General features: G+C 30.2%; 52 protein-coding genes (1 of these 52 only partly in view). 32 read left to right on the top strand and 20 right to left on the bottom strand.

Annotated features, from left to right (window positions below; all coding sequences use genetic code 11):
* Positions 1-87, top strand: an 87-nt coding sequence (locus J2Z76_RS13635; protein WP_209512629.1) for an IS3 family transposase, incomplete at its 5' end; no start/stop codon positions are given.
* 63 nt (positions 88-150) lie between these two features.
* On the opposite strand, the gene J2Z76_RS13630 is transcribed toward J2Z76_RS13635, so the two are convergent.
* Entirely contained in the window at positions 151-1,392 is a 1,242-nt protein-coding gene (locus tag J2Z76_RS13630) for an MFS transporter (protein ID WP_245210459.1), read from the bottom strand.
* Positions 1,393-1,628: 236 nt separating this feature from the next.
* Between J2Z76_RS13630 and J2Z76_RS13625 the strand changes: the two genes are divergently transcribed.
* A complete protein-coding gene (locus J2Z76_RS13625) occupies positions 1,629-2,870 on the top strand; it encodes a cation:proton antiporter (RefSeq protein ID WP_209512621.1) in 1,242 nt (413 codons plus the stop codon).
* 115 nt (positions 2,871-2,985) lie between these two features.
* Here the strand turns inward: J2Z76_RS13625 and J2Z76_RS13620 are convergent, their stop codons facing one another.
* From J2Z76_RS13620 to alr, 7 genes are all read right to left on the bottom strand, one after another.
* Complete coding sequence (locus J2Z76_RS13620; protein ID WP_209512620.1) at positions 2,986-3,693, bottom strand: ABC transporter ATP-binding protein; 708 nt, start codon at positions 3,691-3,693, stop codon at positions 2,986-2,988.
* Positions 3,686-4,456, bottom strand: a complete 771-nt coding sequence (locus tag J2Z76_RS13615; protein WP_209512619.1) for an ABC transporter ATP-binding protein — start codon at positions 4,454-4,456, stop codon at positions 3,686-3,688. The genes J2Z76_RS13620 and J2Z76_RS13615 overlap by 8 nt, the downstream gene beginning before the upstream one ends.
* Positions 4,456-5,550 (bottom strand): branched-chain amino acid ABC transporter permease, encoded by a 1,095-nt coding sequence (locus J2Z76_RS13610; protein WP_425347568.1) that lies wholly within the window; start codon positions 5,548-5,550, stop codon positions 4,456-4,458. Before J2Z76_RS13610 ends, J2Z76_RS13615 begins: the two co-directional genes overlap by 1 nt.
* Before the next feature lie 2 nt (positions 5,551-5,552).
* A complete protein-coding gene (locus J2Z76_RS13605) occupies positions 5,553-6,446 on the bottom strand; it encodes a branched-chain amino acid ABC transporter permease (protein WP_209512618.1) in 894 nt (297 codons plus the stop codon).
* A gap of 103 nt (positions 6,447-6,549) precedes the next feature.
* Positions 6,550-7,734: an ABC transporter substrate-binding protein gene (locus J2Z76_RS13600; protein ID WP_209512617.1), complete on the bottom strand. Its 1,185-nt coding sequence runs from the start codon at positions 7,732-7,734 to the stop codon at positions 6,550-6,552.
* A 232-nt stretch (positions 7,735-7,966) separates the two neighbouring features.
* On the bottom strand, positions 7,967-9,190 hold the full coding sequence (locus J2Z76_RS13595; protein ID WP_209512616.1) for a serine hydroxymethyltransferase: 1,224 nt from the start codon (positions 9,188-9,190) through the stop codon (positions 7,967-7,969).
* 107 nt (positions 9,191-9,297) lie between these two features.
* Positions 9,298-10,425, bottom strand: a complete 1,128-nt coding sequence (gene alr / locus J2Z76_RS13590; RefSeq protein ID WP_209512615.1) for an alanine racemase — start codon at positions 10,423-10,425, stop codon at positions 9,298-9,300.
* Between the two features lie 188 nt (positions 10,426-10,613).
* Here alr and J2Z76_RS13585 point away from each other — a divergent pair, with 188 nt between their 5' ends.
* Positions 10,614-12,170: an ABC-F family ATP-binding cassette domain-containing protein gene (locus J2Z76_RS13585; protein WP_209512614.1), complete on the top strand. Its 1,557-nt coding sequence runs from the start codon at positions 10,614-10,616 to the stop codon at positions 12,168-12,170.
* 58 nt (positions 12,171-12,228) lie between these two features.
* Here the strand turns inward: J2Z76_RS13585 and J2Z76_RS13580 are convergent, their stop codons facing one another.
* The 3 genes from J2Z76_RS13580 to J2Z76_RS13570 all read right to left on the bottom strand — a co-directional run bounded on the left by J2Z76_RS13580 (position 12,229) and on the right by J2Z76_RS13570 (position 16,907).
* Positions 12,229-14,565 carry an S-layer homology domain-containing protein gene (locus tag J2Z76_RS13580; protein WP_209512613.1) on the bottom strand — a complete coding sequence of 779 codons (2,337 nt, stop codon included), beginning with the start codon at positions 14,563-14,565 and terminating at the stop codon, positions 12,229-12,231.
* A gap of 173 nt (positions 14,566-14,738) precedes the next feature.
* Complete coding sequence (gene mnmL, locus J2Z76_RS13575) at positions 14,739-15,659, bottom strand: tRNA modification radical SAM protein MnmL/YtqA (RefSeq protein WP_209512612.1); 921 nt, start codon at positions 15,657-15,659, stop codon at positions 14,739-14,741.
* Between the two features lie 138 nt (positions 15,660-15,797).
* Complete coding sequence (locus J2Z76_RS13570; RefSeq protein WP_209512611.1) at positions 15,798-16,907, bottom strand: AI-2E family transporter; 1,110 nt, start codon at positions 16,905-16,907, stop codon at positions 15,798-15,800.
* Between the two features lie 307 nt (positions 16,908-17,214).
* On the opposite strand from J2Z76_RS13570, the gene J2Z76_RS13565 reads away from it, so the two are divergent.
* Genes J2Z76_RS13565 through sdaAA form a run of 3 tightly spaced genes read left to right on the top strand, consistent with a single transcriptional unit; the run spans position 17,215 to position 19,831 of the window.
* On the top strand, positions 17,215-18,225 hold the full coding sequence (locus tag J2Z76_RS13565; RefSeq protein ID WP_209512610.1) for an aldo/keto reductase: 1,011 nt from the start codon (positions 17,215-17,217) through the stop codon (positions 18,223-18,225).
* A gap of 48 nt (positions 18,226-18,273) precedes the next feature.
* Positions 18,274-18,957, top strand: a complete 684-nt coding sequence (gene sdaAB, locus J2Z76_RS13560; protein ID WP_209512609.1) for an L-serine ammonia-lyase, iron-sulfur-dependent subunit beta — start codon at positions 18,274-18,276, stop codon at positions 18,955-18,957.
* 1 nt (position 18,958) lies between these two features.
* Positions 18,959-19,831, top strand: a complete 873-nt coding sequence (sdaAA, locus tag J2Z76_RS13555) for an L-serine ammonia-lyase, iron-sulfur-dependent, subunit alpha (protein WP_209512608.1) — start codon at positions 18,959-18,961, stop codon at positions 19,829-19,831.
* Positions 19,832-19,929: 98 nt separating this feature from the next.
* On the opposite strand, the gene J2Z76_RS13550 is transcribed toward sdaAA, so the two are convergent.
* The 4 genes from J2Z76_RS13550 to J2Z76_RS13535 form a co-directional block, all read right to left on the bottom strand.
* Entirely contained in the window at positions 19,930-21,627 is a 1,698-nt protein-coding gene (locus tag J2Z76_RS13550) for a M3 family oligoendopeptidase (RefSeq protein ID WP_209512607.1), read from the bottom strand.
* Between the two features lie 158 nt (positions 21,628-21,785).
* Positions 21,786-22,154: a manganese catalase family protein gene (locus tag J2Z76_RS13545; RefSeq protein WP_209512606.1), complete on the bottom strand. Its 369-nt coding sequence runs from the start codon at positions 22,152-22,154 to the stop codon at positions 21,786-21,788.
* A 49-nt stretch (positions 22,155-22,203) separates the two neighbouring features.
* Entirely contained in the window at positions 22,204-23,790 is a 1,587-nt protein-coding gene (locus J2Z76_RS13540) for a recombinase family protein (RefSeq protein WP_209512605.1), read from the bottom strand.
* A gap of 55 nt (positions 23,791-23,845) precedes the next feature.
* Complete coding sequence (locus J2Z76_RS13535) at positions 23,846-24,331, bottom strand: ImmA/IrrE family metallo-endopeptidase (protein ID WP_209512604.1); 486 nt, start codon at positions 24,329-24,331, stop codon at positions 23,846-23,848.
* Positions 24,332-24,489: 158 nt separating this feature from the next.
* Between J2Z76_RS13535 and J2Z76_RS13530 the strand changes: the two genes are divergently transcribed.
* Both J2Z76_RS13530 and J2Z76_RS17010 read left to right on the top strand, forming a co-directional pair.
* The gene (locus J2Z76_RS13530; RefSeq protein ID WP_209512603.1) at positions 24,490-24,750 is read left to right on the top strand and encodes an ABC-three component system middle component 6; all 261 of its coding nucleotides are present in this window, start codon (positions 24,490-24,492) and stop codon (positions 24,748-24,750) included.
* Complete coding sequence (locus tag J2Z76_RS17010; protein ID WP_209512602.1) at positions 24,737-26,479, top strand: DUF2326 domain-containing protein; 1,743 nt, start codon at positions 24,737-24,739, stop codon at positions 26,477-26,479. The genes J2Z76_RS13530 and J2Z76_RS17010 overlap by 14 nt, the downstream gene beginning before the upstream one ends.
* Before the next feature lie 6 nt (positions 26,480-26,485).
* Here J2Z76_RS17010 and J2Z76_RS13520 read toward each other — a convergent pair whose 3' ends face one another.
* From J2Z76_RS13520 to J2Z76_RS13500, 5 genes are all read right to left on the bottom strand, one after another.
* A complete protein-coding gene (locus tag J2Z76_RS13520; protein WP_209512601.1) occupies positions 26,486-27,472 on the bottom strand; it encodes an ABC-three component system protein in 987 nt (328 codons plus the stop codon).
* 45 nt (positions 27,473-27,517) lie between these two features.
* Positions 27,518-27,961, bottom strand: a complete 444-nt coding sequence (locus tag J2Z76_RS13515; protein ID WP_209512600.1) for a hypothetical protein — start codon at positions 27,959-27,961, stop codon at positions 27,518-27,520.
* A gap of 40 nt (positions 27,962-28,001) precedes the next feature.
* Positions 28,002-29,000: an exonuclease domain-containing protein gene (locus J2Z76_RS13510; protein ID WP_209512599.1), complete on the bottom strand. Its 999-nt coding sequence runs from the start codon at positions 28,998-29,000 to the stop codon at positions 28,002-28,004.
* A gap of 215 nt (positions 29,001-29,215) precedes the next feature.
* The gene (locus J2Z76_RS13505) at positions 29,216-29,602 is read right to left on the bottom strand and encodes a PH domain-containing protein (protein ID WP_209512598.1); all 387 of its coding nucleotides are present in this window, start codon (positions 29,600-29,602) and stop codon (positions 29,216-29,218) included.
* A 12-nt stretch (positions 29,603-29,614) separates the two neighbouring features.
* Positions 29,615-29,965, bottom strand: coding sequence for a helix-turn-helix domain-containing protein (locus J2Z76_RS13500; protein ID WP_209512597.1), 351 nt, complete (start codon positions 29,963-29,965; stop codon positions 29,615-29,617).
* A gap of 171 nt (positions 29,966-30,136) precedes the next feature.
* Here J2Z76_RS13500 and J2Z76_RS13495 point away from each other — a divergent pair, with 171 nt between their 5' ends.
* The 24 genes from J2Z76_RS13495 to J2Z76_RS13385 all read left to right on the top strand — a co-directional run.
* Positions 30,137-30,364: a helix-turn-helix transcriptional regulator gene (locus tag J2Z76_RS13495; protein WP_209512596.1), complete on the top strand. Its 228-nt coding sequence runs from the start codon at positions 30,137-30,139 to the stop codon at positions 30,362-30,364.
* A gap of 51 nt (positions 30,365-30,415) precedes the next feature.
* Positions 30,416-30,664, top strand: coding sequence for a hypothetical protein (locus J2Z76_RS13490; protein WP_209512595.1), 249 nt, complete (start codon positions 30,416-30,418; stop codon positions 30,662-30,664).
* A 123-nt stretch (positions 30,665-30,787) separates the two neighbouring features.
* The gene (locus tag J2Z76_RS13485) at positions 30,788-31,000 is read left to right on the top strand and encodes a hypothetical protein (RefSeq protein WP_209512594.1); all 213 of its coding nucleotides are present in this window, start codon (positions 30,788-30,790) and stop codon (positions 30,998-31,000) included.
* Positions 30,997-31,176, top strand: a complete 180-nt coding sequence (locus J2Z76_RS13480; protein ID WP_209512593.1) for a hypothetical protein — start codon at positions 30,997-30,999, stop codon at positions 31,174-31,176. The genes J2Z76_RS13485 and J2Z76_RS13480 overlap by 4 nt, the downstream gene beginning before the upstream one ends.
* Before the next feature lie 90 nt (positions 31,177-31,266).
* Positions 31,267-31,599, top strand: a complete 333-nt coding sequence (locus tag J2Z76_RS13475; RefSeq protein ID WP_209512592.1) for a hypothetical protein — start codon at positions 31,267-31,269, stop codon at positions 31,597-31,599.
* 41 nt (positions 31,600-31,640) lie between these two features.
* Positions 31,641-32,123 carry a helix-turn-helix domain-containing protein gene (locus J2Z76_RS13470; protein ID WP_209512591.1) on the top strand — a complete coding sequence of 161 codons (483 nt, stop codon included), beginning with the start codon at positions 31,641-31,643 and terminating at the stop codon, positions 32,121-32,123.
* Between the two features lie 99 nt (positions 32,124-32,222).
* A complete protein-coding gene (locus tag J2Z76_RS13465) occupies positions 32,223-32,549 on the top strand; it encodes a hypothetical protein (protein WP_209512590.1) in 327 nt (108 codons plus the stop codon).
* Between the two features lie 30 nt (positions 32,550-32,579).
* On the top strand, positions 32,580-33,287 hold the full coding sequence (locus tag J2Z76_RS13460) for a hypothetical protein (RefSeq protein WP_209512589.1): 708 nt from the start codon (positions 32,580-32,582) through the stop codon (positions 33,285-33,287).
* Between the two features lie 143 nt (positions 33,288-33,430).
* Positions 33,431-34,165: a helix-turn-helix domain-containing protein gene (locus J2Z76_RS13455; protein ID WP_209512588.1), complete on the top strand. Its 735-nt coding sequence runs from the start codon at positions 33,431-33,433 to the stop codon at positions 34,163-34,165.
* Positions 34,162-35,472, top strand: a complete 1,311-nt coding sequence (locus J2Z76_RS13450; RefSeq protein WP_209512587.1) for a replicative DNA helicase — start codon at positions 34,162-34,164, stop codon at positions 35,470-35,472. The genes J2Z76_RS13455 and J2Z76_RS13450 overlap by 4 nt, the downstream gene beginning before the upstream one ends.
* 17 nt (positions 35,473-35,489) lie before the next feature.
* Positions 35,490-35,663, top strand: coding sequence for a hypothetical protein (locus tag J2Z76_RS13445; RefSeq protein ID WP_209512586.1), 174 nt, complete (start codon positions 35,490-35,492; stop codon positions 35,661-35,663).
* Positions 35,664-35,669: 6 nt separating this feature from the next.
* Positions 35,670-36,146: an SAM-dependent methyltransferase gene (locus J2Z76_RS13440; RefSeq protein ID WP_209512585.1), complete on the top strand. Its 477-nt coding sequence runs from the start codon at positions 35,670-35,672 to the stop codon at positions 36,144-36,146.
* 51 nt (positions 36,147-36,197) lie between these two features.
* The gene (locus tag J2Z76_RS13435; protein ID WP_209512584.1) at positions 36,198-36,656 is read left to right on the top strand and encodes a YopX family protein; all 459 of its coding nucleotides are present in this window, start codon (positions 36,198-36,200) and stop codon (positions 36,654-36,656) included.
* Positions 36,657-36,659: 3 nt separating this feature from the next.
* Entirely contained in the window at positions 36,660-36,983 is a 324-nt protein-coding gene (locus J2Z76_RS13430; RefSeq protein ID WP_209512583.1) for a hypothetical protein, read from the top strand.
* A complete protein-coding gene (locus J2Z76_RS13425; protein ID WP_209512582.1) occupies positions 36,958-37,362 on the top strand; it encodes a single-stranded DNA-binding protein in 405 nt (134 codons plus the stop codon). The genes J2Z76_RS13430 and J2Z76_RS13425 overlap by 26 nt, the downstream gene beginning before the upstream one ends.
* Before the next feature lie 12 nt (positions 37,363-37,374).
* Positions 37,375-37,506 carry a hypothetical protein gene (locus J2Z76_RS16900; protein ID WP_280922410.1) on the top strand — a complete coding sequence of 44 codons (132 nt, stop codon included), beginning with the start codon at positions 37,375-37,377 and terminating at the stop codon, positions 37,504-37,506.
* Between the two features lie 16 nt (positions 37,507-37,522).
* Positions 37,523-37,978, top strand: a complete 456-nt coding sequence (locus J2Z76_RS13420) for a hypothetical protein (protein ID WP_209512581.1) — start codon at positions 37,523-37,525, stop codon at positions 37,976-37,978.
* A 132-nt stretch (positions 37,979-38,110) separates the two neighbouring features.
* Positions 38,111-38,518: a PBECR3 domain-containing polyvalent protein gene (locus J2Z76_RS13415; protein ID WP_209512580.1), complete on the top strand. Its 408-nt coding sequence runs from the start codon at positions 38,111-38,113 to the stop codon at positions 38,516-38,518.
* Between the two features lie 505 nt (positions 38,519-39,023).
* On the top strand, positions 39,024-39,212 hold the full coding sequence (locus tag J2Z76_RS13410; RefSeq protein WP_209512579.1) for a hypothetical protein: 189 nt from the start codon (positions 39,024-39,026) through the stop codon (positions 39,210-39,212).
* Positions 39,213-39,788, top strand: a complete 576-nt coding sequence (locus J2Z76_RS13405; protein ID WP_209512578.1) for a tyrosine-type recombinase/integrase — start codon at positions 39,213-39,215, stop codon at positions 39,786-39,788.
* A 365-nt stretch (positions 39,789-40,153) separates the two neighbouring features.
* Entirely contained in the window at positions 40,154-40,738 is a 585-nt protein-coding gene (locus tag J2Z76_RS13400; protein WP_209512577.1) for a hypothetical protein, read from the top strand.
* The gene (locus tag J2Z76_RS13395; protein ID WP_209512576.1) at positions 40,716-42,554 is read left to right on the top strand and encodes a phage terminase large subunit family protein; all 1,839 of its coding nucleotides are present in this window, start codon (positions 40,716-40,718) and stop codon (positions 42,552-42,554) included. The genes J2Z76_RS13400 and J2Z76_RS13395 overlap by 23 nt, the downstream gene beginning before the upstream one ends.
* Positions 42,555-42,556: 2 nt before the next feature.
* Positions 42,557-42,823, top strand: coding sequence for a DUF6148 family protein (locus tag J2Z76_RS13390; RefSeq protein ID WP_209512575.1), 267 nt, complete (start codon positions 42,557-42,559; stop codon positions 42,821-42,823).
* 3 nt (positions 42,824-42,826) lie between these two features.
* Positions 42,827-43,604: the 5' end (the start) of a phage portal protein gene (locus J2Z76_RS13385; protein ID WP_342455052.1), read on the top strand. 809 nt of this gene lie beyond the right edge of the window; the window shows 778 of its 1,587 coding nt (coding positions 1-778); it begins with the start codon at positions 42,827-42,829; the stop codon falls past the right edge of the window.

Raw genomic sequence — 43,604 nt, 5'->3', positions numbered from 1 at the left:
ATTTATTACAATAACTTTAGATATCAATGGGGACTAAAAAAGATGACTCCTGTTCAATACAGAAATCATCTTCTTGATGTTGCATAGTCTTTTTTTAATTGTCCTTGACAAAGGGTACATTTTAATATAAAATGGATCCTTGCAGTTTTTTTATAATTTTTTAAATATCATCAATAATGTTACTAATATAAAAGAAGCAGCAATAATCCAAAGTGTTGGTATTGAAATATATTTTATTATGATACTGTTTATTAAGGATCCAGATAAAGCTCCAAACTGAAATATTAATGACCTAGTAGATAGCACAGATGCTCTTATTTCATTTGGTATTTCTCCATTTATAATAACACTTTCAGGTATATTAGCCATTCCAAAAAACAAATATGTTATGGTATAAAGTGCAATAAAAGAAGGTATTCTAGTTTGAATAGCCATTAATATAATTGAGACTGCTAAAGCAAAACGTAGAAGCAGGTACATTTTTTTGTTATCGAACTTCAATTTGTCTATAATTTTTTCGGATAATATACCACCAAACATACCTGCACCTAAATATAGGAACGCTAATATTCCAAGTAGCCAAATCATACTATCGTCTATGAGTAGAAATTTAAAATGAGGTTGCCAATATGTTTCAAGGGCGGATAAAAAAAATCCTGTTGACAAAGTTGATATGAAAATTAGCAGCAATGTTTTATTTTTAATAATTAATGATGAACTATTACGAATATGTTTGGAAATGGGAATGCGCTCATATTTTTTCGTTGTTTGTGTTTCTTTTATAAAAATAAAAGAAATTATTACCGTAACTAAAGTTAGCAATATTCTAGCAATTAGATTTATATTATATCCACTAGTTTCATAAAGAAAATTCCTTGAGATAATGGGTAATAATCCACCAGTTATTGATCCTAAAGATAATCCTAGAGCATCTAACACTTCAAGTCTTGTTGTTATTTTGTGTAATTTGGCTTTTCCATAAACGCCAATGTACCAATCTATAAAAAGAGCATCAAATGAGCCTGAGGATAGGGCTCTGCTTAATCCATATAAAATCATTCCTATACATATTAATAATAAACCATGTCCAAATAAAATAGTGCTAAAACTTGCTATAGATACTAATAATGATAAACAAAAAACATTTTTCCTTCCTAAAATATCTGCTGCTATACCTGTGGGGAGTTCCAAAATAACTACCGTTAATGCGTATAATCCTAAAACTAAAGACAATTTACTAAGAGATAATCCTTTGCTTAGTAAAGTTAAACTTAGAACGGGTATTATAATTCCATGTGAGTATGAGTTAAGCAGTGTTATTAATGAGTAAAGTTTAAGTTTTGTAGGTCTTGAATCATCATATTCCATTGTACTTATTTTATTTTCCGACATTTAAAGCCTCCTGAAATAACGTTATCAATATTCTAACACACCAATTTGCTTAATGCAATTATATTAGTTTCTAAAACAACTAATATAATTTTAAATAATATAAATAAGCATACATTTTTAAAAGAAAAAAACACTTAAAGTTAAGTTTAGTAATACTTTTAAAAAATGCTTGCTATAGTAAAATATTAGGAGTAGTATATTAAAGTTAATATATTTTAGAAAAAGGGTGATAAAAAATGGAGAATGGATCAAAATTTATATTAGACTTAATTCTAATATTAGGAGTTACAAACATAGGTGGTCTATTGTCTGCTAAGTTAAAGCAACCTTCTGTACTTGGGCAAATTCTAGCAGGTTTAATTATCGGACCTGCATTATTAAACCTTGTTGAGCCAAGTAATTTTATTTCAAATTTTGCCGAAATAGGTGTCATACTTTTGATGTTTATGGCTGGCATGGAAACAAATATTATGGAAATGAAGAAATCAGCAGGAAGCTCTACTGTTATAGCTTTAGCTGGAATGATAGTACCATTTGCATTGGGATTTTTAACAATAAAATTAGTTTTTAAAAATGAAGGGATGTATCAAGCTGTATACTCTGGCGTAATCCTTACAGCAACAAGTATTAGTATTACTGTTCAAACATTAAGAGAATTAGGGAAACTAAAAGATAGAACTGGAGTAAACATTATGGGTGCTGCAATTGCAGATGACATAGGTGGTATAATTCTTTTAACCTTAGTTGTTGGAATGTCGGATCCAGTTAATGGATCAAGTCCACTTATGGTAATATTGAAAGTTATAGTATTCTTTGTAATTATACTATTATCTGCTAAAGTGATTAAGCAATTTATGTCGAAATATTCAAGTAAGTTGGCATATTATATAACTCCTTCTAGTATTGCTTTAATAAGTTGTCTTATATTTGCGTATCTAGCAGAAATGTTTGATATGGCAGCAATTATCGGTGCATATTCTGCTGGTTTAATATTTTCTATAATTCCTAATAGCAGAAAAATTGAGCTAGAATTAAATACTATTTGTTATGTAGTTTTTACACCAGTGTTTTTTGCAAACATTGGACTTGGAGTTAGTTTTGAAAATATTAGTTCTGTAATATTTCCAACGATAGTAATTACCATTGTTGCAATAATTAGCAAAGTGTTAGGAGCAGGACTTGGTGCAAAACTAGCCAAATTTACAACAAGAGAGTCACTTCAAATTGGAATAGGTATGATTCCAAGGGGTGAAGTTGCAATAATTACTGCAAATTTAGGCAGAAATGCAGGTATGATAAATGATAGAATTTTTACAGCGATTGTAATAATGTCTATAGTAACGTCGGTTGTCACACCGATACTGTTAAAGAAAAGTTATGGAGTAAAAGTAAATACAAGTAAAAGTGAAAATATAAATCAAAAAGCAAAAACAAACGTAAATGTTAACAAAAATGCAAATGTTAATGCAAACATGTAGGAATATAAAAAAAGAGGTATTTTGACTAATTACATTTATAAAAGTATTCATTTAGTAAAATAAATATAACAAATTAAAAAACCGAGAATTTATCTCGATTTTTAATTTGTTATATTTATTTTTTTGAAGTTCCAAGATATGCATCTTTTATGCGTTGATCCATTAAAAGTTCTTTTCCTGGTCCTTCAATAGTGATAGTACCTGTTTCAAGAACATATCCCATATCAGCAATTTTTAGCGCTTTATTAGCATTTTGTTCTATTAACAGTATTGTAGTACCTTGCTTATTTATTTCTTTAATTATATCGAATATTCCGTTGACTATAAGCGGTGCAAGTCCAAGGGATGGTTCATCCATCATTATTAGTTTTGGTTTAGACATCAGTGCTCTTCCAACAGCTAACATTTGTTGTTCTCCTCCTGAAAGAGTTCCTGCAAACTGCCACGATCGTTCACGTAATCTCGGGAATAAGTCATATACCATTTTAATATTTTCATCTATTCCTTCTTTTTGTAAATATGCACCAATTTTCAAGTTTTCTAATACTGAAAGATTATCAAAAACTCTTCTTCCCTCTGGAACAAGTGTAATCCCTTTAGTAACTATTTCGGTTGTTTCCATATCAGTAATATTTTCGCCTAGGAAGTTTATTTCTCCTTCACTTGCCTTTACTAAACCAACTATGCTTCTTAGAGTTGTACTTTTTCCTGCGCCATTTGCACCTATGAGAGTAACTATTGACTTTTCTGGAACATCTAGGCTTATACCTTTGACAGCAGATATTCCTCCATAATGAACATTTAAATTTCTTATTTTAAGCATCTTCTTCCACCCCCAAATAAGCTTCAATTACCCTTGGGTTGTTTTTAATATCATCTGCAGTTCCTTCTGCTATTAACTGGCCAAAGTCTAAAACATATATTTTATCTGAAATCTCCATTACTAAATTCATATGATGTTCTATCATAAATACTGTTAAATCGAATTCATCTCGAATGTTTCTAATAAATTCTGTTAGTTCCATAGTTTCATGAGGATTCATACCCGCTGCTGGCTCATCTAGTAAAAGTAATTTTGCATCAGTAGCTAGAGCTCTAGCAATTTCTAGTTTTCTTTGTTCTCCATAAGGTAATGAACTTGCAATTTCATCTTTAATACCCAATAATCCAAGTTTATCAAGGAGCATCTCTGATTTTTTACGCATATGATTTTCTTCTTTTATATACCATGGCATGCGCAGTGCACTTGATAAAAAATTGCTTTTTACATTTAAATGATTTGCTATAAGAATATTATCCATAACGGTTAAATTTTTAAATAATCTAATATTTTGAAACGTTCTAGCTATTCCTAACTTTGTTATTTTATCTGGACTTAAGCTAGTAATTTTTTTATCGTTTAAAAATACACTCCCGCTAGTAGGGTTATAAACACCAGTTATTACGTTGAAAGCTGTTGTTTTACCAGCACCATTTGGTCCAATAAGAGCAACAATTTTGCCTTTTTCAACATCAATATTTAAGTTGTTAACTGCTATAACTCCACCAAACTGCATCTTAACATTATCAATTTTTAAAACGCTCATTAGATAGTACCTCCTTTATCAACTTTTCCTTTTTTTGGGAGGCCTTTGCGTCGTTTAAACCAACCTTCAATCATATCCCAAGATAATTCTTTTTGCCCCATAATACCTTGTCTAAAGAAAAGTACTAAAATCATTAGCAAGAAAGAAAATATAACCATTCTAAAGCCTGCTCTAAATATTGGGATATTTACACCTAAAACTGTTAATGGTTCATCAAAAATTCTTAAATATTCAAGTCCAGCTGTAACAACAAATGATCCTATAATAGTACCAGAAACACTTCCCATGCCACCAAGAACTATTATCAATAAGAAGTTGTATGTCATAGTAAAATAAAACTGTTTCGGGTCTACTGTTCCAAGAAGTGATGCAAGTAACCCTCCGCCTATACCAGCAAAAAAGGCTCCAATTGCAAATGATATTACTTTATGCTTAAATAAATTAATCCCCATAGCTTCAGCAGCGATATCATCTTCCCTTATTGCTTTAAATGCCCTTCCATAACTAGAGTTTATTAGCAGAACTATAAATATAATTGATACTATAGCTACACCAAATGTAATCCACATAGTTGGTATACCTGGTATTCGATTTATACCTAAAGCTCCGTTAGTAATAGTTTTCATATTCGTAAAAATTATACGAATAATTTCTGAAAATCCTAGGGTTGCAATTGCTAAATAATCACTTTTCAAGCGAAGTACAGGCATACCGATTAAAATTGAAACTAGTGCAGCTAATAACCCACCGAGAATTAACGCTACGAAAAAAGGCAGTTCAATATTTGCAACTAAAGGATTTTGTGGAACAATATAAAATATTGCTTCACGTAGTTCCACAGGAACCGTGAATACTGCAACAGTAAATGCTCCTATTGCCATAAACCCAGCCTGCCCAAGTGAAAATAAACCGGTAAAACCATTAACTAAATTCATTGATACACTTACAATAGCATAAATTGCTCCTAGGTTTAATATACGTCTTACGTAATTGTCACCTATTGTTTTAGTATCTAAAAGAATTATTATAGAAGCAAAAGCTATTATTATCAGTACAGTTAGACTTCTTCTCATTAATTTTCTATTATTATTTATCATCATACTTTATCCGTCACCTTCTCACCTAATAATCCAGTTGGCTTAACAATTAACACAATAATTAATACAATGAATGCAAAAGCATCTCGATATCCTGTTAATAAAGGTAAAAATGCAACTATCATCATCTCACCCATGCCTAAAATAAATCCACCTATTACTGCTCCAGTAGTGTTTCCTATTCCACCAAGAACGGCTGCAACAAAACACTTTAATCCTGGCATAACGCCCATTAGTGGCATTACAGAAGGATATTTAGCACCCCATAGAACAGCTCCTACAGCGGCAAGTGCAGAACCAATAACAAATGTGGTTGAGATAACCCTATTTATTTTAATACCCATTAATCGAGCTGTTTCATAATCTTTAGAAACTGCTCTCATAGCCATACCTATTTTTGTTTTGTTAGTAATAAATAATACACAAAGTAGCAATATAATTGTAATTATAGGTGTTACTATTGTTGCTACTGATAAAGAAATTCCACCTATGTTTGCAGCTTGAGTTAAGAACGGAATATCCGGAAATCCTTTTGGAACTCCAGTAAATAAATATGTTGCTAAATTTTCAAGAAAGAATGATACACCAATAGCTGATATCATAATTGACATACGTGGTGCATCTCTAAGTGGTTTGTATGCTATCCTTTCTATAACAACCCCTAATATAACGGTGGATATAATGACTAAAACTATTGCAATATACCATGGTAAACTAAAATTAATCATGCTAAACACCATAAAATATGCTGCCATCATAAAAATATCACCATGTGCAAAATTAATTAATCGTAAAATTCCATAAACCATGGTATAACCTATTGCAATAAGTGCATAAAGACTTCCAATAGATATCCCATTTGCTAATTGTTGCATAAATGTTTCAAAAGACATAATTTTTTCCTCCATTAAGGATTACTAAACTGTAAAGATACTTAAATCAATTGAGAGAAAAAAGGGCGAACGACTGTTCGCCCTAATACTTTAAGTTTAGCTTTTATTGTTTTACTTCAACTGTATCTATATAAACAAATTGACCATCTTTAACTGTTTTAATTACAGCTATATTTTTATCAGCATCACCTTCATCAGTGAAGTTAATAACACCTGTTACACCTTCAAAATCTTTAGTAGCAGCTATTGCGTCACGAATTGCAGTACCATCAGTTGAACCTGCACGTTCTATTGCATCTAATACTAGTAGATAAGCATCATAACCTAATGCTGCAACGGCTGGTATTATCGGTTCTGAATCACCAAGTTCTTTTTTATAGCCTTCTACGAAGCTTTTAGCTTCTTCTGTAGCAGGGTCGTTTTCATCAAAAAATGTTGATAAAACAATTCCCTCTGCATCTTTACCTGCAACATCAATTACTGCAGGATTTTCCCATGTATCTCCACCCATTATTGGGCAAGTGATTCCAAGAGCTCTTGCTTGTTTAATTATTAATGGAGCTGTTGTAGCCGAACTTGGTGCAAAGATAACATCAGGATTTTTTGATTTAATATTTGTTAATATAGCGTTAAAATCTGTATCATTAACTTGGAATTCAGATGTAGCTACTATACTATTTTCATCTTCTGTCAATTCTTTGAATGATTTGATAAAGAAGTTACCAAGACCTATAGAGTAGTCATCTCCATTTTGCATTATAACCGCAGCTGTATTAGCACCGCTATTTATTGCGTAAGTTGCCATAACATTACCTTGGAATGGGTCGAGGAAGCATGCCCTGAAATAGAATTCATTACCTTGTGTTACCATAGGGTTTGTGCAAGAAGCTCCCATAGTTGGAATTTTGCTTTGTTTAATAATATCTCCAGCAGCTATTGAAACTCCTGAACCATAAGAACCTATTATTGCTACAACTTTATCTTTTTCAATAAGACGTGTTACAGCTGTTGTAGCTTCACCTTTATCACTTTTGTTATCAACAATAACCAATTCAACTTTTTTTCCTAAAACTTCGCCATATATTTTGTTAGCGTATTTAATTCCGCCAACTTCTTGTGAACCGCCACCGCCGTTTTCTCCAGTGAGGGGTTCAAATACACCAATTTTAATTACATCTGAATCTCCTGAAGCAGTTTCACTAGAAGGCAATGAATCATTTTTAGCACATGCAGTAAATAATGAAAGAACCATAGATAAACATAAAATTAATGACATAAACTTTTTCATATTTATTCTCCTTGTTTTATATAAAATTTATATGATTATAACATCTAAACCTTTGAAAAGCAAGCGATTTTTTCCGCATAAAAAAGACAACTTTGTCACATTCGCGTACATATTACATAATGTGTTTTTAATATCTATACGACATTTGAATAAGTTATATTGAATTATTCATTAATAAGTTAACTAAAAAAAGCTGAACAATTATTTTGTTCAGCTTTTTGCAATTTTAATGTTAATTAAATCTTGAAGTTAAACTAAGCACCCTTTGTTTCAATTTGTCGGAATGTTCATTTTTACTTAATGCAAGGTCAATAATGTCTGCAAGTTCTAACATATCAGATTCTACCATACCTCTTGTAGTTACAGCAGGTGTTCCTATCCTAAGTCCACTTGTAACAAAAGGACTCTCAGGATCAAAAGGAATTGTATTTTTATTAGTTGTAATATGGATTTCATCAAGCATTTTTTCTGCTTCTTTACCTGTTAGTTTTTTATTTCTAACATCAACTAACATTAAATGATTATCTGTTCCTCCAGATACAATTCTGAAACCTTTATCTGTAAGAGCATTGGATAATGTTTTTGCATTAAGTAGTACTTGCTCTTGATAATATTTAAAGTCTTCTTGCATAGCTTCTTTGAAGCATACAGCTTTAGCAGCTATAACATGCATTAAAGGTCCGCCTTGAATTCCAGGAAATATAGCTTTATCAATTTTTTTTGCATGTTCTTGTTTACAAAGTATCATTCCTCCACGAGGTCCTCTTAATGTTTTATGAGTAGTTGTAGTTACAAAATCTGCATGCTCAACAGGGTTAGGGTGTAGTCCTGTTGCTACGAGACCTGCAATATGAGCCATATCAACCATAAAATAAGCACCAACTTCATTTGATATATCTCTGAATTTTTTAAAGTCTATAAATCTTGAATAGGCACTTGCACCAGCAACTATAAGTTTTGGTCTCTCTTTTTTTGCTATTGTTCTAATCTGGTCGTAATCTATAGTTTCTGTTTCTTTATTTACTCCATAAAATGAAATATCAAAATATTTACCTGACATATTTACTGGACTTCCATGTGTCAAGTGTCCACCATGAGATAAGTCCATACCAAGTATTTTGTCACCAGGATTTAGAACTGAGAAGTATACTCCAAAGTTTGCATTAGAACCTGAGTGAGGTTGTACATTAGCATGATCTGCATTAAATATTTTTTTTGCTCTATCACGTGCTAAATCTTCAACTTTATCAACAAATTCACATCCACCATAATATCTTTTGCCTGGATATCCCTCAGCATATTTATTAGTTAAGTGACTTCCCATTGCATCAAGAACTCTTTGTGAAACGAAGTTCTCTGATGCTATAAGCTCGATATTAATATTTTGTCGTTCTTTTTCTTCCATCATTGCACTGTAAAGATCTTGATCATATTCCTTTATTAAGTTTAAGTTCATAGGTACCTCCGTGTGGTTTGTTTAATTATATTTTAACTCAATTTGTAAAAAATGTCCACATATTTAAGAAATTTACAATATATATATTATAGATTGAAGACAAATAATTATATATATTTTCTTGGAAGTCTTAGACTTAAATTTGTCAATACTTCATAAGAAATAGTTTTTCTCACATTTGCAGCATCTTCAACAGTCATTGCTTCATCCGTTCCATCTCCATATACAATTGCAACATCACCAATATGAGGATTTTCTACATTAGATAAATCTATCATGAATTGATCCATGCAAACTTTACCGAGTATAGGACATTTTACGCCGTTAACTATTGTATAACCGTTGTTAGAAAACAACCTAGAATATCCATCAGCATATCCTAGTGGAATTGTACCAACAACTGTAGTTGAATTTGTACTATACAAATGACCATATCCTATTCCTTCACCAGACTCAAGTGTTTTTACATTTGCTATCCTTGCTTTTAGTGTTACACATGGTTTAAAAGTATATTCACTTTTATTTACTTCATTTGAAGGATAGAATCCTGAAAGAATTATACCTGGCCTAACCATGTCAAAGTAGTATTCAGGTAAATCTATTATAGCAGCGCTATTTGCAATGTGTTTAATAGGAATTTCAATATTTATTTTTGTAAGCATGTTTATAAAATCAATATATCTTTTTGCTTGTAAATGCGCTGAAGTTTTATCTTTTTCATCTGCACGAGCAAAATGTGAGTAGGCTCCTTGTATTTTTATATTTTTCATTTTAGAAATCATAGCTATAATATCAGCATTTTCTTCTGTTGGTAAAAATCCAAGTCGGTTCATTCCTGTTTCAACTTTTATATGAATATTAGCAATTTTATTTAATTCTTTTGCAACTTGATTTAATTTTTCAGCATGTTCATAATTATATATAGTAAGGATTATATTGTTGTTGATAGCATCATCATAATATTCTTCAGTAGTATAACCTAAAACTAATATGTCTTTATCTACTATTTCTTGTCTAAGATCTAAAGCCTCACCTATTACAGCTACTGCAAACATATCAACGCCATTTTCTAGATATATTTTAGAGAGTTCGTTTGCTCCCATACCGTAGCTATTAGCTTTGACGACTGCACATATTTTTCTTTGATTACCTACAGCCCTTCTTACTTCTTTGAAGTTATGAATTGCTTTTTTCCTATCAATTTCAACCCAAGCTGGCCTGATTTTTTCGTTCATTTTAACATATCCTCCTAATGTTAATTTTCTAAAACAATTATATCAAATCAAGATAATTAAATCAATCTCCCAAAAAAATGTTTTAAATATAAATAAGAATAAAAAAGCATTTACAATTTAGATAATTTTTATTATTATATTAAGGATTGTAGTTATTAACAGATTAACAATAGAAGGAGTAATTATTAATGAGTGTTTTAGATGTAAAAAATGTAACACATGGTTTTGGTGTACGTGCTATTTTAGAAAATGTATCTTTTAGGCTTTTAAAAGGTGAACACGTTGCTTTAATTGGTGCAAATGGTGAAGGTAAATCAACATTTTTAAATATAATTATAGGTAGTTTAATGCCAGATGAGGGAACCGTAGAATGGTCAAAGCGTGTAACAGTCGGATATCTTGACCAACACTCGGCATTGAAATCGGGGACGACTATACGTGAAAATTTAAGGTTAGCATTTGATTCATTATTTAATATGGAGAAAGAAATGCTAAAACTTTATGAAGATATGGCTGAGGCTGTTGAAAATGAAGTAAATCGAATGATGGATAATGCTGCAGAGATACAAACAATATTGGACAGTAGTGGATTTTATTTTATAGATTCAAAAATTGAAGAGATAGCTAATGGATTAGGACTTGGCGATATAGGCCTTGATAGAAATGTTGATGAATTAAGTGGCGGACAGCGTACTAAGGTTTTATTGACAAAATTATTGCTTCAGAATCCAACGATTTTGTTGCTTGATGAGCCAACAAATTATCTTGATGAAAATCATATACAATGGCTTACAAATTATTTGCAAAATTATGAAAATGCATTTATTTTAATTTCTCATGATATACCTTTTATAAATAGTGTATGTAATATTATATATCACGTTGAAAATTGTAATTTAACTAGGTATGTAGGAAACTATGATGAGTTTAAAAGAATATATGAGATAAACAAACAAAAAGCTGAAAAGGAATATGAAAAACAACAAAGAGAAATAGATAAACTTGAGGATTTTATTGCAAGAAATAAAGCACGTGTTGCAACAAGAGGTATGGCTAACAGCCGAATGAAAAAATTAGATAAAATAGAAATATTAGAGAGACCACGTGATAAGCCAAAACCAACCTTTAAGTTCAAGGAAACAAAGGCCCCAAGTAGATTTTTAATAGATGCTAAGGATTTAGTTATAGGATATGATAAACCATTGACAAGTCCTATGAATTTTCAAATTGAAAGAAATAAAAAAATTGCTATCTGTGGAGTTAATGGACTTGGTAAATCAACCTTATTAAAAACTCTCTTGGGTATTATTCCTCCTGTTAGCGGTACTGTTGAGTTTGGTGAAAATGTTGTTTATGGATATTTTGAACAAGAGGATACTAAGAATAATAATAATACAGCATTAGAGGAGGTTTGGAACGCGTATCCTTCTTTTACAAATCATGAAGTAAGATTAGAACTTGCTAGATGTGGACTAACTACTGATAATATAACTAGTATGATGAAGGTTTTATCGGGTGGGGAGAATGCTAAAGTAAGGTTGTGTAAGATACTTCTTAAAGATTTAAATTTCCTAATTCTTGATGAGCCTACAAATCATTTGGATGTTGAAGCAAAAGATGAGTTAGAAAAAGCTATTATGGAATTTAAGGGTACAGTTTTATTGGTAAGTCATGAACCATATTTTTACAGTAGCTTTATAACAGATGTATGGAATATTGAAGACTTTACTACTAAAATAATTTAGCTTTGAATATAAAAAAATAGGGTCAATTGACCCTATTTTTGATATTAAAGTTTTAGCATTAGTTAAATATTAAAACCACATCTATTATCCCATCAAATATACCAAATATATCATAAAGCTGAGCAGTAATACCAGGTTGTATATCAGATTTTGAACCTAATTTTACGCTTGAGATATTTCCTAATGAGTTTAACGTACATACATAAATTTTAACATTAGAAGAATATTCTATATATGTTATACCATCTATTTGAAATTGATTTGAATAAATTGCTGTTATTTTTATTTTATCTGTTTCAGGCGTAACCTTTTCTATGCTGATTATATTATTTTTTTCAACAACTGATTTAGTATATGTATTTATATACGATGAGAAATTATTACCTGTTTCTGATTTGCTTGAAATATAAAATACATTACTATTATTAAAAAATGAAACTTTATATTTGTTTTCATCTATTTTTGTAAATCCACTTATTAAACCATATACTGTACCGTCAAAATTCTTATCAACTTCAGGAATAGATGGTTCAACGAAATAATTTTCTTTTCGCCCTTTACTAAGATATAAAGCTTCAATGTTACCGTTATGGCTTACTGTTGATTTACCAATTAGATATTTATCTAATTGATTTGGCTTAAGTAATTGATATTTACCACTAAATTCGTAAACAATAAATGTATTAGAAGTAACTTTACTACCGTTTGCAATAAGCTGAGTATCTTCATTATAATAATTTGAAATTGTGTTTGTTGTTTTTAAAGAAATAACCTTTAAATTTCCTTTTGTTACAGGATCAAATTTGACTATATCATTCTTTTTCAAATTTGTGATATATTGTACATTGTAATTTGATCTAGCTTTAGTTACTACACTAGTATTTTCGGCTAAGTAATAAGTTTTTAAAATACCATACTGATCTAAAATTTTAACAGTTGCAAGACTATTGACTCCATTGTTTGAATCTAGAACTATACCATATGTTGATGGCATTTTACCGTAATTTAATATAAATAACTTGACTATATTATTATTTTTGTCTAAAATCAAGCTTACATTATCCTTAATTGAAGCATTCTCTGTAAAGATGAAATTACTAGCAGTTTTATATACTTCATTATTTACTGTGTAGTAGCTTGTATTATCTTTTATTTCAAAATTAGTTACTATTCCTTCGGCTTTTTTTCTTACAACTTCAATAGTAAGCGCGCTTTTTTTAAAAGACGATTCTTCAGTTTCGTAAAAGTAAACTAAATCATTTTCTTTTATTTCATCGAGAGAAGAGACATCGCCATATATATGAAATTTACTATAATTAATTTGTGAGCTTGAATTAATAGGAAGATATTTGCCTGCTAAAGTTTTATCTCCAGGGGAATATAATTTATCATAGTCGATTAAAACTACATCAGTAACACCAGATGATATTACACCAATTACATTACCATTATATGAATCATCTTCATATACTACCTTTATTTTTGAATTTTCCAATGTCTCAAAGTTTCCAACTGCACCATTAAATATAATAGGAATATTAGGTAGTTGAAAAGCCCTAACATTACCAGAAGCATCAGTAACAAAAATTACTCTGTTTGGTAATATACTTGTGACATTACCTGAAAATTCGTTAAATCTTGGATTGTTCATATAGACAGTATCACCGTCCAGATTACAATAAACATCCCATTTGTTAAATAAATAATTGGTATAATCAAAATTATCATTTGTTTTTAAGGCATCTAATTTTATTTCTTTAGTAGTCATTGATCCTATTAAAGACAATAGTTTTTTACCTGTATTGTATATACTATTATTTTCTTTAACTTTTACTAAATTACAATTTAATGCATTATAAAGCATTATAGATATATCTCTACGAGATGCATAACCTGTTCTATTGCTTATATTTTTAAATAGATTTAATTCTTCAGCTTTTTCATAATAATTGCTCGGCCAATTTCCACCAAGCGATTCGTCAGTGTAACCTAACAAACGTACTATCATGGTAGTTGCTTCTTCAAACTTAATAAAATTGTCTGGATCATATGTATTACTAGATGTTCCCTTAACAATGTTCAGAACATTGGCAAGTTCAACATAGCTTTCAGCCCAATGACCTTCCATATCATCATATATACTGGTCATGTTTTTGGAATATTCATAATATCCTGCAGCAATTGTAACTATTTTAGCCATTTCAGCACGTGTAACTGGCTTATCAGGCTTAAATGTATTGTCAGGATAGCCACTTATAATCCCATAGTTTGATAATAAGCTTACAGCTGGCTCGCTAGAATCACCTCCTATATCAGAATATATATGAGGGTAAGCATATGTTGTATTTAAAGAGAACACACAAATTAAAATGATCATAATTAATAATTTCTTCATTTATCTTCACCCATTTTTAATATAAAACATTAAAAAATTATAAATGTCATATACAATATTATCACCTTTTACCATTAATTTATTAATATAATAAAAAAATACTATTTTGTCATAGTATTTCTTTTACTAGTTTAATTATAATGTAAAAATTTTAATACAGTGTTACATTAAAATTACAATGCACTTTTTATACCTTGAATACTTTGTCTATATTTTAATTCTCTATCTATTTCAGATAATACTTTAAGTTTATTTAAACTCCAAAGAGGAGCAATTAAATCTGATTTTTTCCCATCACCAGTCAATCTGTGTATTATTATATTTGAATTTAATAACTCTAATATATCACATATAATATCAACATATTCATCTTGTGATAACATATGAAAGCAATTTTTATTAAAGTATTTTTCTAAATCCGTGTTTTTTAGTATGTGAAGCATATGAAGTTTAATTCCCCATAAGTTCAAATTATCTATATATTTAGCTGATTTTAGTATTTGTTGTTTTGTTTCGTTTGGAAGCCCAATGATTAAGTGTGCTACTACTCTAATGTTACTTTCTGTCAGAAGATTTACGGCTGTATCGAATGCAGCTAACTTGTACCCTCTACGGATAAACATCGAAGTCTCTTCATTTATAGTTTGTAAACCAAGTTCAATCCACAAGAAAGTCTTAGAATTTATTTCATGCAAGAGTTCAACAATTTCTTTATTTATGCAATCAGGTCTTGTAGCTATAGCTAATCCTTTTATATTTGGACAACTTAGTGCTTCATAAAATTTTATCCTCAAGTTTTCAACAGAGTCATAAGTATTAGTATAGTTTTGAAAATAAGCAATATATGTGTTACTTACCCATTTCTTAGACATAAATTCTTTTTGTTCACAAATTTGTGTTGAAATTGTCTTTGTTCTATCTGAAGTAAAGTCGCCTGAACCCCTTTCACTGCAAAATATACAGCCCTTATCGCTTATTTTTCCATCTCTATTTGGACAAGTAAAGTTACCATCTATTGATAGCTTTATAGCTTTTTCTCCAAATACCTTTTTTAATTCATAGTCAAGAGTATGATATCGTTTATCATTCCACATTTTTTTCACCAATCCCTGTTATAAAAGATAAATTTAAAAAGTTATACACAGCTCCTGCAAATTTAATTATTAAGTTATGCACAGATTTGATATCTTTTTCGATAGTTGTCAACAGATTTATCCACAATTGTTGAAAAATTAGATATTTTCATGAGGCAAATGAATATTTTTATCTTTTAATTTAATATTTATATATGCATCTGCAGAAGTTTTAATTAATGCAACAATTGGAGTTGCTAAAAACATTCCTATTATTCCAAATAATCCACCACCTATAATTATAGAAATTATAATTATTATAGGTTTAATAGATAGTCTAATTCCAATAATTTTTGGGCCAAGAATCATTCCATCAAATTGTTGCAATAATAAAATGAAAATTGCCATAAAAATTCCCTTTGTTGGATTATTCAATAAGGCTACTAATGTTACGGGTACTCCACCTATAAAAGCTCCAAAGTAAGGAATTACATTCGTCACTCCAACAATTAATCCGTCAATTAGTGGGTAGGGAGAATTTATTATATATTTCGAACCTAAAAATGCTATAAAACCAATCAAAATAGAATCTAATAATTTTCCGATTATGAAGGTGGTTACATTTTTATTAAGAGAATAACCTATATAAACTATATCATCAGCATATTTTTTTTCAAACAAACTATGGCAAAGTTTATAAAACCAATTCTCAAAATTTTCTTTATCCATTAAAATATAAACTGATATAATTACAGCAAGAATAAAGTCCCATACTGCGGCAAAAATATCTATCACATGTCCTATAGCAATATTTATAAATGTTGTTAATAAAGAAGTAAATTTCTGAGCAAAATTAAATAAGTATTCCTGTAGTGTAAAATAAAAAGATTCAGTCCCACCGAATATACTATAATTTCCAATAAGATTTGAAACATAACGATTCGCAGAAAAGAAAAGTTTAGGTAAATCTTTTAAAAGTAAAGATAAATTATGAATAATACTAGGTGCAATAACTGTAATAATAATACTGATTATTCCAAAAAACATTATGTATGTTAGTAATATTGAAAAACTTCTACTTTTTATTTTAACTTTATACTGGAAAAATATCAATAGAGGATTTAGTAAAACTGCAATAAATAAACCTAAGAAAATTGGCAGGCATATTTTTATTATTATTGATAAACCATTTTCTAAATATAAAAATCTAAAAATAATTACATATACTATGAATATTGGTATTAGTATAAAAAAGTTTTTATTTTTCACAGCTATCTCCTTAAAATTAAATCACTTCTAGAAAGAAAAAGGAACTTTATACTTATTAATATTAAAATATTTAAATAATATGAATAAAATAGAGTAGTTGGGTAATAACTATATTATATAATACTTTTTCAATCTTCTTCCAAACATATAAACATCCCATAAAATATAATTTTATGGGATGTTATGTTTTACAATTAGTATGGATGATGTAACTTCAATATTAATTGACGTTAATATGCATATGTTATATAATTGTATAAAAATAACATATGGTTTAAATATATTGTTATAGGAGGATGAGTAGAAAATGAGGACAAAATTATTAGGGAATACTGGTATGGAAGTTTCAGTGGTAGGTTTTGGCGGTATACCTATCCAAAGAGTAACGCAGGAAGAAGCAACAAAAATTATTTTAGAATGTAAAAATAGAGGAATTAATTTTATAGATACTGCAAGAGCATATACAGTAAGTGAAGAGTATATTGGGAATGCTCTTAAGTATGTAGGTAGAGAAAATTTTTATATTGCTACTAAAGCCATGGGATATACATATGATGATATGAAAAAATCAATTGAACTTAGTTTAGAAGCTATGGATATAGATTATATAGATTTATATCAAATTCATAATGTAAGTAAAATAGAGCAGCTAGATATGATTTTGTCTAGCGAGGGTGCATTGAAAGCATTGGTTGAAGCTAAAGAAAAAGGACTAATAAAACATATAGGTATTACAGGTCATATATGTGAGATATTAATTGAGGCATTAAATTGTGAAGATTTTGAAACAATTCAATTTCCATTTAATCCAGTTGAATCACAGGGTACAGAATTGTTTAAAAAAGCGTTAGAGCGTGGAATGGGAACAATTGCTATGAAGCCTATAGCAGGCGGAGCATTTAGTAAGCCAGAACTATCATTGAAATACATATTAAATAGTGATTTAATTACAGTTGCTATACCAGGTATGGATTCAGTTGAGCAAGTAGTAAAAAATTCCTCAATTGGTGATAGTAAGTTAGAGTTGACTGAAGAAGAAATTGTCGAACTAAACCGAGAGGTTAAAGATCTTGGAAATGATTTTTGTAGAAGGTGTGGATACTGTAAGCCATGTCCAGAAGGAATAGATATTCCGAATGTTTTTATTTTTGAAGGATATGTAACAAGATATAATTTAGTTGAATTTGGAAAAGATAGGTATAATTCAATGCCTATTAAGGCAGATTCATGTGTGCGTTGTGGTAAATGTGAATCAAGATGTCCGTACAACCTTCCAATAATTAATAAGCTTAAGCATGCCGTAGAGACATTTAAATAATATAAAATTATAAATTAATTGTAATATGCATACGAGAGGAGAGTAAAAATGAGGGATTATGGAGTTTTTGATATAATTGGACCTGTTATGATTGGACCATCAAGTTCTCATACGGCAGGGGCTGCTAGATTAGCGAAAGTTGCAAGAATGATCGCGGGAGGAAAGGTTATAAAGGTTGATTTTTTACTCCATGGTTCTTTTGCTAAAACGTATAAAGGACATGGTACAGATAAGGCATTAGTTGCAGGTATACAAAATATGGATCCATGGGATGAAGCATTAAGAAATTCTTTTGAAATTGCAAATAAAAATAATGTTGCTTATAATTTTTTAGAAACTGACTTAGGTGATGTTCACCCAAATACAGTAAAATTTATTATTACAAAAGAAGACGGAAGTGTAACACAAGTAACAGGATCATCAATAGGGGGAGGAAATATTATTATTTCTGATATTGATGGACAAAAAGTTGAATTTACTGGTGAACATCCAACATTGTTGACTCAACATAAAGATTTGCCAGGTATTATATCTAAAATATCATCTATTTTGTATGAAGAGAACATAAACATTGCAAGTATGAAGGTTTATAGAAATGGGAAAGGTAAAGTAGCTACATTGGCACTAGAGACAGATAGTATTTTATCAGAAAAAGTAATGAACTTGGTAGGAGAAATTAAAGAAATAGTTAATGTAAAATTTATAAACCCAGTTGTGGAAGGAGCTTTCTGATATGTTTGTGTCGAGTGGTAAGGAATTAATTGAAATATGCAATAAAGAAAACATAGCTATATGGGAATATACTATAAGGGGAGAAATAGAAAAAAGTGGGCTTAAAAGGACACAAGTTATAGATAAAATGAAGCATAATTTAAGCGTCATGATGAGTTCCTCTTTATATGCTCAGGAAAACAATGTGGTATCCGTAAGTGGATTAATTGGTGGGGATGCTTTAAAAATAAAACAATATGCTAATATAGGAGAAACTTTAACAGGGGATTTTATGGTAAGGGCTATGGCTAGAGCAATATCATCTTCTGAAGTAAATGCAGCTATGGGAAGAATTGTTGCATGCCCAACAGCAGGATCTTGCGGAATTTTACCAGCTGTTGTTATTTCAGCATGGGAAAAATTAAAAAAATCAGAAGAAGATTTGGTTCATGCACTATTTACTGCATCAGGTGTTGGCATTATAATAGCTAAGAATGCAACCATTGCGGGGGCAGAGGGAGGATGCCAAGCTGAATGTGGTTCTGCCGCTGCAATGGCATCTGCAGCAGTTGTAGAAATGATGGGTGGTTCCCCTGAACAAGCTTTTGATGCAGCTGCAATTGTAATAAAAAATGTTCTTGGACTTGTTTGTGACCCTGTAGCTGGGTTAGTAGAAGTTCCTTGTGCAAAAAGAAATATTGCGGGAACTGTAAGTGCACTAACTACTGCAGATATAGCTATGAGTGGAGTAAAAAGTAAAATTCCATTTGATGAAGTAGTTTGGGCTATGTATAAGGTAGGAAGGCAACTACCTCCTGAATTGAGAGAGACAGCTATGGGTGGAATAGCAATTACTCCAACTGCTCTAAAACTAAAGGAAGAGATATTTAAATAATCATATAAAAAGTGTATAAAGTAGATTACTTATACACTTTTTATATGATTTGTTTTGTATAAAAGAAAAATCATAATAGATACATTTAATTTTCATTATTATAATTTAGTGTCATCAATTAAATCAAGCCAATTTTTTATAGGGGTTATAATTGATTCGATAGTAGAATTTTGAAAAGGGCTTTTAAGATTTCCTTCTTTTAATAGTTCCAAGAAAGGCTTACTACCTCCAACTTTGCATAAATGCAAATATTCATTCCAAGCTTTTTCTCGGTCACCTAAGTTAAATTTTACCCAGTATTGAAAAGCACATACTTGAGCTAATGTATAATCTATATAGTAGAAAGGATTGCCAAATATATGTCCTTGCTTGAACCAATATCCTCCATTTTCATAAAACTCATTATCACCATAATCTATGAATGGTAGATATTTTCTTTCAATTTCTCTCCATAAAGTTCTTCTTTCTTTTGGAGTCATATTTGGGTTTTCATAAACTTTATGTTGAAATTCATCAACAGTAACTCCATAAGGAATAAATAAAATAGCATCTGATAAATGGGAAAATTTATATTTTAGCTCATTTTCTTCAAAGAACAAGTTCATCCAAGGCCATGTTATGAATTCCATGCTCATTGAATGAATTTCGCAGGCTTCATAAGTTGGAAAGATTAATTCTGGATACTTAATGTGACTGCTTTCATAAACTTGAAAAGCATGACCTGCTTCATGTGTTAAAACATCAACATCTCCTGATGTTCCATTGAAATTAGCGAAGATAAATGGAGATTTATAGTTTTGTATATAAGTACAATACCCTCCAGATTGTTTGTTTGGTTTTGTTTCTAGGTCAAACAAATCTCGCTCCACCATATAGCTAAAGAATTCTTTTGTCTCTGGCGATAATTCGCTGTACATTTTTTTAGCATTAATTAACATCCAATCCTTATCACCTTTTGGATTTGCATTACCTGTAGTAAAATTTAAATTCTTATCATAGTACTTGAAATCACTTAAGCCTAGTCGTTTTGCTTGTCTTTTACGTAACTCAATAGATAATGGTACAATGTACTTTAAAACTTGATTTCTATATTTTTCTACATCATTTGCATCATATTCCGAACGAAGCATTCTTATATAAGCTAATTCTACAAAGTTTTTATATCCTAATTTAGTTGCGATCTTGTGTCTTATTTTAACCATCTTATCAAATATTTCATCAAATTTATGTATATTTTCTTCGAAAAATTTGCTGTATTTTTCATGCGCTTCTTTTCTTATTTTTCTTTCAGATGATTGCATGTAAGGTTGCATTTGAGATAAATTTAATGTCTTATTATTAAAATTTATTTTTGCAGATGAAATTAATTTGTCATATTCACTTTGCAGCTTATTTTCTTCTTGAAGGTCAGAGATAACATTATCAGAAAATGACTTAATTTGCATTTCTGCCATAGTGAAGTATTGTGGATAGATTTTTTTCTTAAGTTCATCTTTAAATTTCGAGTTAATTAAGGCTTTGTAATAGTTAACCGTCAAGCTTTGAAATATTGGAGATGTATTATCCATGTATTCATTTTCTGCATCATAAAATTCATCAGAAGTATCTATTGAATGACGTATAGCAACTAGATTCATCATGGTATCTATATTTTTTGACAAATTATTTATTTCATTTATAATATTACACTGCTCATCTGCTGTTTTAGAATTATTGAATTTTTCTATTAAAGATTGATATTGAATCCTTATAGTATCAATATCGGGTCGAGTATATTTGTATTCCTTAAAATTCATATAAACCTCCAAGACTATTATATTTTTTCCTAAATGTATATTAACACAATTATCCAAAAAAATACATATATTTATAAAAAAGCCTATAAGATAGACATTAAATATATATCATATAGGCATAGTAATAATAAAAATTTGTATTGAGTTATATTCTATAATTAATAAAATTTTTTATTTGCTGTATATTCTTCTACTAATCTCAAAGCTTCTCCAAATCTTTGGAAATGGACAATTTCTCTTTCTCTAAGCCATCTTAGTGTATCTTTTACAAGGGGGTCATCGGTTAATTTAATAAGATTTTCATAAGTCACCCTTGCCTTTTGCTCTCCTGCTAAGTCATTGTATAAATCTGCTATAGGTTCTCCTTTCGCTTGAGTATATGTGGCTGTCCATGGTGATCCGCTTCCATCTAGATAAAAAGGACAAGTTTCATGGTTAGCATAATAGCCTCCGAAACCTGCTGCTACAAGTTCGTCTCTAGTAGCACCTTCTAAGAGTTTTTTAAATAATGTTGCAACCATTTCCATATGCCCAAGTTCTTACTACCCAAGGGGTTGTCGGTTTTAAATTTCGTTGCTATTTAGCCCTTCGTGGATATACAATTAATTCAAAGTCATCAAAGTTCTTATCTTTACCAACTCGTTTAGTTTTAGTGTAAACTGCTTTTGATACTACTTCGCACAGCAGGGCATTTTTTACTTCTGGGTCATCGATAGAATAATACACTTCAAGTACATGTTCCACTTTTGGTATAAACTCTATTAGTTTTTTATGATACTTTGCATAATCTTCTAAAGACTTATTTAGTATATCTAGATTGGTTTTGGCCTCATTAAGTTTCTCATTAATTATTTTAGATCTATCTATAAATACTTTTGCTGTATATATACCTTTCTCTAACAAATCATGTATATTATTCATTTGATTGTTAAGCCCTGTTATTTCTCCTTTTAATTTTTCAACTGTTTTCTTTTTAACTTCTATTTCTGTATTACTAACAGTTTCTTTATTTTCAATACTTAGCTGCAGCTGATAGTCAGTAAGCCACTGTTTTAATGATACCAGTATTCTATCTTCTACATAAGATAAATATGAACTTATATTTTTACATCCCGATTGTGGACAAATTAATGCATCAGGAGTTCTATTTGGGTATGGCCGACGAACCATCTTTTTACCACACAGCCCACATACAATTAGGCTTGATAATGGATTCTTGATAGGCTTCTTGTTTGGTGCTGGTTTTGGCTTATTATTTTTTAAGTATTCCTGCGTTTTATTAAACAGATCCTCATCTATTATTGCTTCATGTAATCCGTCATAAAGGAGCCAATCATCCTCATCAGCACGTGGACGTTCAATAGTTATTACTCCATCTTGCATTTTTTTAATTTCAGGTCTACAGTTCCATCTTACTTTACCATTGTAAACGGGGTTTCTTATTAGTTCAAGTATACGTGATGGACTCCAAGAGTCACCTACTGCAGGAGCTATTTTTAGTTCGTTTAATTTATTAGCTATTAATGTTGAGCCTAATCGTTTTATAGTTCCGTCTGGTTGCTCTTCACCTATAGAGTAAAGTTCAAATATCATCTTTATAACAGATGCTTCTTCAGGTATTATTTTTAAAGTATACCCTTTTTGACCTTCTAATTTTACTATTTCATATCCATATGGTTTTTTATTACCGACCCACTTACCTTCTTTTACAGAGGATATTCTACCAGCCTGTAATCTTCGATTTATCGTCTTATATTCTCGCCTTGACATAAATAGTCCGAACTCAAAATATTCTTCGTCAAATTCGTTATCTGGGGCGTAGGTCTTCATTGGAGTGATGATTTTGGTATTCGAATATTTAAAAGTTTGTGCAACTAGTCCCTGATCTATAGTATCGCCCCTAGCAAGACGTTCTACTTCCATAACCAATACTCCAGCCCACATTCTTTTTTCCACATCACCTAGCAGCTGCTGCATCACAGGACGAGCTGTTATTGTTTCACCTGATACGACTTCCTTATATATTTTTACAATATTTAATTTTTGCTTTTTAGCAAGGTCCATCAAGGCACGTTCATGCCTAGCAAGAGTTTCACCTTCACCATGCGTTTCAGCTTCTAAATCTGCCCTTGATTTTCTTAAGTATATGCAGTATTTTTTCATAACCTCACCTTTCTATAACAATATATGCTTAATAATATATATGTTCTTAATGGATCTAATAATCATACGATTTAAGCAGTTCATTAAAATAGCCATCATAAATTAGAGCTTCAGTTAGTTGTTTTCGAAATTTAACAAAAGAAACTGTCACCCCAAATTCTTCCGCAAGCACATAATTATCATTGCAATATTTCATAGCCTCCTCAAATACATAAACAGGCATTAAAAAATATGCAGCAAATGCATTAGCTTGCTGTTCTTGTTTACTTACTATAATTTTATCCTTTAATAGGGAATTGCCAACATGATAACATGCATGTCCAAGTTCATGAACAATGTCTTCTCTGTAGGCGTTATTTTGGGATTTAGGCACGAGAATAGTATCATCAATACAAAGTGCCGCGGATAGGTTTTTAAGTGTAGCAACCTTTAGATTTTTGTCTAAAATGATTTGTTCAATTGTATCTTTATCTATAGGATAATCAAAGATTTGATATTCTGTAAGTAAGTAGATTGATTTATTTAGCATATTATAGTACATTTTTCACCTCTTGACAAATATTAGTTTATGCAATAGAATTGTATCAAACATTTGTTCGAAAGTAAAGAAATTTTCATAAAAGCTTGATAAATATCATAATGTATAATAAAATATATAATAAAAATTAATATAATTATTAAAAAATGGAGGTGAGTTTCATGGGATGTAGGATATTGCCTAATAAGCATACTGAAATGAGTAAATCATTGTTTGGAATAGGTGGAATTATTCTTAGTATGTTAAATACTCCTACTTATATTGAAACTTGTTGGGATAATTATATTAAAGATTACATAGATAAGAAAATCGTTAAATACAATTGTACATTTGATTATTTTGTTTTTGCGATAGACTATTTATATACAATAGGAGCTATTAATATAGATAAAAAAGGGAGGTTATATCGTGAAATTAATTAAGTTATATTCAAATATGCCTACTTTTAAAGATATAAAATTTAATGAAAATGGATTAACTATTATATATGCTGAACGTACTAAAAGCGATAGGCAAAGCACCGTAAATGGTACAGGAAAAACATTATCAATTGAGTTAGTAGATTTTTGTTTAGGTGCTGATTTTAACCCTAAATTTAAATTGCTTAAAGGCTGGAAATTCTATTTAGATTTTAAAGTTAATAACAAATTATATACAATTTGTAGAAATACTGAACAAGAAAAGATAGTTTATCTTAACGACGAACCAAAGGAATTGAATAAATATAGAAAATTTTTATATGATATTTCAACAAATTATCAACCTAAAATTAAAGGAATAACATTTAGAAATATTATATGTAAATTTTTGAAATTTAAGAAGAATCAGTATGATGATGCAATTTGTACAACAAAAAGGGAAGATCAAGATAAAGCTTTAAAAAGAGATAGTTTATTACTTGGCTTAGATTATGAATTGTGTGAGAAAAAAATAAGTGATAAGGAAAAAATAAATAAAAAATCTAATGCTATACGTGAAATTAAAAAAAATGAAGTAATAAAGCAGTATTTTGACAAAAACGATAAAAAATTAGATTTGAAAATTCAAAATATAAAAGCAGAAATTGAAGATCTAAAAAATAAATTAAGTACTTTTAAAATTTCAGAAGATTACACTCGAATTGAAAACACGTATAATTCATTAAAAAATAACAAAAGCGATTTACAAGATAATTTGTATTTATATGAAAAACGGTTAAGTTCAATATTGGAAAGTCTTAAAATTAATCCTGATATAGATTCTGCAAATGTTATTAATTTTTACGAACAGATGAAAATAGAAGTTCCAGAAATGATAAGACAAAAAGTTGAGAATGTTTCTAGCTTTCATGACACATTATTAAAAAACAGACAATTAAGATTAAGTGAAAATAAAGATAGAATTGAAAAATCGTTAGAAAGTATAAGAAATAAACTTTCAGAGTTGGATAATAAAATAGATGAATATTATAATATTTTATCCACAACAACAAGCTTTTCAGAATATGATTCAATTCAAGAAAGATTAAGGCAAAAGCAAGATGAGTTGTATAAGTTATCAAGCTCAAAAAGTATTATTGATGATGCTAATAATGAAATAACGGAATTAGAATCACAAATGGCTATTGACAATGTTGAAACTGATAAATATTTGAAAGATAAAAAGGATTATACAGACAATATTTCATCAGTATACATGAAGTATGCAAAAAGTATTTATCAAAATTCCATATCTGGATTAAGCATAAAAAACAATAAAGGAAATAATAAAAATAGATTTGAAATAGAGCCAAGTATTCAAAGTGATACATCAGGCGGAATAGGATTAGTAAAAATATATTTGTATGATTTACTTTTGTTGACATTACAAAACAATCATAATATAAAATTTATATTTAACGATCAGCATATTTTTTCAGAAACAGATCCAAGACAAATTATAAGCTTATTAAAACTCTTGAAAAAAATCAATGAGAAAAATGATTTTCAATTTATTTTCACAATAAATAATAGCTTGTATAATGGAATACTTGCAGAATTTGATAAAGAAGATGTGCAGGATATATTAATTTATGATTACCTTGAAAGTTCAATTGTTCAAAGACTTAATGATACAGGTGATAATGGTAAATTATTAGGAATGACTATAGATTTAAAAGTAAAGGAAGAATAGCAGAGGCTATAACTCTGCTATTTTGTAATCTTCTGGGGGTTCTTTAAATATGTCACAAACTTCAAAATATTTACTCATTATACAAAATATAGCACTACTTTTAGATATATCACTTATTGTTCTATTTGTTTTTACCTTATCCATTAATTGATTGAAAATATAAAAAAACTGATCCTCTTCACTTTTGGGGTATACTATAACCGACTCATTGTAAATAGTTTTAACTATTGTCGATAACGCCTCATCTGTTTCTGGTTTATTATCATCATTTAGTATTGCATCTATTTTATCAATATTGTAGTATCCTTCAATAAGTTTTGTTTCAGGAGGTTTACACTTTAGCTTATTAAACGCTATCTTTCTGTCCCAATTAGGTACTTTTAATGGGTTACCATTAATAGTGTAAGGAATTTTATAATCATCTATTATAGCTTTTATAGTTTTATCTAGTATATTAGCATCTAGTATATCAATATAATCTTCAATTTCATAAATTGAACCTAATAGATCTTCTTGATGTTCCAAAGGAAGAGATAATATAATATTTCGTAGTTGATCATTACCATATATATCAAATTTAATTTCTGGATGACTTTTATATAAATTATCTCGTAGTATTAGCAAATCGGGAAAAAAACCATATGATTTATCGTTTATAACATAAATAAATTTTTTAATAGCTGGCCATTTTGCATTTGAAATATGATTTAACAATTTCAAAAAGTCTTTTTCATATTTTGCAATTGCGTATTTCTGAGTATCTATATTACTTAAATCTTCAGGCCCATATACCTGAAGATATACTCCTGCATTATATATATAGCCATCATTACCCCTATCGCCAATATTTCCTTGAGGTTTAACGGGAGTGAAATTTTCATTTTTATATGTAAATATTTGATTTACAAATTTTTGAAAGTCTGTTCCATCGCACTTATATAACTTATTATCTAGTAAAATTTTTATAAGTTGTTTTTTATAATAATCTTGCATATATTCCTCTTTTCTACAAATTTTGCATTTATATGAAATTAAAAGTTATATATTCCTATTAACTCCATAAAATATCTTGCCTCGTTTCAGATTTTCGTTATACCAGCAGTTTTTTGCATGTTGTTTATTTGGATTAACACATTTTTTAGCATCGCTACATGCATTAAATCTAGAGCAGCAACCGAACATAGTACCTGATGGCTTGCAGTCATCATATATATATAATAAAATATTTGATATTTCATCTAAATCGTATTCTGTTGTGATCTGGTAACGGATCCAGTCCTTTTCACTCTTGCCAGATGTCAATTTCATAGATTCTTTAAACAAGTGTATATACCTAGATTTTACTGAAATATAATTAGTTTTACTACTCAATTTTATTCGAATAGCAGCAGTATTCTCTACACTTACAGTTGAATATTGCTTATTTATTTTTAATTCAACACTTTCTAGCGATTTTTCATTGCTTTCAAATATTTCTAACACTTTTTTATAAATTGAATTTACGTCTATGATAATTCACCCCCTAAATAATCATTTTTATAAAATCATCTTCATGAATAATTTGTATATCTTGACCTTCCTCAATATATCTTTTTGCTTTTTTAGTCTTGGAACTTTCTTTTCCATCTGAAAATATGGCATAGTCCTGAACTCCCATAACAAGATAGTTTGTATTTTTAGTAACACCTTGATCTATCAAGCCACCTATATTTAAAACTTTTTGCATTGCTATTTGCCTTGTCATACTTATCAATGTTCCGGTAAAAACAACATGTTGATTATAAAGAGGGTTGTCCTCATCAAATTCACAATTAGAAGCAGGAGTTAATTCGCACACCTTAACCCTATCGTTTTTACCACCTAGGCCTTTAAAACCATTGTATATACTGCAAGGTAAATAATAATCTTCAGATACATATCCAATTTGCATATTTATTTTTTCTGCTAATTCTTTTAATGTTTTTACTTTATGATATTTCATTGCCTCTAATAAAATTTTACCGCATGTACGTGAATCATCATGTGCATCATGATGATTAAATAAATATCCTAGTTGATTTGCAATATTCTTTAGCGTATAGTTTATTTGTTTATCCCATGTTTTACGAGCAACGCTGCATGTACAAATAAAATTAAACTCAGGATAATCTATATTATAGTATTCTATTAGACTTCTCAATACTCCTACATCAAATGGCGCATTATGCGCTACAAGAGTTTTGCCATTCAATAAGGGATATATTTCATTCCATAATTCATTAAATTCTGGTTTATCTTTTATATCTTCAGGTCTAATTCCATGAATTTGAATATTAAATTCGCTGAAATTTCTATAATCTTTTGGAGGTTTTATAAGCCATTCTTTTTCTTGAATTACTACTCCATCTTTAAAATATATAAGAGCAAATTGGCATACACTCTGGCGTTTGCTGTTTGCTGTTTCAAAATCAATACATATAAATTCATTACAATCTATATTGCTACAACTCAGGGGTTTATCCCAACCAATGCTATAGGACATAATATATCCATCCTTTATAATTTAATATATAAGTATAAACATCATGATAAAAACATGTTAATATCAAGCCTATTTATTTAAATAAAAAATCCCACATCAAAAAAATGATATGGGATTATGATCCATAGTTATAAATTTTTATTAAGTTGTCAGTGTTTCCCCCATGATGTAGTATAATCCCGTTTTGTTATTTCTATTTTTATTATTTTTGTTTGTTACTTATCAAATGTAAAGTCGGTAATAATTCTATATACTTCTAACAGTAATGAGTCCATTTTTTTGTCTTTAAGAAATTTTAACTCAATTGAAATACCACCTGACATTTGCAACTTTATTTCAGAATCTAAGTCAAAGGTTCCTGCTGTTTCAACAGAGTATGTAACTATATTTTTGTAGGGAATTGTGTAGTACTCTATTTTTTTACCTGTTATACCTTGCTTGTCTGCTACTAATATTCTTTTGTCCGTAAAAACTGCAGCATCTCTAATTGTTTTCACTGTAAAAAATACTTGCTCTTTATCAGATAAAAAAGGTTTAAGTGTTTCAGGCATTTCTATTTTTTCATGAAAATTAAATAATTTATTTAAATTTACATCCGCCATAATTACTTTCTCCTAATTATTCTGCTGTTTTTTGAATTTTATAAAATTTATTATTTCTTGTTTGTCTGTATCTGTTAGGTTTTGAAAATCTTTGAATGCTACTAATGTTTTAGGGTCGCTTAATAATGATTGAAATTCTTCATCAATTGTTAATGATTCATCATCAGGTTCATCTTTTAAAAGATAATCCACAGAAACATTAAATAATTTTGAAATAGTAGTAATAGTCTGAATATTAGGTTCTAAATTACCAGATTCATATTTAGAAATATTTGCTTTTGATAAATTTAATTTTTCAGCTAACTCAGTTTGAGTAAGATTGTATTTGTTTCTTAAAGACCTTAATTTATCTCCAAATTTCATTATTTCACCACCATTTCATATAATTACATTATAAAGTTTCAATTATCGAAAGTAAACCATAATAAAAAATATTTCTAAAAAAGAAAATATATATATTGACATATTCCGTAAAAGAAACTATAATTAATACATAAAGTTTCTATAAAGGAAATTAAGAAAGGAGAATTAAACTTGAATAAGATAAAACTTCTTAGAGAAAAGAATAATATCAGACAAAACGAAATTGCACAATTTCTGAACATTTCTGCATGTAACTATTACAAAAAAGAAACTGGGGACTTAAGATTTTCACTAATAGAGGCTAAAAAACTTTCAGATTATTTTGGATTAACGATTGAAGAGCTTTTTTTTACCAATAAAGTTTCCGAAAACGAAACCACATTTCAAGAAACAGGCTAACAATAAAACATCTACTAGCAACAGCAAATTTTAACGTAAGGAGCAAAAGAAATGGAAGAACAGTTTAAAGATATACAAGAATTAAAACAGAAAGAAAAAGAGATGCGTGAAGAAAGTAAAAAACGTTGCACAGAACTTAAAGAAAAAATTAATACAATAATAATTGAAAGTAATGCAAATTATAGAGAAGTTAATTCAGTTTTATCTAGGTTAACATATGTTTACAGAGAAAACGGGAATGACCTTCTAAATGCTACCGACATTAAGAAGGTCATTGAAGTATCAAGAACTACTTACTAAATAAAATCCCCACTCATATATGGTGTTTGAACATCATAAATTGAAAGGAAGTAAAAGTAAATTAGTAAAAACAAGTACAAGGCATTAAACATATTATATTTTAAAAGGTTCGGAGGTGCGTAAATGATTAAGGCTCAAATTCCTATAGGAAATATAGTTGAAGATTTTAAAGTTGGTAATACTCACATAATGATTTGTGATGATGATTGCAGGGATAAGACACCAGAGGATAAAGCTAGGGCAATTAAAAGAATGGAAGTTATTGCAGCAAATGCTATTGCTGCTGGTAAATATAAACCTAAAAATAATCAAGAATTAAGCGGAGGTAATGTATGAACGTTAGATTGAGAAAAAAGGTACATAAGATAGTTGACTTGTGTATGGATGCAAAGGATTTGGGACATGATTGCTTTTTATACACTTATCCTCATGTTAATCAGGTTAAGCTTCAATGCTTTTTAGGTGAGTGGGATAAGGAAAAAGAGGTTGATTTTAAAAACAAACAAATTTGAATAGTGATGAAGCTGTTGATGATCTAAATGAGATGATTGAATATCTTGAGAATTTGATTGAGGAAAGCTTGTAATAGAAAGGGGCATTTTATGGAACTAATGATAAAGTACTCTGAGTTTTTAACTATAATTGTCCAGGCATCTTTAATAACTTTTGCAGGTTTCATATTTGTTGGCCATTGGAGTGAGTATGTTAGGAAGAATAGGAGTAGGAGAAAACTAAAGAAGGGAGCTAAAAAGAAGTTGAGAGAATATACCTGTTATAATTGTGGATTTAGTGCATGGGCTTTGGATCGTATTGTGGATACTAAATGTAGCAAGTGTGGCGCTAAGGTTATCACAAAGCCCGTACCTAAGATTGAGAGAAGTTTTATTTGTGGGACGAGAGGTCATAATAGGGAATTGAATTTTATTAAGAAGTGATGTTTATATTTGTATTTTATCATGAAAGGAATGAATTTTGAATGAGTAAGGTTTGCATATGTTATTACAAGACGTGTAGGGAAAGTGCAGGTATTAAGCAAGAGGACGCTGCTGCATGGTTGAATGTTAGTTGTAGGTCTTTGAGTGATTATGAAAATAACAAGGCTCGTGTTCCTGATGATATTGTGGACAAGATGTCTGAGTTATACAAGTCTCCTATGTTAGCCTGGTGGCACTTAAAAAATAATAGTGTTTTGGGTAAGTATTTGCCTGATGTAGTAGTACCCAAGACTGAGGTTGATATGGTTTTTCAGGGCATTCTTGCTAAAGACAAGTTATCACCTATAGTTGATGGTATTAAACAAATTATGTCTGATGGCATGATAGATGATGTTGAAGAGGATATCTTAGAGGACCATATAGAGGATATGAGGATTGTTAATAATAAGTTGACATCAATAATTTTATGGCACGATGCAAGGATAAGAATAAAAAAAGAAAGCCGCATAAATGCGACTCACTAACCAAATTTATTCTATCATAATTTGTGATTGTTTTCAACTTTAATATTAATTTTTCAAATAAAAATATATTAAATAATTAAATATTAGGAGGTGAAGTAAATGGCAGATATCATGAGATTGGCTGATGGTGCTATCGTTGAGAAATTAAACAGGGAACTAGATAAAATTACTCAAAATATTGTTGACAAGAACACTGATCCAAAGAAGGAAAGAAAGATAACATTAACTCTTAGCTTTAAACCTAATGAGAACAGAGATTTTGTTGTTACTAAGATTCAAACTAAGACAACTCTTGCTACTGAAATGGGTGTTGAAACTCAAGTTTTAGTTAGTAAGGATAATGAGGGGCAATTGTATCTCAATGAAGTTAAGCAGCAGAGCATGTTTTCTAAGTCAGGAGGGGACAAGGTTTTAAATATCAGATAATAATCAAATAAAACTATATGGAGGATTAAAATGTTAAAAGAATTAGCGCAGTACATAGTTGGTATGTCAAAGCCAGAGTTAGTAGAGATTGATGGAAAGGTATTTAGTGATAGAAATTTAAAAAGGTATGATTATAATGAGCCTGATGCTTTAGAGTTTAAAAGTATTACTGGGTTGATGGATTATATTGCATCTAAGTTAGATTATATAGATAAAAGTAATTTTTTTATACATATCAAGGACTATGACAGGATTGAGTTGGTGTCTTCTCTTGATGAAAATAATATAAGAGAAATATATGCGGTTTGTCAGCCAGATAAAATAAGCTTGAAATTTAATAGCTTTATTGATAGAGAGTCATTTAACATAATGCTGCAATCTGGATTTAAGTCAAATTGTGATTTAGGTTTAATACTATCACACATAGGTAATATGACTGATAATGCGGTAAGAACTATAGGTGACAATGGCGTATCTCAAGAGATTACTATTAAACAATCTACTAAAGGGTTGGTTGATGTAGCTGTTCCAAATCCTGTTACTCTTAAACCTTATAGGACATTTACAGAGATTGAACCGGTTGAGAGTAAGTTTGTATTTAGGCTCAAAGAGGGTGGATATTGTTCTCTTTGGGAGGCAGATGGTGGTGCATGGAAGATACAGACCATGAAATATTTAAAACTTTATATCATTGAGATGCTTGATGACCTTGGGTTGGATATAGAGGTATTTGCTTAATAATTATATGTAAATTTTCATAAATCAGGTAGTGATTTTATACAAAAACATTTTTAAAAATGTATAAAATCACCTACCTTAAATTGTTGTACCTTGAAAATTGAATATTTATGAATAAATATGTTTGTGAAGGTTGGTGAACTATGGAAAGACCGAATTATTTTTCTATTATACCTGCTACTGTTAGGTATGATGAGGAATTAAAACCTAATGAAAAGCTTTTGTATGGTGAAATTTCTGCATTGGCTGATAAGGGTGGATTTTGTTTTGCAAGTAATGATTATTTTGCAAAGCTGTATAAAGTTAATAAAAAAACAGTTAGTGTTTGGATAAATAACCTCAAAGATAAGGGTTATGTGGTAGTAGATTTTATAAATGATAATAAAGGTTTGGTAACTCAACGGAAAATCTATATTGGAATAGTTGGGGGTATCCATAAAAAAGTGGAGGGGTATCCATTAAATAATGGAGGGGGTATCCATAAAAAGATGGAGGATAATAATACAAGTATTATTAATATCTTGTTCGAACCTAAAAACCAGGTTCGGAACGAGGAGAGTTTGAGTAAGAAGAATGACAAAAAGAAAATTGTATTTGATCATGAATCTAAGCAATATAAGTGTGCATCTTATTTGTCAAATATGATTTGTGAGAATATAAAGGGTGCAAAGCCAAAAGATGAAAATACTTTACAGAAATGGTCTTATACTTTTGACCTGATGTTTAGAATTGATGAGATTGACCCTTATGATGTCAAAGTAGTGTTGGAGTTTAGTCAAATGGACACATTTTGGAGTAAGAATATTTTATCTGCTGATAAATTTAGAAAACAATATTTGCAGCTTTTAGCAAAGATGCAGGGGGTGTGTAAAAAATGAACCAGGTTGATAGTAATGTACAGGCTGAGTATAGCATAATAGGGTCAATTATTATGGACCATAAAATTGTTAGTGAGCTAACTGATGTTTTGAAGGTTGAAGATTTTTCATATAGATTGCTTGGTCAAGTTTATGAACACGCTATTAGTCGTTACTTTAGCAATGAAATATTTGAAGTTGTTACAGCGGTTGAGTTTTTGAAGAGCATTGGGTTAGAGCAGAGTAGCGCAATGGAATTATGTGTTAAGTGTTCTAATAATATTCAGACTAAGGAAACTATAAAGCGTTATGCTGAACTTGTTGTGGAGCTATCAAAGAAAAGAAAAATCAAAGCTATTGCTGCTGAAATTTTAAATAGTTCTGCAGATTCTGATGATATGGTTACTGAAGCAATTGTAAAGTTGAATGATGTCAATAAGGGTAAGTCCGATAGCTCTTTGTATAGCATGGATGAAGCTGTTTTGAATTACATAAATAGTCTTGGTAATGAACAAGATGGAAGTAAGGTTGATACTGGTTTTTATAAGCTTGATAGAAATTTAATGGGAATGAGAGGTGGCGAATTAATTGTATTAGCTGCTCGTCCTGGATGTGGTAAAAGTGCTTTTTCTTTGAATATTGGTCTTAATGCTGCCAGGAATAAAAAAAGGGTTATTGCTTTTTCTCAAGAGATGAAAAGTGATGAATTGGTAGAAAGAATGATGGCATCTGGTACTGGTATTTCAATGAATTTGCTTATAAATAAATTTAAAGGTGTTACTGAAGAGGCAAAGGATAAACATTGGCAGAGTATATTGAGTTATGGTAATCATCTTTCAAGATTGCCGTTGCATATTTTTGATAATCCCTTTGTTACTCCTTTGATGATTAAAAATATTTGTTTAAAGTTTAGTGATTTATCTCTTGTAATTGTGGATTACTTGCAGCTAATTAGGACGAACAAGAAGTATGGCAATAAGAACCTTGAGGTTGGTGATATAACTAGGGATTTAAAAATGTTGGCCATGGAGCTTGATGTTCCCATATTGCTTTTATCTCAATTGAATAGATCTGCTAGAGAAACTGAAAAGCCAAGTTTGACAGATTTGAGGGACTCTGGAGAGATAGAACAAAATGCTAACAAGGTTATTATGATTTGGAAGACGGATGTTGACGAGGGCAATATTGGTGTTTATATTCCTAAAAACAGGCGTGGAAATAATGGTACTGTTGAGTTTCGTTTTGATGGTGAGCATATGAGGTATGAGGAGCTAAAAACTGAATACAAGCCAAAGACAGTGAGCAAAAGGTATTCTGTCGATTATTGATTGGAGGTTGATGGTATATGATTGATACTTGCTTGAACTGCAAAGACCGTAAACTGTCATGTCATGATAGTTGTGCAAAGTATTTAAAGGCAAAAAGAGCACAGGAAGAAGTTAATAAAAAGCATCGTGAGTTTATGGACGGATATGGTTTTGATGGTAGTTTGGCTTTTAGGATTAGGAAAGTGAGGTAGCAAATCATGAATAAATTAATTTTAGATGCTTGCTGTGGTAGTAAAATGTTTTGGTTTGACAAGAATAATAAAAATGTTGTTTTCATGGATAACAGGCAACTGGAAGAAACTTTATGCGACGGTCGAAAATTGATTATTAAGCCTGATGTAATAGGTGATTTTAGAAATATGTCATACCCAAATAATACATTTAAACTTGTCATTTTTGACCCTCCTCATTTGGTACAAGCAGGGCAAAATTCGTGGATAGCCAAAAAATACGGAAAGCTTAACAATAATACATGGCAAGCAGATATTAAGCAAGGTTTTAATGAATGTATGAGAGTTCTTGACGATTGTGGAGTGTTAATATTTAAATGGAATGAAGAACAGATAAAATTATCACAAGTGCTAAAAGTTATTGAATACAAACCGCTTTTTGGAAATAGACGAAGTAAAACGCATTGGTTAGTATTTATGAAAGGTGTGAATGCGATTGAGTAAAGAAGAATTATTAAAAACATTTAGAAAAAGCGAGGTAGTGAGGAATAGAAGATGAGCGAGATAAAGTTTAGGGGAAAAAGAGTTGATAATGGCAAATGGGTATATGGTGGAAGCATAATAAAATTTAATGGTGAAAATGGAATATTTTATTACATGCCAAAAGAAAGAGATAAATGTACTACGGAAGAAGATAAAAATGATAATATATCTAAAATTGATGGTAATTTTTATCTCGTTACAAATGTATGTCAATATACAGGCGTTTGTGATGATACAGAAAATGAAAATAAAATTTACAAAGGAGACATAATCAAGTTTACTTATGAAGATGAGGAAATTATAGGCAGAGTAGAATATGAGGCAGGTTCTTATATTATAGTAAGCAACGAGTTATCAGACGGATATATTTCATTTTTAAAATTAGTAGACGTTGATAGAGATTATTGTTGGATACCTTCTTCAGTAGTAGTAGGTAATTTATACGAAAATTCAGAGTTGTTGGTGGTGTAAACAATGAAACAGGAGCAATTTAAGAAAATTATTGATGAACAAGTAAATAGAAGTCTTGATATTTTAGTAGTAAAAGCTAAGGAATATGCAACTGAGGATAGGTTGCATAATTTTAAAGTGGCAGCAAGTGTTCAAGATATTACACCAGTACAAGCCCTTGCTGGTATGATGTGTAAGCATACTGTTTCCGTATATGATATGTGCAGGGGTGGTGACTATAGCATTGGTATGTGGAATGAAAAAATTACTGATAGCATAAATTATTTATTACTACTAAGGGCATTGATTGAGGAGGGAAAAAATGAATCATGTAGTATTGATAGGTAGATTAGTAAGAGATCCTGAGTTAAAGTTTATCCCTACTACTGGCATGGCAGTTACAAATTTTACTTTAGCAGTGGACAAGGATTTGTTTGGAGATAAAAAGCAAGAAGCTGTTAACCAGGGTAAACCTACTGCGAATTTTATTTATATAACTGTCTTTGGCAAATCTGCAGAGAATTGTGCAAACTATTTGAATAAGGGGAACAAATGCGCTGTTCATGGTAGAATTACTACTAGTAGTTATGAAAAAGATGGGGCAAAGCAATATAAAACAGGGGTAACGGCTGATAGGGTTGAGTTTTTAGAAGGCAAGAAAAATGATAGTGATGTTGATAATGATATATTTACACCTATTGGTGATGATGAGGAGATACCATTTTAACAGGAGGTAAGTATGCAGATAGTGAGTAAATTAGAAGCGGAAAGCTTAAAATTGTGTGGATATAAAGTTGTAAAAACTAAGCATAAATATTATTTAACTAGTTGTGAAGTTAAAGTAGTGACAGGATATATAGACTATTTATAGAGAGTGTGGTGAAGTTATGGAGAAGGACGAAAAGAGAGAAAGACTTAAGAGATTATTATACAGCTATACATATATTCAGTTTGAAATTGATTGTATTAATGAAAATATTATTAATTTAGGTGAGGCTATAAATTCACAAAGGGATATTAATGTTCCAGAACTAACAGGTTTGCCAGGAGGAAATGGAATAACTGACACTGTTTACAACAGTGTTGAAAAAATATTAGTAACTTATGGTCAAGAGGTGGCAAAGCTAGAAAATAGACTTGAAAAAGCTTTCGAGAAGAAAAACTATATTGATGATTTATTAAAGTTATTAGAACCTCTTGAAAAACAAGTAGTAATTCTAAAGTATTTTAAAAAGTACAAGACCTGGATGATTTGTAGCAAGTTAAATTATAGCGGTAGACAGATTGATAGATTTAATGACAGGGCTATTAAAAAACTATTGGAGGTGTACGAAACAAATTGATTTTAGTTATTGATTGGATATTATGTTTTGTCATGTTATGGTTTATTGTATAATGAATCTATTAATAGCATGTACTTGTCAAATGAAATATATTAAGTTATAATATTTTTATAAAATATAAGAGGGTTTAGTATGTCAGAAAAATTTGATATAGACAATGTAGTTGAGAACGTTTATGAATTAGGGTTATTAAAACTTTCGATAATTGAACTTTTAGGAATAGAAGCTCAAGAAAGTAAAATATTAATTAGTAAAGATAAAATTACTTATACTAAGAAACATTGCAAAGATTATTCTTGCTATGATGAATTTAAGCTGCATACTGAAGCTGCTCCCGAAATTATAGAATCGCCTGATTATGTAGGAATACATCCCAAAGGTGATAGCATAGTTTTTATAAAAGAAATATCAAAAAATGTGTTGGTTGCAGTAAGATTGAGTAATACGGATAAGAAGTGGGTAAAAACAATATATCCAATAACAGATGCGAAACTAAATAATTATATACGCTCTGGAAGATTAAAAAAGGTTGATAAATAGAAGAAAATCTAAAATACCGATAAGAAATAGAAAAAACGCTAAATATGGTTGACAAGAGAAATAACTATGGTATAATTAGTATACAAATACATAAGATATTATAAAGATTATTTGAGGGCAGAACTGGCAGCTGCCACACCTTAACAGGTATTAAAAGAGATGTAGGGTACGCCGTCCTACCGAATAATCTTTGAACTTTTAAGAACTCCTTTGGGAGTTCTTTTTTTATGTGCGCTCAGCAAAGGCGACAGTTTTAAGGTGAAAGTACGTTATGAAAAAGATAAAATACTTTTAGTAATGAAATAGTTGAATGTCATCATAAAAAACAACATTTAGATTAAGTAATTGCGGAATGAAAGTTTAAATAATAAAAAGATGGCGCACTTTGGCGAACTTTTTATGGTAAACTAAAAACAATAAAAGTGTAATTAAATATAAAATAATGTGAAAGAGCTCTTGACTTTGGTTGAGTGCTTTTTTTATTACGCAAAATGGGGGTATTGATATGAGCATTGGAGAAATTGTAAAGGCTAAACAACCAAGTATTTATAATAAATTAAAGAATATAAGTAAGTCTAATAATAAAATCAACCGTAACGACAATAAAAATCAAGACAATATAAATTATAAAAGGCTCATGGAGTCTGCTTCAGTGTACAAAAGACATAAAGGAGCAATTAGGCAGGTGAGGTAATTGGGTAAGAAAACAACTGTTATGCCTATAACGAATAAAGAGATAGTCAAAGATATGATTGAGTATCTTAATAATTGGAATGAAATGTATGGATTGCTGTTTACCTTTGGAGTTTATACGGGATATAGAATAAGCGATATACTTCCAATAAAGATAAGGGATTTATCAAGGTATTTGGATGATAATTATGTAAGTATTGTTGAGAAAAAAACAGGAAACAGAAGAGAAGTAAGGCTCAATAGTATTCTCAGAAGAGCTATAAAGGATTATATAAAAGATAAAGATTCATTTGAATATGCTTTTAAATCAAACAAGAAAACAAAGGGTGTAAATAAACCTATTACTCGTGAGCATGCTGGTAGGATCATAAAGAAGGCAGCTAAAGCATTTGGATTAAAACATATTAATACTCATTCAATGAGAAAGACATTTGCTCTATTTATTTATGAATTAAGTGGCAAGGATATGAATGCAGCAAGAGAAGCGCTAGGACATGAGGATATATCATATACAAAATTGTATTTAGGACTTGATAGATTGAAGGTTGATGATTTAGTTTCTGAGTTAGATTTTTAGAAATTAACGGCAATGATTTTTTAAAAAATTTAGCAATGTCACGAATTTAGGCAACATGACATTTGATGTAATATTTTTGGTTGACTTATATATAGAAGAAACACGAATTTATAAAATGTCACACTCTATCAGGAACATGACGTTTTTTGATGTATAAAACTAATTTCTCTTACAACATTATTCATTGCGTAAATATCAAAATAAAAATGGGTCCTTTCAGAAGGTCAAAAATAGGGTGTGGTTCCTTGCGAGCCCATATGTTGCCTAGTTACAAAAAAAATTTTATCGCCGTTTCCGTTTCAGGGTTGAAATATCAATGTTGAAAAAATATGAATTTATTCTATAGATTTAAGGCAGGTGAGAAAATGAGTGAAAATGATGGAAAAACCAAAATTGAGCAAGCATCATATAAAGTTGATGACATAAGTGGTACCATGGTATCGGTTAAAGTGTTATCAAAATTATTTAGTTTAACTGAAAGACGTATCAGGGATTTAGCACAGGAAGGTATATTAGTCAGAGGTGGTGCAAAGGGAAGATATGATCTAGAAAAATCAGTAAAAAATTACATTGTACATTTGAAAATTAATAAGAACATAGAGGGCATGAAAGATAATAGCAAGCTTGATTATGAAGAAGAGAAGGCTATACATGAAAAGATAAAGAGAGAGAAGTCTGAAATTGAATTAAAGGTGATGCGTGGCGAAGTGCATATGTCAGAGGATATAGAATTAGTAATGACAAATATGTTAGCTAATTTTAGGAGTAAGGTTTTAGCAATGCCTTCTAAACTTGCACAATCAGTAGTTAGTCAAAATGATGTTAAATTCATAAGGGACCGAATAAAAGTTGAGTGTATTGAAGTTTTAGAAGAGTTAAAAGATTATGATCCTGCTATGTTTTATAATGAAAAGTATGTAGAGGATGATGAACTTGGCGAAGAAGATTAAAATAAAAAGAAAAACTTCAAACTTATTTAAAAATATATGTAAAATATTAGCTCCGCCACCTGATTTAAAAGTTAGCGAATGGGCAGATACTTATAGAATGCTATCAGCAGAAAGTTCAGCAGAACCAGGTAAATGGAGAACAGATAGAGCACCATACCAAAGAGAAATACTTGACAGTGTATCTGATTCTGATGTAGAGACTATAATTATTATGTCATCAGCTCAAGTTGGAAAAACTGAAATATTAAATAATATTATTGGTTATCACATAGATTATGATCCTGCACCAATGCTATTGTTAATGCCTACTGAAAGTTTATGTAATTCATATAGCAAGAAAAGACTAAATCCAATGATAAGGGATACTCCATCATTGACAGATAAAGTAAAACCAAGCAAATCAAGAGATAGCGATAATACTATACTTGAAAAGGGGTTCCCTGGTGGATATATAGCAATGGTTGGAGCTAATGCTCCTACAGGATTATCAAGTAGACCTATACGTATTTTGCTTGCTGATGAGGTTGATAGGTTTCCAGTATCAGCTGGTAAGGAAGGTGATCCATTATCTTTAGCTGAAAAACGTACTAAAAACTTTTGGAACAAGAAAAAAATATATGTTTCAACTCCTACAGAAAAAGAGATATCAAGGATTTATAAGGAGTTTGAAAGTTCCACTCAAGAAGAATGGTGTGTACCTTGCCCTATGTGTGGTAAATATCAAACTTTTGATTGGAATAGAATTAAATTTGAAGATGTAACAATGAAGTGTATTAATTGTAAAGAACACTTAACTGAGTATGAGTGGAAATCTCAATTACATAGAGGTAAATATATATCTCCATTAGAAAATCCGGATAAAAGAAAAAGAGGGTTTCATTTAAATGCATTAACTTCTCCATGGGAGCCATGGATTAGTATAATTAATGATTTTAAAGAGGCAAAGAAAAAGGGTAAGGAAAGTTTAAAAACTTGGTTTAATACTACTTTAGGTCAAGTTTGGGAAGATAAAGAAGGTGATGGCGTTGAATATAGAGATCTAATGAAAAGAAATCAATACTACAATTGCCAAGTACCGGATAGAGTTTTAATATTAACGGCAGGTGTTGACGTTCAGGACGATAGACTAGAGGTAGAAGTAGTTGGATGGGGACAGGACAAAGAAAGCTGGGGAATAGAGTATAAAAAAATAATTTGTAATCCAGAGTTAAAAGAAACATGGGATAAACTTGATCAATATTTGACAGGTTTATTTTTTTATTCTGACAACACACCTATTCGTATAGCTGCAACTTGCATTGATACAGGTGGACATCGTACAAATGATGCGTATGACTTTATAAAGCCAAGGGAAGTAAGAAATATATTTGGTATTAAAGGTGTTAGTGGTAGAAATCAAGATTTTATACATAGTTGTACTACAACAAATAGAGAAAAGATTCATTTGTTCAATATAGGTGTTGATAAGGGCAAAGAGACCATATATTCAAGGCTTAATATAAAAGATTATGGTCCTGGATATTGTCACTTTCCCAAGGAAGAAAATGCTGGATATGATTTAGAGTATTTTAAATCATTATGTTCTGAAAAGAGGATAGTAAGGTTAGTAAATGGCCAAGCAAAATTTCAGTGGATTAAAAAATACAAAAGAAATGAAGGTCTTGACCTTAGAAACTATGCTACTGCTGCACTAGAAATTATTAAGCCTAACTTTGAACAACTACAAGCTTTGCGAGAGCGAGGAATTATATATGATGTAGGGTCGAATGTAAAAAAGAAAAAGAAAGTTAAGAGACAATTAAGCAAAGGAGTATAGCAATGGACAATCAAATTCCAAATAAACCTACAGCTCTAGAAGAATATAAAGAGGCAAAAAAACACTATGATGCATGGAATGAGGCGGAGTTATCTGTAATAAATGGTCAAAGTTATCAAATAGGTAGTCAGAGATTGGATAGAGCTAATTTATATCAAATAAGAGAGCAGTTGAAGTATTGGCGAAAAGAGATGAATAAATACGAGGAGAAAGTACGAGGCAAATCTACAAATATAAGAGTTAGCAGAATTACACCAGTAGATTTTTAGGGGGTGATTAAAATTGGTATAGCAAACAAATTAGAAAATGTTATTAATAATATTAGTCCTACATGGGGATTGAATAGAGCTGTTGCAAGAAAAAAACACAATATAATTAATTCAGGGTATTCACATCATGGCGCAAGCTATAGTAAGAAAAGTTTAGCAGGGTGGATTAGCTCAGGTGGTTCTACTAAAGAGGATATAGATGATAATTTGAGCACTCTAAGAGAACGTTCAAGGGATTTGTATATGGGAGCACCCATAGCTACTGGTGCAATAAAGACTATACGAACTAATGTAGTTGGTTCTGGTTTAATGTTGAGACCTCAAATTGATTATGAAATATTAAAGATGTCTGATGAAGAGGCAAGGGCGTGGGAACGAAAAGCACAACGTGAATTTGCTTTATGGGCTGACACACCACATTGTGATGCTGAAAGAATGAATAATTTTTATGAGTTGCAGCAACTTGCTTTTTTATCTTTTTTAGCAAGTGGGGAGTGTTTTGCACTTTTACCTGTAATTAAAAGACCAAATATTCCATATGATTTGAGAGTTAAGCTTATAGAGGCAGATAGAGTGTCAACTCCGACCTTTGAATATAACAATAGTAAAATCATAAATGGTGTTGAAATAGGGTTGCATGGTGAAGTAGTTGCCTATTATATATCTAATTTTCATCCACTAGGTACTCAAACAATAAAAAAAGAGTGGAAAAGAACTAGTAAATATGGCAAAAAGAGTGGCAGGCCTAATGTTTTACATTTGATGGATGCAGAAAGACCTG

This window comes from Sedimentibacter acidaminivorans (assembly GCF_017873955.1).
GTDB classification, from domain to species: domain Bacteria; phylum Bacillota; class Clostridia; order Tissierellales; family Sedimentibacteraceae; genus Sedimentibacter; species Sedimentibacter acidaminivorans.
This window is presented reverse-complemented; position numbering and strand designations above follow the sequence as displayed.

What these genes read in the sequence shown, in the direction of transcription:
- J2Z76_RS13415 (WP_209512580.1), top strand. Translation starts at nt 38,111, where the DNA reads ATGTCAGAAAAATTTGATATAGACAATGTAGTTGAGAACGTTTATGAA.
- J2Z76_RS13625 (WP_209512621.1), top strand. Translation starts at nt 1,629, where the DNA reads ATGGAGAATGGATCAAAATTTATATTAGACTTAATTCTAATATTAGGA.
- J2Z76_RS13465 (WP_209512590.1), top strand. Translation starts at nt 32,223, where the DNA reads ATGGCAGATATCATGAGATTGGCTGATGGTGCTATCGTTGAGAAATTA.
- J2Z76_RS13540 (WP_209512605.1), bottom strand. Translation starts at nt 23,790, where the DNA reads ATGAAAAAATACTGCATATACTTAAGAAAATCAAGGGCAGATTTAGAA.
- J2Z76_RS13445 (WP_209512586.1), top strand. Translation starts at nt 35,490, where the DNA reads ATGATTGATACTTGCTTGAACTGCAAAGACCGTAAACTGTCATGTCAT.
- J2Z76_RS13425 (WP_209512582.1), top strand. Translation starts at nt 36,958, where the DNA reads ATGAATCATGTAGTATTGATAGGTAGATTAGTAAGAGATCCTGAGTTA.
- J2Z76_RS13565 (WP_209512610.1), top strand. Translation starts at nt 17,215, where the DNA reads ATGAGGACAAAATTATTAGGGAATACTGGTATGGAAGTTTCAGTGGTA.
- J2Z76_RS13450 (WP_209512587.1), top strand. Translation starts at nt 34,162, where the DNA reads ATGAACCAGGTTGATAGTAATGTACAGGCTGAGTATAGCATAATAGGG.
- J2Z76_RS13430 (WP_209512583.1), top strand. Translation starts at nt 36,660, where the DNA reads ATGAAACAGGAGCAATTTAAGAAAATTATTGATGAACAAGTAAATAGA.
- J2Z76_RS13605 (WP_209512618.1), bottom strand. Translation starts at nt 6,446, where the DNA reads ATGTCTTTTGAAACATTTATGCAACAATTAGCAAATGGGATATCTATT.
- J2Z76_RS13410 (WP_209512579.1), top strand. Translation starts at nt 39,024, where the DNA reads ATGAGCATTGGAGAAATTGTAAAGGCTAAACAACCAAGTATTTATAAT.
- J2Z76_RS13585 (WP_209512614.1), top strand. Translation starts at nt 10,614, where the DNA reads ATGAGTGTTTTAGATGTAAAAAATGTAACACATGGTTTTGGTGTACGT.
- J2Z76_RS13510 (WP_209512599.1), bottom strand. Translation starts at nt 29,000, where the DNA reads ATGTCCTATAGCATTGGTTGGGATAAACCCCTGAGTTGTAGCAATATA.
- J2Z76_RS13520 (WP_209512601.1), bottom strand. Translation starts at nt 27,472, where the DNA reads ATGCAAGATTATTATAAAAAACAACTTATAAAAATTTTACTAGATAAT.
- J2Z76_RS13470 (WP_209512591.1), top strand. Translation starts at nt 31,641, where the DNA reads ATGAGTAAGGTTTGCATATGTTATTACAAGACGTGTAGGGAAAGTGCA.
- J2Z76_RS13505 (WP_209512598.1), bottom strand. Translation starts at nt 29,602, where the DNA reads ATGGCGGATGTAAATTTAAATAAATTATTTAATTTTCATGAAAAAATA.
- J2Z76_RS13400 (WP_209512577.1), top strand. Translation starts at nt 40,154, where the DNA reads ATGAGTGAAAATGATGGAAAAACCAAAATTGAGCAAGCATCATATAAA.
- J2Z76_RS13630 (WP_245210459.1), bottom strand. Translation starts at nt 1,392, where the DNA reads ATGTCGGAAAATAAAATAAGTACAATGGAATATGATGATTCAAGACCT.
- J2Z76_RS13530 (WP_209512603.1), top strand. Translation starts at nt 24,490, where the DNA reads ATGGGATGTAGGATATTGCCTAATAAGCATACTGAAATGAGTAAATCA.
- J2Z76_RS13620 (WP_209512620.1), bottom strand. Translation starts at nt 3,693, where the DNA reads ATGCTTAAAATAAGAAATTTAAATGTTCATTATGGAGGAATATCTGCT.
- J2Z76_RS13545 (WP_209512606.1), bottom strand. Translation starts at nt 22,154, where the DNA reads ATGGAAATGGTTGCAACATTATTTAAAAAACTCTTAGAAGGTGCTACT.
- J2Z76_RS13595 (WP_209512616.1), bottom strand. Translation starts at nt 9,190, where the DNA reads ATGAACTTAAACTTAATAAAGGAATATGATCAAGATCTTTACAGTGCA.
- J2Z76_RS13420 (WP_209512581.1), top strand. Translation starts at nt 37,523, where the DNA reads ATGGAGAAGGACGAAAAGAGAGAAAGACTTAAGAGATTATTATACAGC.
- J2Z76_RS13480 (WP_209512593.1), top strand. Translation starts at nt 30,997, where the DNA reads ATGAACGTTAGATTGAGAAAAAAGGTACATAAGATAGTTGACTTGTGT.
- J2Z76_RS13460 (WP_209512589.1), top strand. Translation starts at nt 32,580, where the DNA reads ATGTTAAAAGAATTAGCGCAGTACATAGTTGGTATGTCAAAGCCAGAG.
- J2Z76_RS13475 (WP_209512592.1), top strand. Translation starts at nt 31,267, where the DNA reads ATGGAACTAATGATAAAGTACTCTGAGTTTTTAACTATAATTGTCCAG.
- J2Z76_RS13390 (WP_209512575.1), top strand. Translation starts at nt 42,557, where the DNA reads ATGGACAATCAAATTCCAAATAAACCTACAGCTCTAGAAGAATATAAA.
- J2Z76_RS13490 (WP_209512595.1), top strand. Translation starts at nt 30,416, where the DNA reads ATGGAAGAACAGTTTAAAGATATACAAGAATTAAAACAGAAAGAAAAA.
- J2Z76_RS13615 (WP_209512619.1), bottom strand. Translation starts at nt 4,456, where the DNA reads ATGAGCGTTTTAAAAATTGATAATGTTAAGATGCAGTTTGGTGGAGTT.
- J2Z76_RS13455 (WP_209512588.1), top strand. Translation starts at nt 33,431, where the DNA reads ATGGAAAGACCGAATTATTTTTCTATTATACCTGCTACTGTTAGGTAT.
- sdaAB (WP_209512609.1), top strand. Translation starts at nt 18,274, where the DNA reads ATGAGGGATTATGGAGTTTTTGATATAATTGGACCTGTTATGATTGGA.
- J2Z76_RS13440 (WP_209512585.1), top strand. Translation starts at nt 35,670, where the DNA reads ATGAATAAATTAATTTTAGATGCTTGCTGTGGTAGTAAAATGTTTTGG.
- J2Z76_RS13485 (WP_209512594.1), top strand. Translation starts at nt 30,788, where the DNA reads ATGATTAAGGCTCAAATTCCTATAGGAAATATAGTTGAAGATTTTAAA.
- sdaAA (WP_209512608.1), top strand. Translation starts at nt 18,959, where the DNA reads ATGTTTGTGTCGAGTGGTAAGGAATTAATTGAAATATGCAATAAAGAA.
- J2Z76_RS13535 (WP_209512604.1), bottom strand. Translation starts at nt 24,331, where the DNA reads ATGTACTATAATATGCTAAATAAATCAATCTACTTACTTACAGAATAT.
- J2Z76_RS13435 (WP_209512584.1), top strand. Translation starts at nt 36,198, where the DNA reads ATGAGCGAGATAAAGTTTAGGGGAAAAAGAGTTGATAATGGCAAATGG.
- alr (WP_209512615.1), bottom strand. Translation starts at nt 10,425, where the DNA reads ATGAACGAAAAAATCAGGCCAGCTTGGGTTGAAATTGATAGGAAAAAA.
- J2Z76_RS13395 (WP_209512576.1), top strand. Translation starts at nt 40,716, where the DNA reads ATGAACTTGGCGAAGAAGATTAAAATAAAAAGAAAAACTTCAAACTTA.
- mnmL (WP_209512612.1), bottom strand. Translation starts at nt 15,659, where the DNA reads ATGTGGAATGATAAACGATATCATACTCTTGACTATGAATTAAAAAAG.
- J2Z76_RS16900 (WP_280922410.1), top strand. Translation starts at nt 37,375, where the DNA reads ATGCAGATAGTGAGTAAATTAGAAGCGGAAAGCTTAAAATTGTGTGGA.
- J2Z76_RS13580 (WP_209512613.1), bottom strand. Translation starts at nt 14,565, where the DNA reads ATGAAGAAATTATTAATTATGATCATTTTAATTTGTGTGTTCTCTTTA.
- J2Z76_RS13600 (WP_209512617.1), bottom strand. Translation starts at nt 7,734, where the DNA reads ATGAAAAAGTTTATGTCATTAATTTTATGTTTATCTATGGTTCTTTCA.
- J2Z76_RS13500 (WP_209512597.1), bottom strand. Translation starts at nt 29,965, where the DNA reads ATGAAATTTGGAGATAAATTAAGGTCTTTAAGAAACAAATACAATCTT.
- J2Z76_RS13550 (WP_209512607.1), bottom strand. Translation starts at nt 21,627, where the DNA reads ATGAATTTTAAGGAATACAAATATACTCGACCCGATATTGATACTATA.